Annotated in this window: 41 protein-coding genes; 9 read left to right on the forward strand and 32 right to left on the reverse strand. The window is 39.2% G+C overall.

Going from position 1 to position 43,626, the window contains the following annotated elements:
* Positions 1 to 90: 90 nt before the first annotated feature.
* Genes ASU31_RS06875 through ASU31_RS06885 form a run of 3 tightly spaced genes read right to left on the reverse strand, consistent with a single transcriptional unit; the run spans position 91 to position 2,847 of the window.
* Positions 91 to 981 carry a DUF6263 family protein gene (locus ASU31_RS06875; RefSeq protein ID WP_057931612.1) on the reverse strand — a complete coding sequence of 297 codons (891 nt, stop codon included), beginning with the start codon at positions 979 to 981 and terminating at the stop codon, positions 91 to 93.
* Between the two features lie 15 nt (positions 982 to 996).
* The gene (locus ASU31_RS06880) at positions 997 to 1,770 is read right to left on the reverse strand and encodes a M90 family metallopeptidase (protein WP_057931613.1); all 774 of its coding nucleotides are present in this window, start codon (positions 1,768 to 1,770) and stop codon (positions 997 to 999) included.
* A 51-nt stretch (positions 1,771 to 1,821) separates the two neighbouring features.
* Complete coding sequence (locus tag ASU31_RS06885) at positions 1,822 to 2,847, reverse strand: Gfo/Idh/MocA family oxidoreductase (RefSeq protein ID WP_057931614.1); 1,026 nt, start codon at positions 2,845 to 2,847, stop codon at positions 1,822 to 1,824.
* A gap of 105 nt (positions 2,848 to 2,952) precedes the next feature.
* On the opposite strand from ASU31_RS06885, the gene ASU31_RS06890 reads away from it, so the two are divergent.
* The gene (locus tag ASU31_RS06890; RefSeq protein ID WP_057931615.1) at positions 2,953 to 3,297 is read left to right on the forward strand and encodes a hypothetical protein; all 345 of its coding nucleotides are present in this window, start codon (positions 2,953 to 2,955) and stop codon (positions 3,295 to 3,297) included.
* 662 nt (positions 3,298 to 3,959) lie between these two features.
* On the opposite strand, the gene ASU31_RS06895 is transcribed toward ASU31_RS06890, so the two are convergent.
* The 4 genes from ASU31_RS06895 to ASU31_RS06910 all read right to left on the reverse strand — a co-directional run bounded on the left by ASU31_RS06895 (position 3,960) and on the right by ASU31_RS06910 (position 8,328).
* Entirely contained in the window at positions 3,960 to 4,637 is a 678-nt protein-coding gene (locus ASU31_RS06895; RefSeq protein ID WP_209434965.1) for a YiaD family glycine zipper/OmpA-like lipoprotein, read from the reverse strand.
* 176 nt (positions 4,638 to 4,813) lie between these two features.
* Positions 4,814 to 5,506, reverse strand: coding sequence for an ABC transporter ATP-binding protein (locus ASU31_RS06900; RefSeq protein ID WP_057931617.1), 693 nt, complete (start codon positions 5,504 to 5,506; stop codon positions 4,814 to 4,816).
* A gap of 2 nt (positions 5,507 to 5,508) precedes the next feature.
* Entirely contained in the window at positions 5,509 to 6,981 is a 1,473-nt protein-coding gene (locus ASU31_RS06905; protein ID WP_057931618.1) for a DUF5687 family protein, read from the reverse strand.
* A gap of 66 nt (positions 6,982 to 7,047) precedes the next feature.
* The gene (locus ASU31_RS06910; protein ID WP_057931619.1) at positions 7,048 to 8,328 is read right to left on the reverse strand and encodes a replication-associated recombination protein A; all 1,281 of its coding nucleotides are present in this window, start codon (positions 8,326 to 8,328) and stop codon (positions 7,048 to 7,050) included.
* A 116-nt stretch (positions 8,329 to 8,444) separates the two neighbouring features.
* On the opposite strand from ASU31_RS06910, the gene ASU31_RS06915 reads away from it, so the two are divergent.
* Positions 8,445 to 8,825 (forward strand): VOC family protein, encoded by a 381-nt coding sequence (locus ASU31_RS06915; RefSeq protein ID WP_057931620.1) that lies wholly within the window; start codon positions 8,445 to 8,447, stop codon positions 8,823 to 8,825.
* A 542-nt stretch (positions 8,826 to 9,367) separates the two neighbouring features.
* Here ASU31_RS06915 and ASU31_RS06920 read toward each other — a convergent pair.
* Positions 9,368 to 10,666, reverse strand: coding sequence for an MFS transporter (locus ASU31_RS06920; protein ID WP_057931621.1), 1,299 nt, complete (start codon positions 10,664 to 10,666; stop codon positions 9,368 to 9,370).
* A gap of 149 nt (positions 10,667 to 10,815) precedes the next feature.
* Here ASU31_RS06920 and ASU31_RS06925 point away from each other — a divergent pair, with 149 nt between their 5' ends.
* Positions 10,816 to 11,547, forward strand: a complete 732-nt coding sequence (locus ASU31_RS06925; RefSeq protein ID WP_057931622.1) for a class I SAM-dependent methyltransferase — start codon at positions 10,816 to 10,818, stop codon at positions 11,545 to 11,547.
* 269 nt (positions 11,548 to 11,816) lie between these two features.
* Here the strand turns inward: ASU31_RS06925 and hisS are convergent, their stop codons facing one another.
* The 7 genes from hisS to ASU31_RS06960 form a co-directional block, all read right to left on the reverse strand.
* Positions 11,817 to 13,208: a histidine--tRNA ligase gene (gene hisS / locus ASU31_RS06930; RefSeq protein ID WP_057931623.1), complete on the reverse strand. Its 1,392-nt coding sequence runs from the start codon at positions 13,206 to 13,208 to the stop codon at positions 11,817 to 11,819.
* A gap of 244 nt (positions 13,209 to 13,452) precedes the next feature.
* Positions 13,453 to 14,067 (reverse strand): LytR/AlgR family response regulator transcription factor, encoded by a 615-nt coding sequence (locus tag ASU31_RS27165; RefSeq protein WP_083505287.1) that lies wholly within the window; start codon positions 14,065 to 14,067, stop codon positions 13,453 to 13,455.
* A complete protein-coding gene (locus ASU31_RS06940) occupies positions 14,057 to 14,251 on the reverse strand; it encodes a hypothetical protein (RefSeq protein ID WP_057931624.1) in 195 nt (64 codons plus the stop codon). The genes ASU31_RS27165 and ASU31_RS06940 overlap by 11 nt, the downstream gene beginning before the upstream one ends.
* A 157-nt stretch (positions 14,252 to 14,408) precedes the next feature.
* Positions 14,409 to 15,152 carry a LytR/AlgR family response regulator transcription factor gene (locus ASU31_RS06945; RefSeq protein WP_057931625.1) on the reverse strand — a complete coding sequence of 248 codons (744 nt, stop codon included), beginning with the start codon at positions 15,150 to 15,152 and terminating at the stop codon, positions 14,409 to 14,411.
* A gap of 1 nt (position 15,153) precedes the next feature.
* Positions 15,154 to 16,743: a sensor histidine kinase gene (locus ASU31_RS06950; protein ID WP_057931626.1), complete on the reverse strand. Its 1,590-nt coding sequence runs from the start codon at positions 16,741 to 16,743 to the stop codon at positions 15,154 to 15,156.
* Between the two features lie 291 nt (positions 16,744 to 17,034).
* The gene (locus ASU31_RS06955; RefSeq protein ID WP_057931627.1) at positions 17,035 to 17,385 is read right to left on the reverse strand and encodes a translation initiation factor; all 351 of its coding nucleotides are present in this window, start codon (positions 17,383 to 17,385) and stop codon (positions 17,035 to 17,037) included.
* A gap of 96 nt (positions 17,386 to 17,481) precedes the next feature.
* Positions 17,482 to 18,363, reverse strand: coding sequence for a diacylglycerol/lipid kinase family protein (locus ASU31_RS06960; protein ID WP_245224495.1), 882 nt, complete (start codon positions 18,361 to 18,363; stop codon positions 17,482 to 17,484).
* Positions 18,364 to 18,588: 225 nt separating this feature from the next.
* Here ASU31_RS06960 and metK point away from each other — a divergent pair, with 225 nt between their 5' ends.
* Complete coding sequence (gene metK / locus ASU31_RS06965; RefSeq protein WP_057931629.1) at positions 18,589 to 19,839, forward strand: methionine adenosyltransferase; 1,251 nt, start codon at positions 18,589 to 18,591, stop codon at positions 19,837 to 19,839.
* Between the two features lie 523 nt (positions 19,840 to 20,362).
* Here metK and ASU31_RS06975 read toward each other — a convergent pair.
* From ASU31_RS06975 to ASU31_RS06995, 5 genes are all read right to left on the reverse strand, one after another.
* Entirely contained in the window at positions 20,363 to 22,474 is a 2,112-nt protein-coding gene (locus ASU31_RS06975) for a peptidase domain-containing ABC transporter (protein ID WP_057931631.1), read from the reverse strand.
* Positions 22,475 to 22,479: 5 nt separating this feature from the next.
* Positions 22,480 to 23,661 (reverse strand): HlyD family secretion protein, encoded by a 1,182-nt coding sequence (locus ASU31_RS06980; protein WP_245224498.1) that lies wholly within the window; start codon positions 23,659 to 23,661, stop codon positions 22,480 to 22,482.
* Positions 23,662 to 23,703: 42 nt separating this feature from the next.
* Complete coding sequence (locus tag ASU31_RS06985) at positions 23,704 to 23,910, reverse strand: bacteriocin (RefSeq protein WP_057931632.1); 207 nt, start codon at positions 23,908 to 23,910, stop codon at positions 23,704 to 23,706.
* Between the two features lie 309 nt (positions 23,911 to 24,219).
* Positions 24,220 to 24,753: an ExbD/TolR family protein gene (locus ASU31_RS06990; protein ID WP_057931633.1), complete on the reverse strand. Its 534-nt coding sequence runs from the start codon at positions 24,751 to 24,753 to the stop codon at positions 24,220 to 24,222.
* A 203-nt stretch (positions 24,754 to 24,956) separates the two neighbouring features.
* The gene (locus tag ASU31_RS06995) at positions 24,957 to 25,487 is read right to left on the reverse strand and encodes a superoxide dismutase family protein (protein ID WP_057931634.1); all 531 of its coding nucleotides are present in this window, start codon (positions 25,485 to 25,487) and stop codon (positions 24,957 to 24,959) included.
* A gap of 119 nt (positions 25,488 to 25,606) precedes the next feature.
* On the opposite strand from ASU31_RS06995, the gene ASU31_RS07000 reads away from it, so the two are divergent.
* Both ASU31_RS07000 and ASU31_RS07005 read left to right on the forward strand, forming a co-directional pair.
* Complete coding sequence (locus tag ASU31_RS07000) at positions 25,607 to 25,954, forward strand: hypothetical protein (protein WP_057931635.1); 348 nt, start codon at positions 25,607 to 25,609, stop codon at positions 25,952 to 25,954.
* A gap of 113 nt (positions 25,955 to 26,067) precedes the next feature.
* On the forward strand, positions 26,068 to 26,919 hold the full coding sequence (locus ASU31_RS07005) for an EamA family transporter (RefSeq protein ID WP_057931636.1): 852 nt from the start codon (positions 26,068 to 26,070) through the stop codon (positions 26,917 to 26,919).
* Here the strand turns inward: ASU31_RS07005 and ASU31_RS07010 are convergent, their stop codons facing one another.
* Positions 26,920 to 27,204 carry a putative quinol monooxygenase gene (locus ASU31_RS07010; protein WP_057931637.1) on the reverse strand — a complete coding sequence of 95 codons (285 nt, stop codon included), beginning with the start codon at positions 27,202 to 27,204 and terminating at the stop codon, positions 26,920 to 26,922.
* Positions 27,176 to 27,805: an NAD(P)H-dependent oxidoreductase gene (locus ASU31_RS07015; protein ID WP_057931638.1), complete on the reverse strand. Its 630-nt coding sequence runs from the start codon at positions 27,803 to 27,805 to the stop codon at positions 27,176 to 27,178. The genes ASU31_RS07010 and ASU31_RS07015 overlap by 29 nt, the downstream gene beginning before the upstream one ends.
* 99 nt (positions 27,806 to 27,904) lie before the next feature.
* Here ASU31_RS07015 and ASU31_RS07020 point away from each other — a divergent pair, with 99 nt between their 5' ends.
* Positions 27,905 to 28,807 carry a LysR family transcriptional regulator gene (locus ASU31_RS07020; RefSeq protein ID WP_057931639.1) on the forward strand — a complete coding sequence of 301 codons (903 nt, stop codon included), beginning with the start codon at positions 27,905 to 27,907 and terminating at the stop codon, positions 28,805 to 28,807.
* Between the two features lie 92 nt (positions 28,808 to 28,899).
* Positions 28,900 to 31,395, forward strand: coding sequence for a PAS domain S-box protein (locus tag ASU31_RS07025; protein WP_057931640.1), 2,496 nt, complete (start codon positions 28,900 to 28,902; stop codon positions 31,393 to 31,395).
* A gap of 379 nt (positions 31,396 to 31,774) precedes the next feature.
* Here ASU31_RS07025 and ASU31_RS07030 read toward each other — a convergent pair whose 3' ends face one another.
* Positions 31,775 to 33,781 (reverse strand): urocanate hydratase, encoded by a 2,007-nt coding sequence (locus ASU31_RS07030; RefSeq protein ID WP_057931641.1) that lies wholly within the window; start codon positions 33,779 to 33,781, stop codon positions 31,775 to 31,777.
* Between the two features lie 19 nt (positions 33,782 to 33,800).
* Positions 33,801 to 35,336 carry a histidine ammonia-lyase gene (hutH, locus tag ASU31_RS07035; RefSeq protein ID WP_057931642.1) on the reverse strand — a complete coding sequence of 512 codons (1,536 nt, stop codon included), beginning with the start codon at positions 35,334 to 35,336 and terminating at the stop codon, positions 33,801 to 33,803.
* Between the two features lie 76 nt (positions 35,337 to 35,412).
* On the opposite strand from hutH, the gene ASU31_RS07040 reads away from it, so the two are divergent.
* Positions 35,413 to 36,306, forward strand: coding sequence for a LysR family transcriptional regulator (locus tag ASU31_RS07040; RefSeq protein WP_057931643.1), 894 nt, complete (start codon positions 35,413 to 35,415; stop codon positions 36,304 to 36,306).
* A 69-nt stretch (positions 36,307 to 36,375) separates the two neighbouring features.
* Here the strand turns inward: ASU31_RS07040 and ASU31_RS07045 are convergent, their stop codons facing one another.
* From ASU31_RS07045 to tssD (ASU31_RS27700), 8 genes are all read right to left on the reverse strand, one after another.
* On the reverse strand, positions 36,376 to 36,828 hold the full coding sequence (locus tag ASU31_RS07045) for a hypothetical protein (RefSeq protein ID WP_057931644.1): 453 nt from the start codon (positions 36,826 to 36,828) through the stop codon (positions 36,376 to 36,378).
* 4 nt (positions 36,829 to 36,832) lie between these two features.
* The gene (locus tag ASU31_RS27170) at positions 36,833 to 38,509 is read right to left on the reverse strand and encodes a DNA/RNA non-specific endonuclease (RefSeq protein WP_209434966.1); all 1,677 of its coding nucleotides are present in this window, start codon (positions 38,507 to 38,509) and stop codon (positions 36,833 to 36,835) included.
* A gap of 3 nt (positions 38,510 to 38,512) precedes the next feature.
* Entirely contained in the window at positions 38,513 to 39,316 is an 804-nt protein-coding gene (locus ASU31_RS07055; RefSeq protein WP_057931645.1) for a hypothetical protein, read from the reverse strand.
* Between the two features lies 1 nt (position 39,317).
* Positions 39,318 to 41,117 carry a type VI secretion system Vgr family protein gene (locus tag ASU31_RS07060; RefSeq protein ID WP_057931646.1) on the reverse strand — a complete coding sequence of 600 codons (1,800 nt, stop codon included), beginning with the start codon at positions 41,115 to 41,117 and terminating at the stop codon, positions 39,318 to 39,320.
* Positions 41,118 to 41,141: 24 nt separating this feature from the next.
* On the reverse strand, positions 41,142 to 41,987 hold the full coding sequence (locus ASU31_RS07065) for a hypothetical protein (protein WP_057931647.1): 846 nt from the start codon (positions 41,985 to 41,987) through the stop codon (positions 41,142 to 41,144).
* A gap of 1 nt (position 41,988) precedes the next feature.
* Positions 41,989 to 42,708: a hypothetical protein gene (locus ASU31_RS07070; RefSeq protein ID WP_057931648.1), complete on the reverse strand. Its 720-nt coding sequence runs from the start codon at positions 42,706 to 42,708 to the stop codon at positions 41,989 to 41,991.
* Between the two features lie 90 nt (positions 42,709 to 42,798).
* Positions 42,799 to 43,194 carry a type VI secretion system tube protein TssD gene (gene tssD, locus ASU31_RS07075; RefSeq protein WP_025141860.1) on the reverse strand — a complete coding sequence of 132 codons (396 nt, stop codon included), beginning with the start codon at positions 43,192 to 43,194 and terminating at the stop codon, positions 42,799 to 42,801.
* Positions 43,195 to 43,329: 135 nt separating this feature from the next.
* Positions 43,330 to 43,626, reverse strand: a 297-nt coding sequence (gene tssD, locus ASU31_RS27700) for a type VI secretion system tube protein TssD (RefSeq protein ID WP_057931649.1), incomplete at its 5' end; no start/stop codon positions are given.

The raw sequence follows: 43,626 nt of genomic DNA on the forward strand, positions 1-43,626 counted from the left end.
CCTTATAGGTTTTTGAAACCTATAAGGTCTGCATTAAGATTCCCAATCAACCCGATAACTATCGGGTTGGGAATAACGACAACGTTAAACCTAATTAACCTCTTTCCCTACAATTTTATTAATGCCTTGCATTTCGAAATCTATGTCCTGCCCCATCGATTTCATTTTACCATACAGCTCAACACGGAGGTGGCTGTTAAGTACAATTCCGGTTTTCATATCAAGAGAGGTTTCTCCAGAGTTGGTCCCTTGTAAATCCGTTTCCATCTTATTGCCCATCACTTCAAAACTCCCTTTCGATACGAGGGTACCTTTTACGCCCAGTATGGCAATTCCATCTTTTACCTCTTTCAATGTGTATTGTGTAATTGTTTCAATCGGCATACTCATCTGCATTTTGGTATCAACAGTCCAGCTATCGCCTATTTTAACCGCTTTATCTGGGTAAATTTTAAATGACGATTCCATGGTTTGTTTCACCACCTCGTTGCTAAATTGTTTACTTAAAGCATTTTTAATCTGTTTAACCTGACTGGTGTCTTTAGTCATCCTTGCAGCCATATTATCAAGCATTCTATCTATACCAGCAACTGTTTTAATGCCACCATTAGGGGTTACAGTCATATAAAAAGACGCACCTTTTAAACCGCTAAAAGGATTCTTTTTGGTACTATCCTGATCATCTGAATTAAGGGTCATGGTATTGCCCATCGCAACCGATTTCATAGAAATCCTGTTGTAAGTTACTTTCACATCCTTTTCGCCACTATGGCCTTCTGTAATATCAAAAGTATAATCTGTTCCAATGCTTTGGGTTAAATGTACATCGCGGCCAGCAATTTTCTGGTTAATGATCTGTTCGGAAGTAAGCGTGAAATCGTACTTATAGCCCGTTGGATAATTTTGTCTTAACACATAGGTTTTTTGTGCAAAGGCACTTATAGAGACCAGGCACCAGATAATTGTTGCAAATGTTTTCATTCGAGGATTGATCATTTAACCTGCGGGCTGTTGCGCAAAAATGCGGCTTAACTGAAAATATAATTCCGGATGTTTATCCCTTAACTGTTCAGGTTTTTCAAAGAAATATTCAGAAACCACAGCAAAAAATTCAGCCTGATTGGTGATGGCATATGGATTAATATCCGATTTATTGTCTTCAATTTTCTCCATTTCCTCATGCATCATCTTAATCCATGGCAAAGTATATTCATGTGCAATTAAATTCTCCGGTACACCGTCTGTTGCGCCGTCAGATTTATCTAAAAGGTGTACAAATTCGTGTATAGCCGTATTTTCTTTCCCTGCACTTTTAGAAAAACCATGTCGCAGGGCCGAGCGTGATAAAATCATCTGTCCATTCATATAACCCGTACCCACCATACCCATAATGTTCCTTTCGCTACCTTCAAACTGAAAATCTTTATTAAAAGTATCCGGATACAATAAAACGCTGGTCAAGTTTTTGTATTGCCAATCGTCGAAACCGAAAATCGGGATCACGGCACTCGAGGCAATCAGCAATTCGTCTAATGTTGTCATTTCTAAACCCACCCCTTCTATCTTAACTGTGCTGAAAAACGCGGCCACTTTCTGCTCAAACCTCAGCTTATCGGTCGAATCGAGATTATGGTAATACCCTACATAATCATCCAGTATCTTTTTGTCTACATCCGTTAAAGGATCAATAGCCACCTTCTTTTTTTTAAGGATAAGATAAAGGGCAATTAGAAAAATAGGAATTAAGTAGGCAAGTGGAAGCGAGTTCATAAATGGAATTACACAGATTAGGAGATTACACAGATTGGATGATGGTTTATATTAGCTTTCGATAATTTCTAATTGGGTCAAAACATCCTCACGTGTAACCGGATATGGTTTATTGTTGTTTATTGCTTGATAAACGGCTTCGAAAAGCGGCAAATAACTTCCTACTTCTGATGGAATCATCTCCTCGGTTTTATGGCCTTCAGCATCAATGGTTGTTAATAAACCATCTTTACTTGCGGGCTCAACACCATAGCCCGGATCGGTTAATTTCATACCCGCCAGCAACTGTTCTTCCTGAATATCTGTTCTTTGTTTAATAAAACTTCCGTTTATGCCATGTAAAACAAACCCCGCCTGCGGATTTACCACCAACATACTCGCCGTAACAAAAACTTGCAGACTATTTGGATAACTCAGTTGGATCGAGAAATAATCATCGACCAAAGTACCTACCCTATTTTTACCCAGAATTTTATGGTAACTTAATGGTTTGCCAAACAGACTGATTACCTGGTCTAACAAGTGTGGACCTAAATCGTATAAAAGTCCGCTGGCCGCTATCGGGTTTTCTTTAAATGCCTTTGGGCCAATTACATTACGGTAGCGATCGTAACGCATATGAACTTCAACTAGCTTACCCAGTTTACCACTTTCAATTACCTTTTTCACCGCGATAAAATCACTGTCCCAACGGCGGTTCTGGTAGAAAAAGATTTGTTTGCCTACACTATCGGCAAGCTCAAAAAGTTCTTTTGCCTGTACAGCCGTTGCTGTAAACGGTTTTTCAACCAGAATATGTTTATGTTTGGTTAATGCCGCTTTCGAATGCTCATAATGAAGATTATTGGGCGTATTAATAACAACCAACTCTATTTCTGTATCATTTAAAAGCTCATCAACGCTATTATAACTTGTAATATTAGGGTAATCATTAACCGCATTTTTATGGCTGCGTTCTACTATAGCCTTTAAATTGAATCCACTGTGTGCCTGTAAAAAAGGAGCATGAAAAACCTTCCCCGACATGCCATAAGCTAATAAACCGGCATTAATTGTTTTATTGATATTCGTATCCATAGGTTATAAATGTAGCTAAAAATACAATTACGATTCAAGCTTTAATGTTAAAACAGCAAAGCTTTTACTTAGGCCTTACACCTTTTTACCTTATCTTTGCAAGATATGAAGCCGTCGGAGATTAATGCCAAGTGGAAAGTTTTACAGGAAAAGATTGCAAAGGAATTTGATTCGGATTTTCCTGATTTAAAAGTAATGCTTTTTCTAATTGGTGTTCAGGAATTGGGCAAAGGACCAAAGAAATACAGCAAACGCCAAAAAGAGGAGCTGATGCACATTGCTACCTGCCGTTTATTGAGCGAAATGGGCTTTTATGAGCTTGAAGGTCTAGATCAGGATGGCTGGCCACATTGGAAGTTAATTAAAGCAATACCTCCCTATACCATGCTCGAGCAGGAAATGCTGATGAAATCGCTCGTGGTAAGTTATTTCGAAGATATTTATTCATAATGCGCAATTTTTAGTCGCTTTTGCCTAACGCGATCGTCATGCTGAACTTGATTCAGCATCTTTCCTGCTAGATAGACCCTAAATTAAATTACCTTCTGTGAGCTCGCTCAAGGCACGGTTTACTTCGTAGCTTTCCGCTGCTCTACAGGTCAGGGTGACGAATGATGAAAGAGACCCGATACAAAATTTTTTATTTTTTAGAAAGCAAGGCCGTTTACATCTATTTAAGTTAGTCAGGCTTTTCTCTATATCTTCCAATCCGATGAAGAATCAGAATTGGAAGGATGCCGCTTCATCCGATAGCTATCGGATCCCGTTTAAACCATTCGTTCCTTGCAACTATTTGAGGTTGCAGATCAACTAAAAAAACTTCTGATTTGGCCTCGGTTTGGGTAAGCGAAACTTCGCAAGATTGGCCTGGCCCAGCACCAAACCCAGGTTAATTAAACCTGATAGAAACGGAAAGCCCGTAACGCAGTGGAGGCTTGAAGTGGATAGCAGGGCTTTCGGAACCGATACACACAGGAACCTGATTTTCAAAAAAACCAACTAATTTATTATCTAGTGCCAGATGGTAACATCTGACTGCACAAAAAAACCCCAGTGGATGTACACTGGGGCTGCATTTATAATGACCTCATAGGTAGAGGGAAATTGCGGTATTATCCTTGTTTTTGTGCGCTCGCTTTTAGTGCATCGTTTGCAACAATTACAATCTCTACACGACGGTTAGCTGCACGGCCAGCATCAGTTTCGTTATCTGCAATTGGCTCAGCAAAACCTTTACCAATAGTAACTAACCTTGATGATGGTACACCTTGAGAAACGGCATAAGCTTTAACTGCTGCTGCTCTTCTTTCCGATAAGCCCATGTTATATTGCTCGGTACCACGACTATCAGTATGACCGATAATTTTGATATCAGTATCAGGATATTGATTTAACGAAGAAGCTAAACTCTGGATATTTGTTTTAGCTGCATCTTTTAAAGCTGTTTTATCGAAATCGAATAAAATACCACTGTCGAATTTTACAATAATTCCTTCACCTTCACGAATAACTTCTGCGTTAGGAATAGCTTTCTGGATTTCAGCTGCCTGTCTGTCCATTCTACGGCCGATAAAAGCTCCCGCTGTACCGCCAATAGCACCACCAATTAAGGCACCTACTGCTGTATTACCGGCTTTTTTACCGATCAATGCACCAATAACACCACCAGCTGCAGCACCAATACCAGCTCCTTTTTGTGTTTTAGTTAAACTATCACAACTTTGGAATGCCATCGAACCTACTGCTAACCCTATACTTAATGTTGCTATTCTTACTTTTGAAATACTCATAATAATCTAGATTTATAATTTCTACTCCATATATTCAAACACAATGCCAAAAAGTAACCGAACTGGGTTTTCTATCTATTTTGCCCAAATTTTACTACAAATAAAAATTATACGTATAAAAAAAGAGTCCCGAATAATGGAGACTCTTTAATAATGTATCATTCTTAGTACAAAAATTAAGCGGAGAAATAACTCTCCAACTCTTTCAATGTATTTTCATCTGTTTTAAAATCTTTAATTACCTGCCCTTTTTCAACCAAAATGATCCGGTTACAAACGTCGGTAACATGATTTAAATCGTGACTGGAGATAAAGGTAGTCATGTTTCCTGTTTGCTCTTTCAACAGTTTCTTCAATCGGATCTGCGTGGTTGGATCGAGGTTGGCAAAAGGCTCATCCAAAATTAAGATTTCTGGCTTCTGCATCAGGGCAGCTGCAATTCCTACTTTATTCTGATTTCCTTTGCTAAAATCGCGGATGTATTTTCCACTGTTTAATATTTCTCCATTAAAGAACTCACCGTACTGGCTCAGATAGGCAGAAACATCAGCCACACTTAAGTTATTCAAACTGCCAATAAAAATAAAATACTCCTCCGGGGTTAAATAATCAATCAGAAAACCTTCATCCAAAAATGATGCAGTATAATTCTTCCAGTTATCGTTGTGCATTACATTTTCGCCTTTTGATAAAACCTCGCCATTGGTTGGGCGGATTAAATCTAAAAGCATCCGGAAGAAAGTGGTTTTACCAGCGCCGTTATTTCCAACTAAGCCGACGGTTTCGCCTGCGGTAATCTGCAAATCTTCGATGTTTACAACGATTTTATCGCCATAAACTTTTTGTAAATTCTTAACTTCTAAAATCATAATTATTCTCTAAAGCCTTCGGCTATTTTATAACGTTGTAATTCTAATCTTTTTGCAATGTAATTAACCCAAAAGCCCCGCAACAATAACATGGCCAGACCAAAAACAGATACGGCTATCAACCCCCAATAAGGTTTGTTGAGTATGCCAAATGGTAAATAAATTAATATTGGCGTAAGTGCATAAGGAAACATTAACAGCCATTGTGTAGCACCTGTGCCCTGGTAATTAAAACTTGCTGCTTTGGTAATATCCAGTCTTTTGTAGTTTAGGGTAGCCAGATAAAGCACCACCACAGTTCCAAAACCGATATTATATAAGTAGGCTGCCAGGTGTAAGAGCAATAACTTCGGACTTAAAAACCCGTAAAAACTCGCCAATAAGGTAATAATGGTACAGCCAATGGTAAATAGTAAGAATTTAGCCCTGATGTAATCTTTAAAATTGATTTTATTGGCTAATATCCCGTCAAAATGGGCACTTTGCCATGCAAACATAAACTGGCCATAAATAATGATCGAAACACCTGTCATAAAAATAGCACCAAACATCATTTGTCCGAAAGCATCGCGATCTATTGCTTTTTCTTTATAAAAAATAAAGCCGTAGAACAGAAAGAAGAAACCAAGAATAACCGAAGAACGAGGGCGTTTGTGGCGAAGGATTAATTTCAACTCTAAAGCTGCAAGTTCGCCAACTTTACCAAAGCGGTTAAGGAAAGCATAATCGGTACTACCTTTTTTCTCTTGTTTTGTACTTAATTCTTCTACGTATAAATTTTTACGCAAGAAATTAGAATTGAAGTAAAAAATAGCACCCGCAGCAATTGTAAAGGCAAAACCAAATAAAGGCTGTGCAGCGATGGCTCTGAATACCACATCAGAACCTGCCATGATTGAAATAACCTTATAATATTCTAAAGCAGCAAAGGCAGCAATAACCACCAGGCCTAAAAAGGTATAAAGTGTATTGGTGATCGATTTCCGCTTGATATACAACACCATATAATTATTAAAGATCATGATCGAAAATATCGAAACGATATACATGATGGTGGTAACAGCACCAAGGCTTGGAGCAATTTTGATGAAACAGAACGGAAGAAAAATAAAAAATGGCCAAAGGTTAAATGCCGAGAACAGTGCTTTAACGTTTAAAAATTTAATGATCTTACTCTTCTGGATTTTGAGATGCAGGTAAGGAATGATACTTAATGTTGGCAACTCCTGAAACTGCATGCGCATGATAAAATCGAATGCAAAATAATAGAGGATAATTCCGTTGAAGCTTTTAATTACATCTTGATTTGGGAAAAAGTAGGCCAATAAATGAGACATGCCTAAGCCGGCTCCAAGTGCCAATGTAAAAAAATACAGCATAAAAAAGCCCAAAACAATCTGGCCAGCAATGCTACTGCCCCTGTTTCGCGAACGCCAGAAAGATTTTCTTTGATGGCTTAAAAAAGTACTCAGCATATTTAGTTTAGGTGTTTGATTTTAGTCAATATATCTATTAGTATGCATTCAGCAGAAAATGTTACACTAATATTTGTATTTGTCTTTCCAGTTCTGCTTAAGCTTTTCACGCAACTTCTCTTCTGCAGGGTTTTTCCCCGGATCGTAGAGTTTAGTGCCGCTTAATTCTTCTGGAAAATATTCTTGTGGCGAAAAATTGCCTTCATATCCGTGCGAGTACTGGTAATCTTTTCCATAACCGATATTTTTCATCAGTTTGGTTGGTGCATTACGGATATGCAAAGGCACGGGCAAATTTCCGGTCTGCTTAACCAAGGCCTGTGCTTTGTTAATGGCCTCATAAGATGCGTTACTTTTAGGCGAACTGGCCAGATAGGTTACACACTGCGATAAGATGATCCGTGCCTCCGGATAACCGATTACGTTCACCGCAGTGAAACAGTTATTGGCCAAAAGCAGGGCATTAGGATTGGCATTGCCAATATCTTCTGAAGACAAGATCAGTAACCTACGGGCAATGAACAATGGATCTTCACCTCCTTCTATCATCCGGGCCAGCCAATAAACAGCAGCATTGGGGTCGCTGCCACGGATGGATTTAATAAAGGCAGAAATGATATCATAATGTTGCTCTCCCGCTTTATCGTATAACGCAAGGTTCTGTTGCGCATGTGCCAGCACATTTTCGTTGGTGAGTACGATTTTGTTTCCGCCGATGCCATTAATGGCAATTTCGAGCACATTTAACAATTTCCGCGCATCACCGCCCGATAAACGGATCAATGCTTCGTGCTCTTTTATGGAAATATTCTTCGCTGAAAGAATGCTATCTTTTTTAATGGCCGTTTCCAATAAACCCGCTAACTCCGTTTCGGTTAAGGATTTTAAAATGTAAACCTGGCAACGGGAAAGTAAAGCGGAGATCACCTCGAAAGATGGATTTTCGGTTGTTGCGCCAATTAAGGTAACTAAACCTCTTTCTACTGCGCCCAATAAACTGTCTTGTTGCGATTTACTAAAACGGTGAATCTCATCAATAAACAAAATGGGAAGGCCTAAAAAACTATCCTTCAGCTGTGCTGCCCGATCTATAACGTCTCGAATATCTTTCACACCACTGTTAATGGCGCTTAAGTTAAAAAACGGACGATCTAATGCCTGCGAAATGATATAGGCCAAAGTTGTTTTACCCACACCTGGAGGTCCCCAAAAAATCATGGAGGGGAGCTGACTGCTTTCGATCGCTTTGCGTAAAACCGCACCTTCTCCAACTAAATGTTGTTGACCAACATATTCATCGAGATTTTGAGGGCGCATACGTTCGGCTAAAGGAGGCAGGTTTTGCATAATGGTAAATATATAAAAATTGAGTATTTTGTTTGTCGATAATTTACTAACCAAATATTGAAAGCATAACTCTTTTAAAACAAAAGGACGGATGCTTTAGTTTCTAACTTATTACTATGGACATTAAAAACTTAGATCACCTTGTACTAACGGTTGCCAATTTAGAAAGCACCTGCAGATTTTACAGCCTTGCCCTGGGAATGGAAATTATCGAATTTGGCGAAAACAGAAAGGCTTTGAAATTTGGGAATCAGAAAATTAACCTGCACCAATATGGAAGTGAGTTTGAACCAAAAGCTTTCAAACCCATGCCTGGAACGGCCGATCTATGTTTCATTACCGATTTTCCCTTACACGAAGTGATGCAGGAACTTAAAGAAAAATGCATCGAAATTGAAGAAGGCCCTGTAGAGCGCACCGGCGCCAACGGGAAAATTATCTCTATTTACCTCCGCGACCCCGATATGAATTTAATTGAGGTGAGTAATTATTTGTAAATGTATTGTTAGTTTTTTGCCATGGAAGCACTGAATAACACGGAAATATTATTTACCAATGATAGGCTTATATAGAAAAGTCGTCATCTCGACTGAAGCAACGCGGAGCGGAGAGATCTTTGAACTATTGATTTATGCAATAAATTAAAATTCAGGATGACAATGCTTTTTTATTATAAGTAAAGCAAGGCTAGTCGTGCTTCGGTTCCGTTAGCCCCGCCATTCGCTACAATCTTTTTGTGTCTGTCTTCCTGAGTTTATCGAAGGAGCAACAAAAAGGATTTTCGCTACTGTCGGGTTTATTCCAATTATAGCAGCAGCATTTGGCCATCTAAACCCGATCAAAGCGAGATGCCGATATTTCATCGGCAGAAGCGGGAGCGGGACTGCTCTTACCCAAAAGCTACCGAAACTGCTTTCCAAAAAATAACGGTTTTAAAAAGTAATTAAACTATTCGAGAAATCTGCAATTACATTTAACAATAGATATTTCTCCATTCCGTTGCACTTCAGTCGAAATGACGACAGATGGCACAAAAAGTCTAATCCTCAATCTTTGAGTGGTGCTTGGTATCTTTCATAGTAGTATATAAAATCAGTGAGATTAATATACATCCGGTTACATACCAGTAGAAATAATTTTCATGACCAATATTTTTAAACCTAAGCGCAAAATATTCTGCCGTTCCACCGAAAATGGCAACAGTTAAAGCATAAGGTAAACCCACACCCAAAGCCCTGATTTCGGCTGGGAACAGTTCTGCCTTAACTACGGCATTAATACTCGTGTAACCGCTCACAATAATCAAGGCACCAATCATCAGCAAGAATATGATAGTCGTATTGGATTCTCCAGCCAAACCGGTTAAAATGGGATAAGTACATAAAGTACCGAGCACACCAAAACCAATTAATAAAGGTTTACGCCCAATTTTATCCGATAACAGGCCGAACAAAGGCTGCATAATGGCAAAAACCAACAGCGAAATGAAGGATAAGGTTGTGGAGGTTTCTTTACTAAGATGTACCGTATTGACCAGAAATTTCTGCATATAAGTACTAAATGTATAAAAGGCAATCGTTCCGCCCAAAGTTAAACCTACTACGGTAAAAACTTCCTTTGGATATTTCATCAGTACCGCAATGCCGCCTTTTTTGTCTGCCGAGCTTTTGCTTTTAAAGGCCGAGGTTTCGTCGATATGCCTCCGTAGGTACAGCGCGATGAAAGAAAGTATGGCGCCGATAAAAAATGGAATCCGCCAGCCCCATTCATGCAGTTCGGCAGGTGTAAGCAACCAGTTTTGCAAGATTAATTGAATACCCAAAGCCAGTAACTGCCCACCAATCAGGGTTACATATTGAAAGCTCGAATAAAACCCTCTATGTTTTTTGGTGGCCATTTCGCTGAGATAAGTGGCAGAAGTCCCGTATTCGCCGCCAGTACTCAATCCTTGTATCAACCTTGCAAAAATGAGTAATAAAGGAGCTGCTATCCCAATCTGTTTGTAACCTGGGGTTAAACCGATAATTAATGATCCTATTGCCATAATAAGTACAGAAAGTGTCATCGAACGTTTTCGTCCTAACTTATCTGCAATGCTGCCAAACAACCAGCCACCGATAGGCCGCATTAAAAAGCCTACTGCAAAAATACCTGCAGTATCTAATAATTGTGCGGTTGGATTACTATTCGGGAAAAAGGCAGGAGAAAAATAAAGGGCAAAGGCAGAATAGGTATACCAATCGTACCACTCAACAAGATTACCAACCGAACCGCCAAATATAGATTTTAACCGATATTCCACATCCTTAATTTCGTTCTGTTGTAATGCTTTTCCCATGGAGAATGATTGAATATTGATTGAATGAAACTTAAATCTATAACAGTTGTTAATCAAAAATATGATAATTTCATAAAGAAAGAGCGGAGTTGTTTTTCATCCCGATCCAGCTCACTCCTTCCATCATTCAAAATTCAATCGCTACAGCAATGAAAGATAATTTTTCTACCCAATCTGCCGATTACGCCATTTACCGACCAACTTATCCGCAAGAATTGTATGACTATCTATTTTCGCTGTTAAAAAACAAAGAAACGGCCTGGGATTGTGCTACAGGAAACGGTCAGGTTGCGCGTGTATTGGCCCAACATTTTGATGCTGTTTATGCAACGGATATCAGCGAGAATCAATTAAAAAATGCATTGCAGCTGCCTAATATTACTTACAAAGTGGAACCAGCGGAGCAAACATCAGTGGGTAATGCCAGTTTCGATCTGATTACGGTAGCCCAGGCCATCCATTGGTTTAATTTCGAGGCATTTTATGCCGAGGTAAAAAGAACACTAAAACCAGATGGCCTTTTTGCAGTAATCGGTTATGGCTTAATGTTTATCGATAAAAAAGTAGATAAAGCTGTACATAAACTCTACGAAGATATTTTGGGTAAATATTGGGATAGCGAACGCCGTTATATTGAAGAAGGTTATAAAACCATTCCCTTTCCCTTTGAAGAGATCATTGCTCCTCATTTTCAGATTAAAACCACCTGGAATTTTAACCAGCTGATTGGCTATTTAAATACCTGGTCTTCTTTGCAGCATTATAAAAAGGCGAATGAACGCAACCCATTAGAGTATATGTTTACCGAGCTAAAAGAAGCCTGGGGAGATGATGCTGAGAAAGCTGTTCATTTCCCGGTTTTATTGCGAATTGGACGGTAGGTTTAACCACTGAGCAAACAGAGATAAGGCACAGAGAACACTGAGTTCGGCATGTAATTGGTCTCTCTACTCGCTCTGTGAAAACTCAGCGATCTCTGTGGTTAATTAACCTTTAGTAATTCCAGAATAAAACGGATAGGCAGGCGGGTTTAACCACAGAGGCAACAGAGATAAGGCACAGAGGGCACTGAGTTAATTTTCAGTTGGGATAGCCAATAGCCTCTATATTCTCTGTGAAAACTCGGTGATCTCTGTGGTTAATTAAACTTCTATTTCAACAATTCCAGAATACCTAAAACAGTAAGTTTCTTCTGTTCGCCGCTTTGCATATCTTTTAGGGTAAGTTCTCCACTTGCAATTTCATCTCCACCAATTAAAATTACATAGGGGATGTTCTTCGCATCAGCATAGGCCATTTGTTTTTTTAGTTTCGCCGAACTTGGGTATAACTCTGCTGAAATACCTGCATTTCTGAATTGCTGAACAATTGGCAAAGCATATTTTTCAGCTTCTGCATCAAAATTACTGATCAACACTTTTGTGCCAACTTCTGCTGAGGCGGGGAAAAGGTTCAACTCTTCCAATACGTCGTAAATGCGATCGGCGCCAAAAGAAACACCAACTCCGGTTAAATCTTTTAAACCGAACATGCCTGTTAAGTCATCGTAACGGCCGCCGCCACCAATGCTACCCATCGCTACCTCGTTGGTTTTAACTTCAAAAATACAGCCGGTATAGTAGTTTAAACCTCGGGCTAAAGTAATATCCAATTCCAGTTTAGCCGTTAATGGCAAACCGTAAGAATTTAAACTTTCTACGTATTCGAAAACCTGTTCAATTTCTGCCACACCCTTTAAACCTGTTTCTGATTGTGCCAAAACAGTTTTCAAACTAATCAGTTTTTCTTCGTTGGCGCCTTCTAACAAAATTACCGGACGGAGTTTTTCTAAATCCGCTTCAGTAAAACCACGTTCTAACAATTCTTTACTTACGCCATCTAAACCGATTTTATCTAATTTATCGATGGCTACGGTCATATCTATAATTAAATCTGGTTTACCAATAATTTCAGCAATACCCGATAAAATTTTTCTGTTGTTGATTTTTATGCTGAAATCTTTCAAACCCAGTTTGCTCAAAGCTTCATTGTAGATTAAAATAAATTCAGCTTCGTTCAATAAACTTTCAGATCCCACCACATCCACATCGCATTGGTAAAATTCACGGTACCTGCCTTTTTGCGGACGGTCTGCACGCCAAACCGGCTGAACCTGAAAACGTTTGAAAGGTAAGGTGATCTCGTGCTGGTGCATTACTACATAACGTGCAAATGGCACTGTTAAATCGTAACGCAAGGCTTTTTCAGAGATTAACGGAATCAGTTTGTTGCTATTATCTTCATCTGCAAAATCGAAGGATTTCTTTTTTGGATCTTTAAGAAATTCGCCGCTGTTTAAGATTTTAAAAATCAGTTTATCGCCTTCATCGCCATACTTTCCGGTTAAAGTAGAAAGGTTTTCGAAACTTGGGGTCTGGATTTCGGCGTAACCATATTTTCTGAAAACCGTTTTAATGGTATCGTAAATAAAGTTGCGTTTTACCATTTCAACCGGAGAAAAATCGCGGGTACCTTTTGCTAATGAGGGTTTAATAACTGACATAGCCGCAAAAGTACAAAAATGTAAGGTTTAAACCTCGCAGGTTTTTAATGGTCTGGTTAAAAATTTTGAGTTATTAAATCTACAAATACTAATTGGCAGCTGAAAATTGCCAATTGGTTTGGGCGTTTCCCAAGCTGCGCAAGGGCCGGGCTTTCCAGGGCTGCGCTTCGCTCCGGTACCGATGAAGGATCGGTACTGAACCCTTACAATCCCTAACGCGAACTTGCCGCTTTGTTCATGAGGCCTACTTCCCCAGCACCTCTTTTACCATTTCTCTATTTGGTTTACTCACCGGAATTTTATCGCCACTATCCATTAAAAGTGTTCCACCATCTTCCTTGAGCCAGCTTTTTACAAATTTCGGGTTAACCAGATGGCTTTGGTGTGCCCGTACAAAACCGTGGGGTTTTAGCAGGTCGGAATATTCTTTTAATGATTTCGAAATCAACAGCTGACCGCCGTCTCTAAAAAAGAAGTTGGTATAATTGTTATCTGCCTCGCATCTTATGATTTCTTCGATACCAACATATCTAATTTCATTCTGTTGAGGCAGCGCTATCCTGGGATTTCCTTTAACCACTTCCTTTTTGTCGATTCTTTCTTCAATTGTAGGGTTTTGGTAAGCTAGCGGAGGTGCAAAGTTTATGGCTACTGTATTCGGAGCAGCGTTGGATGAAATATTACGGTTTTTTTTAATCAAAAAGTAAATCAGCATAAAAATGCCACCAAAAAACCCAAAAAAGACAAGGCCCGTTACCAAAAGCATTATTATTTCGAGTGCACCTAACATAGCAGCATGAGCTGCCTGTATGCCATACACAACAATAAAAGTTGCACCGAAAATTATCTTATTTTTCATTTTCTACCCGCTTAGATCTTTTGAATAAATATAGACATAAGAAAACAAAACCGATCATTACAGCTATTGAGACAAAGCCGACCATAATAAGAAGAATTATTTCGGGTCCACCAATAGTTGCAGCATGGACAATTTGCAGGCCTAGAAAAATGATAAAAAAGAGTAAAAATAATAATTGTTTCATGTTGATTGATTTAAATGGTTCACCGAAAGTAGTGACGCGTTATCCATTTAAAAATAAACATTGAGAATCGGGCATCTTATGGTGAGTATTGGCAGGTAGGCATTTAGTATTACATTAAGCCTCGCAGGTTTCAGAAACCTGCGAGGCTTAATGTAAGTTACTTTCCCAACATATCTTTTACCATTTCTCTATTCGGTTTAGATACCGGGATTTTATCGCCATTGTTCATCAGCAACATACCACCATCTTCCTTAAGCCAGCTTTTTACAAATTTCAGGTTAGCCAAATGGCTTTGATGTGCCCGCACAAAACCGTGGGGTTTTAGCAGATCGGAATATTCTTTCAGTGGTTTCGAAATCAAGATTTTATCACCATTTGCCAAAAAGAAAAAAGTGTAAGTGTTATCGGCCACACAACGAATAATATCATCCACTGAAACATAACGGATTTCGTGCTGCTGTGGCAAGGCAATTTTAGGTGTACTGGGCTCGTTCTTCTTGATCTGGCTCAGTAAAAAATTGAGCTGTTCGCCATGTATTTTGCTTTTGATCCTGATTTCGGCCTTTTCAACAGCTGCTTTTAATTCGTCAGGATCTACAGGCTTGAGCAAGTAATCCAAGGCAGCAAATTTTACCGCCTGGATACCATAATTATCATAAGCTGTTACAAAAACTACTTCAAAAGTTTTCTCTATAAGTTGGTTTAACAAATCGAAACCGGTTGTCTTACCCATCTGGATATCGAGGAAAAGTAAATCCGGGTGGTGGAGATTAACCTTGGCAAAGGCATCATCAATATTACTGGCAATGGCTACCACCTTAATATTTGGGCAATGTTTATCCAGTAAAATCTTCAGATTTTCTAAATTGGCTGCTTCATCGTCTACTAAAATTGCCCGCATCTTATAACCATTGTCTTAATGTGATCTTAATTACTGTCCCATCTGCATCTGCTTTCATATCCAATAAAAATTGATTTTGTTTATAGATGGAATTGAGTAAAGATATTCTGTTTTTAGTCAAAGCCAAACCTAAACCTTCGTAATCGTGGTTTACATCAAAACCACTTCCATTATCTTTTATACTTAAAATCAGGTCTGTTGATTGTGCAGTAAAACCAATTTCGATCTTGCCATCATTTCCTTTCTCGGCAATACCATGTTTTACGGCATTTTCTACAAAGGGTTGCAAAAGCATTGCTGGTATTTCTATATTCTCTACATCTAAATCAGAGGAGGCTGTGATCTGGTATTGAAAACCAAAACGTAATTGCTCCATCTGCAGGTAATCGTCGAGCAAGGTTTTCTCAGAAGTTAAACTAATGAGTTCTTTATGATCTAATACATTGCGGGTTAAGCGGGCAAACTTAATTAGGTAACGGTTGGCATTGTCTATATCGTTTTTATTCATTAGGTTTTGGATGCCAGCAAGTGCATTGAACAAAAAATGGGGGTTTAATTGTGAGCGGACAGATTCTAGCTGGAGTTTGGCGATTTCTTTTTCCTGAGATTTCTGAGCTAGTATCTTAGCTGTTCTTTTTTTTCGGCTATTAAGTATCAGAACTGATACAAGACCGAAAAAGCTTCCAACTATAATACCTTTTAGTAAATCTTTAGATGTAAAAAAATTTTCTTTTGGTTTTTCTACCGTGAACAGAAAATTTCTAGCCAACGTATTATCTTTCCAATAAGCATAAGTATGGGTTTTAGGGTATACGGAAACCTGGTATTTACCTGGGGTGATAAAATCCTTAACATCGATATCCCCAATTATCATATCAGTACCCTCGATCGATTTCCATTTAGGCTCGAGCATAGCGGAGGAGTGAGCGTCTGTATTTTCTATGATTACAGAATACAGCATATTGAAATCTGTATTTTTCATCGTAATCCTTAAGCCCCTCACTTTTTCATCAACAATTAAACTAGATTTATTTTTAATATTCTGGCTAGAGTTTTTATTCAAAACATTAAATGATAGCAATCTCGGTGCTAAAATTGGTTTGTTGTATATAATTACTGAAGTGACTGCTTTTTTACGATCAATTCTAAAAATCTGAATTTCTATTTTCTTATCTACAACATTAAATATACCTAAATCTACGGCAACATAATTCGGGAGTATACTTCCACTGCCCCAACTATATTTTATCCTCTCCGGAATTGCATCCTTTTTAAGAACTACGGAGTCATTCTCTATAATGGAATATCGATAAAAATTGAGGCTATCTTTTTGTACCCTACTCTCAAGTTCGATCGATGTGGCCCCTTTTAACAAAACTATATTTCCAAGAGGAAGGTTATTTACATATTCGAATGGAATAACCTGCTTTGTACCGCTATCTACCACTAGAAATATATTGCACTTAGAAAATTTATTTGCAACAGAGTAGTGCATCGGATTCCCGTACTCATCAACCAAGTATTTATTTTTCTGTGCACTTGCGACGAATGCAAAAAACAGTAAGAGAATAGAAAGAAATATCTTTTTCATGCGTTTAATTTTTCATAAACATCTTACAAAAAATCTGTTCAGGAAACATTAAAACAGAATATGGCATGAATAACCTTGTAAAAGCGGGGGTTGAGACAGGATTTATATTCGGGAGGAATTAGGTTTCTCAAAGATATAGCACTTCAGTCCATCGACTGCTTGAAAAGAAAAATCGTCATCTCGACTGAAGCGTAGTCCCGAACGTTCGGGAGAGAGACCTATGTTAGGTAGATTTCTCGGCTGCGCTGCACTTCGCTCGAAATAACGGTTAGCTGGAGATAATACGCTTTATTACCCTCCGGCTTTTTTTACTTTATAGCCATCTTTCTGCAGGATGCCCATTACTTTATCGCGCACATCGCCCTGGATCATGATTTCCCCATCTTTAACAGAGCCGCCTACACCACATTTGGTTTTAAGCATTTTGCCCAGTAGCTCTAAATCTTCAGTACGCCCTCTAAAACCGGTAATTAAGGTTACCGCCTTACCACCACGGTTCTTTTTATCGAGCATTACCCTTAAATCCTGCTGGTTATTTGGCGACGTAACCGTATCATCAACTTCTTCTTCGTATTCGAATTCTGGATTGGTAGAATACATAATTCCGCCAAGATCACTTAAACTATTTTTCTTTGGTTTCATGTTTTATAAAAGTTCATTGGTTCATTGGGGTTAACCGGTTAATTGCCCAAATCGGTTAATCGACTCCAAACCCCAAACGCTCAACTCCAAACTTAACTAGGGCACAATCACTTTTAACGAGAGCGGGTTTACAACCGCCTCAATCTCCGTCCCCATTTGTAAAGGCTCGCCATCTACATGCACTGCGCCAGCTTTTTCTCTGGTAATTTTAATGTTTTTGCCTTTAATAATTTCAATCATATCTGATGTTTCGGCCTTCCCCCTTAACATTACATAACCCAATAATGGCAATTTTATTATCGGAAAAGGTTTAATAATGCAAACATCAAGCAAGCCATCTTTTACCGAAGCATTAGGCGCGATATAAACATCGTTGCCATACTGCGATGAATTGGCTATGCTAATGGCAAAGGCTTTTCTGGTATATGCAGCGCCATCAATGTTTAGCAAATAAGTTTGTGCTTTATAGTTAAAAACCTCCTTAAAACCCAGTTTTACATAACCCGATAGTCCGCGTTTTTTATCTTTCGAAAAAACAGCGCTCAAATGGGCATCGAACCCCATACCGGCCAGATTAAAAAAACATTTGTTATTAAACTCGGCAGTATCAATCTCATCAACATTAAAGTTATTGATCAGGGAAAGTGCATATCTCAAATTTTTCGATATTCTTAAAAATCTGGCGAGACCGTTTCCCGATCCAAGCGGTAAAATCCCCAAAATCTTTTTGTGTTTTAACACTTTACTGGCCACCTCGTTAATAGTGCCATCGCCCCCTGCCGCAACAATTACATCGAAATTTTTAGTCGCGGCTTCGTCTGCCAATTCGCCGGCATGACCAACATATTCGCTAAAAACAAAGTTCGGGCTAAACTTTTCCTTATCCAGATATTGATCAATAAAATCAGGGATGCGTAACTTCCCTCGCCCACCAGAGATAGGATTTATAATAAAGAGGATATTGATCTTTGTGTGCAAAGTGTAAGAATGAATGCACAAAATAATCTATAATTTTTGAAATAAAGAAAATATGCTAATTTTGCACCAGTAAAAAAGTGGATTGATTTGCTATCCCGACACCTCGGGACCGGATTGCAACCACTTAAAAAAATTGCTAATGCCTCCTTTCAATCATTTAAACACCTGTTTCCAAGGGGTTTGGCAAGTATTAATTTGTTTATTTACCATTAATTTATTTAATAAATGTCATATTTATTTACATCAGAATCTGTTTCTGAAGGCCACCCAGATAAAATCGCCGATCAAATTTCGGATGCATTAATTGATAACTTCTTAGCTTTCGATCCAGAATCAAAGGTTGCTTGCGAAACTTTGGTAACTACTGGTCAGGTTATTTTGGCTGGTGAGGTAAAATCTAAAACATATTTAGATGTACAACAGATCGCCCGCGATGTAATCAAGAAAATTGGTTACACCAAAAGCGAGTATATGTTTGAGGCCAACTCTTGCGGAATTTTATCAGCAATACACGAGCAATCTCAGGATATTAACCAAGGTGTAGATAGAACAAACAAAGAAGAACAGGGTGCTGGCGATCAGGGTATGATGTTCGGTTACGCCACCAACGAAACTGAAGATTATATGCCTTTGGCATTAAACCTTTCTCATAAATTATTACAGGAACTAGCTGTTCTGCGCCGCGAAAATAACGAAATCACTTATTTACGTCCAGATGCCAAAAGCCAGGTTACTTTGGAGTACGACGATAACAATAAACCAGTGCGTATCGATGCGATTGTAATTTCTACACAGCACGATGATTTTGATGAAGAGGCAACAATGCTGGCTAAAATCAAAACTGATTTAGTGAATATCCTGATCCCAAGAATTATCAAAAGCAATCCTGCATACGCACATTTATTTAATGATAAAATTGAATACCACATTAACCCAACCGGTAAATTTGTAATTGGTGGCCCCCACGGCGATACGGGTTTAACCGGAAGAAAAATTATTGTTGATACTTACGGTGGTAAAGGTGCACATGGTGGTGGTGCTTTCTCGGGTAAAGATCCAAGTAAAGTAGATAGAAGTGCAGCTTATGCTACACGCCATATCGCTAAAAACTTAGTGGCTGCTGGTGTAGCCGACGAAATTCTGGTTCAGGTATCATACGCTATCGGTGTTGCAAAACCAATGGGTATTTACATCAATACTTACGGCACTGGCAAAGTGGGTAAAACGGATGGCGAGATTGCTAAAATTGTAGAATCGATTTTTGATATGCGCCCTTACTTTATTGAGCAACGCTTGAAATTAAGAAACCCAATTTATAGCGAAACGGCTGCTTATGGGCACATGGGCCGTACCCCGGAAACGGTTACCAAAACTTTCAGAACACCGAACGGTGAAGAAAAAACAGTTACAGTTGATCTGTTTACCTGGGAGAAATTAGATTACGTAGACCAGGTTAAAGCTGCTTTCGGTATTTAATTCTTTCGAATAATTTTATAGAAAAAGGCGTTTTGCAGATATGCAGAACGCTTTTTTGTTGCGCTAAATTTATGCGGACAGATTCCACATTTGGTGGCTTAGCAAACAGCAGAAAAATAATTGATCACTTTTTTGAAAAGCAGGGTTCTGAGTGCATCGGTTTCGAAAGTCCTGCCATCCGCTTTACCTCTCTGCGTTCGGTGCTCGCTCCTGTCAGGTTTAGTTAACCTGGGCTGGTGGTTCTTAGGAAAGGTAATGCTCTTAAAAATAAATATTTTGGAACTGTGCATACTTCCGGTAATAGTAGCAAATGCCTAACCTATCCAAACCTGATTGAAATGAAAAGCCCGTAAGCCCGGTCCTTCATCGGGTGCGGACTTGTAATGAAAAGCAGGACTGACATTAAAAAGAGCATCTGTAATTGCTTTCCAAAAAACACAAAATATTTTCCCTACGCGAAACTTACGATTCTGCCTGGGCTACGGGCTTGGTAGACTTTGTAAGTTGCCCCACCCCTGCGTATTTAGGCCAAATGGTATTTCAGCTCCTGGTGGCTGCCCTGTTCAACCACTAAACCTTTATCTAATACAATAATTTTATCAGCATTGTTCAGCGTACTCGATCGGTGTGTAATTACGATTACCGTTTTCTGTTCAGCCTTTAAAAGTTCGATCATGCGTTGTACATGTTGCTCCGAAACCGAATCGAGCGATGAAGTAGCTTCATCTAAGATCAGAATTTCCGGATCGCGGTATAAGGCCCTGGCAATGGCAATCCGCTGCCTTTGTCCGCCTGATAAAGATGTACCGTTTTCGCCCAAATAAGTCTGAAAGCCCTTAGGTAAAGCCTCAATAAAACCAATTAAACCCAGCTTAGTGGCAATATCAATAATCCTTTGCATATCGGGTTCTTCTTCGCCAATGGCAATATTGTCGATTACATTACCAGCAAATAAATCAATCTGCTGAGGCACAACCGATACCATTCTACGAAGCGATGAATTGGTAATGTATTTCAGATCATATTTACCGATGCGCACATTGCCGGCCTGTATCGGATAAATATTCTGCAGGATCGACATTAAAGTTGATTTTCCTGACCCGCTCTCGCCCACGATAGCCGTAAATTTTCCTTGCGGAATGGTTAAATTCAGGTTTTCGAAAACGGGCAGCCTTGCTCCATAGCGGAAAGAAACATTTTCAAAATAAATATCCCCAATTTTATCGGCACTCAGTTCAATCTGGTTCTCATCGCTTTCGCGTTCCAGATCCATAATTTCGAATAACCTGTCTGCCGCAATAACGGCATCCTGTACGGTTTTATTCATTCCGATCAAAGAGGAAACCGGCCCTGTAAAATAACCGATCAACGTATAAAACGATAATAATTCTCCTGGGGTAATCGAATTGCTTAATACATAACCCGCTCCCACCCAAAGCAATACAATGGTAATCATACGCGAAATAAACTCGGTAGAAGTTCCTGATACAACGGCATTTATATTCGATTTAAAGCCTGCCTGGAGCAACTTGATGAAACGGGTTTCGGTTTTGTCGTTAGCATGATCTTCTAAGCCGAAACGTTTAATGGTACCTACCGCGTTTAAGCTCTCTACCAATTGCGATTCAAGCTCGGCAGCATCTTCCATTAACCTACGCTGTGTTCGTTTGTTAAATTTATCGGTAATTACATAAATTATTAGGTATAACGGGATAACCGTAAGCGTGATGAGTGCTAGTTTCCAGTAGTAGGTAAACATCATGATGAACGAGAAGAAAACAATAAAAATGTTCACCACAAAATTTACGCATACATCATTTAAAAACGTTCTGATTTTTACAGCATCATTTATCCTCGAAATGATTTCGCCCACCCGCATGGTATCAAAAAACTGTTGCGGTAAGCGCAGCAGGTGTTTATAATAACCCAAAATGAGCTGTGAATCAATTAACTGACCTGTTTTTAAAGTAAAAACCGTTTTGGCTGAGCCAATAAACATTTGCACCAGTAAGATCACCATCATGGCTATGCTCATGAGGTTTAGCAGATTATGGTTACCATCTACCAGCACAAAATCGACTAGTTTCTGAACAAAAATAGAGGTGGATAAACCCAGTACGGTATAAACAATAGCACCAAATAAAACTTGCGTCAGAATGCCTTTGTGCGGTTTAATCAAACTCCAAAATCTCCCCTGGATTGATTTTTTTTCATTACCGATCTGAAAGTCTTCTGACGGCAACAATAAGACTAAAGCACCAGTCCACTCCTTTTTAAATTCATCATGCGTTTTACGGTGCACTTTCCCATCTATAGGGTCCATCACCTCTATAAACTTGCTGTTTACTTTGTAAATCACTACATAATGCTGAAGGATATCATTCACAATGATATGTGCTATAGCGGGCGTAGGTATTTTAAATAAACTATCGAAAGGTGCCTTAACACCTTTCGCTTCAAATCCCAGTTTTTGGGCCGCTTCTACAAGTCCTAAAACGGTTGTACCTTTTTTATCAGTTCCGGCAAGCTGCCTGATGCGGGCAACGGCCAAATCTAATTTATAATGAGCAGCAATTGAAGCCAGACAAGCCGCACCACAATCTGTTATATCTCGTTGCTTAACTTTTGTACTCATTGCTTCTATGTTTTTTGGATTAAATTCGGATTAACCCAATCATCTACCTTATCATAAAGTAATTGATATAAACTACGGTCGGTTACTTTAAAGCGAGCTGTAAAATTCATTCCTTTTTTGAGGTATCCTTTATAGCCGTTTTTGAGCATCAAAAAATTTTTATCCATCAAACACTTTACCTTAAAAGCAGGCTGGTTACCATTTAAGATCACAATATCGTCCGAAATATCGATCACTTTACCTACTGCCAAACCCCATTGGTTATAATTATAGGCATTGATCTGAAAATGTACTTCCTGCCCTTTTCTGATCAGGCCAATATCTGAAGGATTGATATAACAGTAGGCAGCTAAACCGGCATCTGGAGAAACCTCCCCTATTTTTTGATTGGCAAATACGTATGCGCCATTCTGCAAGCCAATTAAACTCTGCACAGAACCATTAATCGGCGCGCGCAATACATATTGTTTTTTCTGTTCGTTAAGTTCTGCCTGCTGCCCGGAAAGCTGGCGCAGTTCGTTGCGGTAACCATTAGCTTCGGTTTGCCATTGGGTTTTATATTTGGTACGCACCATTAAGTAAACCGATTCGGCCTGCTCTAGCTCGTATTTGTATTTTTCATATTCTGATTGTGTAAGCACTTTATTCTGATAGAGCTTACTGTAGCGCGCAAAATTGCTCGCGGCTTGTCTTTTTGCAATACCAGCATTTTTTGACTCCTGAACATATTGTTGCCAGGAAGCCACATACTGACCGCTTTGCAGATCGGATGAACCACCATTAAATGAAAGTAGCGTACGGATATCCTGCAAAAATTGGGTGATCTGGTTTTTACGCGTTTCTACCAAAGCATCTTGCTGTTTCGGTAAACCTGCATCGATAGCCAAAAGCGTATCACCTTGTTTAAGCCTTTTATTATCCGAAAGTCTATACTGTATTAACCGGCCATTAACCGGTACAATAAGTTCTGTTTTTTCGATAGTCGATTGTAAAATGCCTGTACCATTTATACTAATGGGTATTTTTACGAAAGGAAGGGCAATCAAAACAATTAAAATGGCTGCCACGGCAACAACATAAATTAACTGGCTTGATTTACTAATTTGGGAACGGTAGACGAGAGCGGTATTTGAAATTCTTTCTGTAGAGTAGTTGGTTAACGCCATAGTGTCGAAATCGTAAAGCATCCGCTATTCTGAATAGCCAGAACAGCGGATACAATAAATTGCTTATAGACTCCAAACAAGTTTCAAAACATTGGTTACTGTTTTGCTTAAAAATGCTGAAGTATCTGCACCAACTGCATTTAAAGTTCCTGCAAGAGAAGTTAAAAGTTCGTTTAATGTATTGTTAATAATACCACCACCTTCAACTTGTGACATTTCAGTTGTGTTCATTTCTTTAACACCAAGATTTTTTAATTCTAAACTTTTCATACTAGATTTTTTTTGAGTTTTAAGACCCCTACTCTTTTGAAGGCTTTTCGGGATGCGCCTGATGCTTGGCCAAACACTTCGACGAATGTAACATTATTAGCTATATGGATGTAGTATTAAACATCTAACACAAACATAACGATTCATTAATAATCCTAAAAAAATGCCCTCCAACACACAAAAAACGCAATCACTACCAAAAAACTAGGGTATTAGTTTTCATATTCAATTTATTCATTAGCCTCAAATCGGTTTATATTCTTTTTATTCGCTGTTTTTTAAGTAGCCTGCTTAAAAAAAATAGCTTGATCAGATACCATTCATTTTCATAAATACAGTTTCCTTTTCTGCAATATGATCGTCGTCAATGGCATACGATTTAATATTGGCAATTTTCATTTCGTCAATTACATCAACAAAATTCTGGAACTTAGCCGTTTTAGCTGGCTTGATAATAACGATCATGTATTTGGCTGGATTATGCTGATGGGTTTCTGCAACCAGTTTTTCATTTGCAATGATCTCTTTCTGAATATTTGCTACCGAGGTAACCTTCATGTTTGCCTTTTCTATTGTACCCATGTAGCAAACAGCCTTGTTATTTTTCCCGAGCAGGATGGTCATGGTACGTGATTCGGGATATGGTTCAATATGTGCACCATCGTCTTTCACGGGTTTGGCAATATCTGCCGCATTTAAAGTACCTAATGAAGTGGTGAGCATAAAAAATGCAGTCAATAAAAACATCAGATCAACCATTGCGGTGAGATCTACCCTTGGTGTTGTTTTTTTGGTTCTTCCTTTTGCAGCCTTGCCGCTTTGAGATTCGTTTAATGTTGCCATAATAATTTAGGTTTTTTAATGATGATGACAAGCCTTATCAAATTGCATAAAAAAAGCGGTTAAAAAATTTAACCGCTTAAGAAAAGTTGTCATTGCGAGGAGGAACGACGAAGCAATCTTACAACTGTGGGTTTATGACTACCGCATTAAGATTGCTTCGTCGGCTGAAAAGCCTTCTCGCAATGACGATCATATTAATATAATTACTTCACCGCTTCAATTACACCGCAACCTACTCTTGGCCCTGAGTTACCAGTTGGCTGTGTAGTATAATCGTCGGTACCACCATGCACAATAATTCCACGACCGATAATATTTTTGATATCACCATCCTTAATACTCCATCTATCGGTAGTAACCGAAAGCGTAGCATGACCTTTGTTATCTAACATGATGTTGCCAATGTCACCGCTGTGATAAGCTGCAGAACCCCATTTGCCATGAGCTTCTTTAGTTGGGTTCCAGTGGCCGTGTGTATTTTCGCCCATATTGCCGCAATCGCCATGTTCATGAAAGTGGACCGCAACATTACTGTCTGCACGCGCAGCAAAATTCATCTCGATGTCCATCCTAATTTTTCCATCGCTTAATTCGTAAAACTTTGCTGTTCCAATAGTTTTCGTATTATCAGCTGTTTCGGTCAAAGTGGCCTGGGCAATTTCTTTGTCAGTTTTAGCACAAGCACTGATAAGTGCCACGCCTGCAATAGCTAAGCTTAAAAGATATTTTTTCATTTTATAAAAATTTAGTTTACATACAAAACAGATTGACAATCATTTAGTTTGATCTAAAATCGATGCCTGTAAAACCATTTCGGATACCACTTGTTTAATCAATATAAAATCGTACAACTATGGAACAGCCAACAGCAATGAACACTTTGAGTCAGATTTTAGAGAAATTGAGGCTGAAAGGAAAAGATAACGAATTAAAAATGTCTGATCATGGTAAGATGCAAAGTAAATCGCTCGGAAAAATTTATAAACCCGAAGATTTAACTATTGTTAAAACTTATCGGTTTGAAGGAGATTCAGACCCCGCAGATAACTCTGTGCTTTACCTACTGGAAGATCAGGATAAGAATATCGGATATATATTAGACGCTTATGGCATTTATTCAGACAATGAAGGACCATCGTTTGATGATTTCCTAAAAAAAATTCCTACAGAAAATAGAGACGAACAGGAACTTTTTTGTTAATACCTAAAATTTTATTGAGAGGGAGAATTAGCGTAATCTAATTCTCCCTTTTTTATTTTAAAATATTAGCAGGTTATAATTCCGTAATTTTGCGCCTCATTTACGAGCAACAAATGAAAAGCAAAATCAATATCCCACCCATACCAGCCGTTTTACTGTCTATTATCAGTGTGCAGTGTGGGGCGGCAATTGCAAAAGGGCTTTTCCCACAAATTGGCGCCGCTGCTACAGCATCGTTACGGATCGGTTTATCAGCGGTTATCTTATTAATCGCTTTTAGGCCAACCCTATTTAAACTAAATGCCAAACAATGGAAATATGTTATCCTATATGGTGTTTGTTTAGGAGTAATGAATATGGTATTCTATATGGCTATAGCAAGAATTCCGATCGGTTTAGGCGTAACTTTAGAATTTGTTGGCCCCTTGGGCCTGGCTATTTTTGGATCTAAAAAACCTGTAGATTTTCTTTGGGTAATACTGGCCGCAGCCGGCATTGCACTAATTGCCCCCTGGACCAGTACAGGGCTAAATGTTTTCGGTGTATTATTGGCACTTTTAGCTGGTATTTTTTGGGCGGCTTATATTATACTGGGTGGTAGGATATCAAAAATAATGAAGGGCGGTGATGCTGTTGCCATTGGAATGTTATTCGCTACCCTGATCATTTTACCATTTGGCATTTTTAGCGGCGGTTTAAGTGGCCTGAATCCGAAATTACTGGGTTTAGGAGCAGCGCTTGCTCTACTATCAAGCGCCATCCCGTTTACCCTCGAAATGAGAGCCCTTAAGCAGCTCCCCGCACGGACTTTCAGTATTTTAATGAGCCTCGAACCTGCCATGGCTTCATTAGCTGCACTCGTTTTTTTACAAGAATACCTCACTTTAAAAGAGTGTTTCGCCGTGGCTTTCGTTGTTATTGCTTCTGCAGGTTCTTCGTTAACAGTCAGGCGTGCAAAACTGTAATTAGGCCAGTTTTTTTGTTTTATAGATCACGATATCATCCGTCAACGTATCCGCTTGCGTTACAAAGGCTAAAATATAAGGCTGCTGATCGTGGAGATCCAAACCTGCCTGATCTTTCCACTCCTCCTGAAAAATAAAAGTATTATCAACGGCAGATTCATACAGATCGTACTGGATGCAGGCTTCCTCTTTACGGGAATTTAAAACCATGTCCAACAGCATAGTTCTTAATGCCGCTGTGGTTTCTTTTTTACTTTTAACAATTGCTGTTAGATAAATGCTCATATACTGCTGTATTTAAAAATTTTTGGGTTAAATGTTCATGGTGCAATTTAAGTGCACTCCTAATATCTGCATTCTTTTCTACATCGTGAAAATGGATGCCATCTATGCGTTCCATTCCGGTAAAAGCATTCATTCTATGAAAACCAAACAATACACCATCATCTACGCTTGTTTCCATAAAAAATTCTTCGGGCAAGGTAAATGCTTCTTTTGGTGCGTTCCACGATGATGTTACCATGTATTTACGACCATGCAGCATCCCGCCGGTACCGTAGTTTCTTGTCGGATTATCTGCTTTACGGCCATCACTTACATAGATTCCTTTTTTATGCCCCTCGGTAAACACAACATCGATATATTGTTTAAACCCATGTGGTAACTGAAACCACCAGATGGGTGTATGATAAATTATAACATCTGCCCAAACATATTTTTCTACCTCCGCTTTCGGATCGTAATCATGATTGATATTAGTTGTTTTCACTTCGAAATCTGTTAACGAGGAAAAGAAACTAGCTGTAGCATCAGCTATTGTTTCGTTAAATCTTCCGCCAGAGTGACCAAACTTTTGTCCCCCGTTGATGATGAATATTTTTGTCATTTCGTTTTTTCTATTTGATAAGACAAAATTACAGCGCCTATATCTATTATTAAAACAAGTTAATTCATAGCTTTGTATCAGAATTATAATAGGAAGATAATGGTTAATTTAGAGTGGTACAGAAGTTTTAAGGCAATTTATAAAACAGGAACCTTAACTGGTGCAGCAGAGAACCTGTTTATTTCACAGCCTGGGGTAAGTTTGCATTTAAGTTCTTTAGAAAGTTACGTCGGCTACAAGCTGTTTGAGCGTACGGGCAGGAAGATGATCCCGACCGAAAAAGGGAAAGTGCTTTATAATTTCATTGTAGAGCCGCTTACAAAACTTGAGGATGCCGAAAAACATTTTCAAAAAAGCACAGAAAAACATACACCAACCATTAGCGTAGGCATGTGTTTCGAAACTTTTCAGATTACACTCGAACAGTATATTTCTACACTTCCTTTTAATGTAATTATCCGTTTTGGCGAATATCCTGAGATGTTAGATCAATTGGATAAGGGTATTTTAGACCTGATTATCACCCCACAAAAAGGCAATTCGGCCAATGTAGAACACGAGGCTTTTTCTTCCGAAACCATTGTTTTAGTAGGCGGAATAGAAACTGATGGGCAAACTTTTGATTCGTTGGTTAAAAAGAAAGATTTAACCGGAATGGAAACCTGGTTAAAACAGCAGAAATGGTATGGAACAGCTGGCGATATGGAGCACCTTCTACGTTTCTGGCAGCTTAACTTTGGCAAACATGCCGATTTTCGCCCTAACTACATTGTACCTAACCTCAATTCGATTGTGCGCTGCTTATCCGGAGGAAAAGGCTTGGCTATTATACCCGATTTTCTTTGCAAAAAAGAAGTTGAAGAGGGAAAGGTAAAAGTAATTTGGGAAGGTATATCAAAACTGACCAACACTTTATATTTTGGTTGTAGGAAAAACACCCAGTATGCATCAGAAATTCACATTATTAAAAAACTTTTTAAGGAGGTTATGGTTAGTATATAGTTTATATCGAAAATGATCATGGTTAGATCCCTGATTTAATTTGTTAAACATTAGATAAATAATTATTTCAGATAATACTTTAAGCTTCCATAATGAGTTATCCTAATCACCTGTTAAGTAGCGATCAATTATTAGAAGTTTTTAACTTGACCCATACGGCCACAGCTGTACATGTTGGCGAAACGGCTGTAATTCAAACGGCTAATGATGCCATGCTCAGAATCTGGGGGAAAGACAGAAGCATAATCGGAAAATCACTGGAGGACGCCTTACCGGAGTTAAAAGGACAGCCTTTTATTGAGATGTTCAGGAAAGTTTGGTTAGAAGGCTTAGTTATCTCAGGAAAAGATACCGCAGCGGATTTGGTGGTCGACGGTAAACTGCAAACATTTTATTTTGATTTTGAATACAGGGCTATAAAAAACGATGCAGGTAAAACCATTTGCATTTTACATACGGCAATTGATGTAAGCGAGCGGGTACTCAGACAACAGGCTGTAGAACAGGCGCTTGAAAGAGAAGAGGCGCTACAACGAGAGCAAACTTTAAATGAAGAACTGGCGGCAACAGTAGAAGAACTGGCCACAACCAATGAAGAGCTTGTGGCAACAAATGAAGAACTACAGGAAACGCAAGAAACGCTGCACGTTTTAAACAACGAACTGGAATTAAGGGTTGTTGAGCGCTTTAACCAGCTTTCGGAAAGCGAAAAGCGCTTTAGAACCATGGCAGAAGGAACTGATATTTTTATTGCTGTTGCTGATGAAAGTGGAAATGCCATTTATTTTAATAAATCATGGGTAAAACTCACGGGCCGATCGGTTAAGGACCTGCTCGATTTTGGCTGGGCAGATTTAATTCATCCTGAAGACCGGGATAGATATGTAGATATTTACCTTTCGGCCCTTGCCGAAAAGAAACCTTTTACCGGCGAATTTAGAATACTCACCAAAAAAGGCGATTACAGATGGTTGCTTGCGAGTGGTCCGCCACGGTTTCATGCCGATGGCTCATTTGCCGGTTACATTAGCTCTTGCATAGACATTACAGAACGGAAGCTAATTGAAATAGAGCGACTTAACCTGAACAAACTTATAGAGGCCAGTTCAGAATTTATAGGTATTGCAGAATTGGATATGTCAATCCAATACCTAAATCCTGCCGCATTACAAAAACTTGGTTGGCTTGGTATTTCGAAAAGAACAATATTAGATTGTGTTTTTCCTGAGGATCGATTAATGGCGGAGGAAATTCTACCAGGGATTTTAAAGAATAATACCTTCAGGCAGGAGATTCGATTCTGGAATGAAAAAACAGGCATTCCTTTTTGGATTGAATGGAATGGCTTTGCCATTCGAAATGAAGAAAACGATCAAATAATTGCCTTCGCTACAGTAGGTCCTGATATTACAGAGCGAAAACTTTATCAGGAAGAACTGCAAGGCATAAATATGGAAATGGCTGCAGCAAACGAAGAGCTGGCCACTACAAATGAAGAACTTGCTAAAACGCATGATGACCTTATCAGGTACACCAATAAACTATCAGACAGTGAGGAAAAACTCAGACAGGCGATAGAAACGGGCAGAATGGGTACCTGGAGTATCAATCCGAAAACACTTGAAATTACCATGTCTAGCTTTGTTAAGGAATTGCTGGGATTGCCTTTGGACAAACCTGCAGAAATGGATATGATTATGAAGGCCGTAAATCCTGATTACCATAAGATGCTTTTTTCAGCGCTTGATAATGCCATGAAAAACCATTTACCCAGTGATACCGAATACCCGATTAACAATTTAATCAATGGGCAGGAAAAATGGGTTAGAGCAACCGGGCGTGTATTTTTAGACCAAAATGGAAACCCAACGGAATATTCTGGTCTTTTCATTGATATTACGGAACAAAAATTAGATGAGCTTCGAAAAAACGACTTCATCGGAATGGTCAGTCACGAGTTAAAAACACCGCTAACCGCAATTAATGGTTTTGTACAGGTTTTGCAACGTAAAGCGAAAAAAGATGAAGACAATTATGCCATTATCGCTTTAGATAAAGCGCATAGCCAGATCAGGAAAATGACTACCATGATTAATGGTTTCTTAAATGTATCGCGTTTAGAATCGGGTAAGCTGCTTATCGAAAAAACAAACTTTAGCTTGGATGAACTGCTGAAAGAAACCATCGAAGAAACTTATGTGTCACAATCTTCGCATCAAATTATATTAAACCCAACATGCGAGGTTAACATTAATGCCGATAGGAATAAAATCGGTAACGTGATTTCTAATCTGATCAGCAATGGCTTAAAATACTCAGATAATGGTACGCGTATTGAGATTACCTGCAAATTGTACGATACTGAGGTTGAAATTCAGATTAAAGATGAGGGAATAGGTATAAAGCCCGAAGATATTGATAAACTTTTCGAACGTTATTACCGCGTACAGGGTAATCACACCATTTCCGGTTTTGGAATCGGGCTTTACTTAAGCGCCGAAATTATTGAAAGACATGGCGGCCGGATATGGGCAGAAAGTGAAGAAGGCAAAGGTTCCGTTTTTCATTTTACTTTGCCATTGAGTTAATTTATCACAACTTTTTACCGCAAAAAACACAAAGGTTTTCGCAGAGAACGCAGAGGTTTTTCCTGAAATTCGTCATTTCTAAGCACAAACACCATTGTATTGTACCGTCATTCCCGCGCAGGCGGGAATCTTAAAATGCATTGCATTACGACACCTAATCAAGTTGGGGATGACGAAAATTTCTTAGTGCTTCTGTAGCTAAACAACTCTTAAAAACGCTTCGACTCCGCTCAGCGTGACAATATGCACAGTATTCAGTGGTTTCCGTGCTTCTGTGGCTAAACTACCTTTTAAAAGCGCTTCGACTCCGCTCAGTGTCACAACTGGAGGAGATACACTGTGGCCTCTGTATATTTCTCATTCTCTCTGTGGTAAAAAATTAGTCAATCTTCAACCCATTTAGCAAAGCATCATCAACCAAATTTGGCAGTGTAATTTTTAAAGTACCAGTCCGTTCCATTTCGCGTTCGATAGCAAAGCGGGCTTCTTTATTACGTGCCCAGCTTCTTCTGGCAATGCCGTTGTTTACATCATAAAAAAGCATGTTTTGTAGTTTTTCAGCAGCTTGTTCGCTTCCATCCAATACCATTCCGAAACCGCCGTTTATTACTTCTCCCCAACCAACGCCACCACCATTGTGGATCGAAACCCATGTGGCGCCCCTAAAACTATCGCCAATTACATTATGAATAGCCATATCTGCCGTAAATCTGCTTCCATCGTAAATATTGCTGGTTTCTCTAAATGGAGAATCCGTTCCGCTAACATCATGATGATCTCTCCCAAGAATAACTGGTGCCGATAATTGGCCGGTATTAATCGCTTCGTTAAACCTTAGCGCAATCTTTGCCCTTCCTTCAGCATCTGCATATAAAATCCGGGCTTTTGAGCCTACTACAAGTTTATTTTCCTTTGCCGCGCTGATCCAATTGATATTATCCTGCAATTGTTGCTGTATTTCTACCGGGGCATTAAGTTTAATCTCTTCCATTACTTCTTTAGCAATTTGATCGGTTAAATCGAGATCCTTTTCGTTACCTGAGGTACAAACCCACCTAAATGGGCCAAAACCGTAATCGAAACACAATGGACCTAAAATGTCTTCTACATAAGATGGATATCTAAAATCTACCCCATTTGGCGACATTACATCGGCACCTGCCCTACTACACTCCAACAAAAAGGCATTTCCATAATCGAAAAAATAAGTTCCTTTTGCTGTATGTTTGTTAATGCTTGTTGCCTGCCTTTTTAGTGAATCCTGAACATAAACTTTAAACCGATCAGCTGCATTTGCCATCAATTCATTTGCTTCAACAAAACTTAAACCAACAGGATAATAGCCTCCAGAATATGGATTATGCAGTGAAGTTTGATCAGAGCCAATGGCCACTTCAATATCTTCTTGATCAAACCGCTCCCAAACATCAACGATATTGCCAATGTATGCCAGAGATACCGTTTCTTTTCCTTTTTGGGCAACTATGACACGGTTAACCAATTCATCCAAATTATCGATCAGTTCATCTACCCAGCCTTGTTGATGCCTTTTGCTTGCAGCCTTAGGATTTACCTCTGCACACACCGTAATACAGCCCACAATGTTGCCCGCCTTGGTTTGTGCTCCGCTCATACCACCTAATCCTGCGGTAAGAAAAACTTTACCTGCAGTATCTTTTCCATAAAAACCTTTTTTACGGAAAGCATTCATTAAGGTAATGGCCGTGCCATGAACAATGCCCTGTGGCCCTATATACATGTACGAACCCGCTGTCATCTGGCCGTATTGGGTTACACCTAAAGCATTAAACTTTTCAAGATCCTCAGGTGAAGAATAGTTTGGTATCATCATACCATTCGTAACCACAACGCGTGGCGCAGCGGTACTTGATGGAAATAATCCCTGCGGATGCCCGCTATAAATATTCAGCGTTTGCTGATCGGTCATTGTAGCCAGGTATTGCATGGTTAAAAGATACTGCGCCCAGTTTTGGAATACGCTTCCGTTTCCGCCATAAGTAATCAGCTCTTCAGGGTGCTGCGCAATGGCCGGATCCAAATTATTCTGGATCATGAGCATAATTGCCGCAGCATGAACAGTACGACAGGGATATGCCGTTATGCCTCTTGCATAAATGGCATAATCGGGCATAAAACGGTACATATAAATGTGTCCGTAGTTTTCCAGTTCAGCTAAGAATTCTTGCGCAAGTGTTTGGTGCCACTCTTTTGGGAAATAACGCAAAGCATTTTTAATGCTCAGTTTTTTTTCATCTGTATTTAAAACATCCTTCCTTACAGGCGCATGGCTTAGTGCTGTATTTCTGTTTTTGTGTGCAGGCAATGTTGAAGGAATACCTGCCAGTATCTGTCCTTTAAAATCCATGTTTTGCAATTTTAAACGCTTAATTCAATGTTGATTCTGCCTCGGTTGCAACGGCGACGATTTTACCTTGTTGTACCATTTTAATGGCATTCTCCATCCTATCATACATAATCTGATCTTCCTCAAAATGATCAATTTCAGTACGCACAAAATCGTGTACCGCAGCCAATATTTTGCCTGGTTTTAATGGTTGATGGTAATCAATGGCCTGTGCGGCACAAAACAGTTCGATACCCAGGATTTTTTCTACGTTTTCGATCACCTGAAGCGCTTTACGTCCACTGATCGAACCCATACTCACATGATCTTCCTGACCTAAAGAAGTTGGGATACTATCTGCACTCGCAGGGAAACAAAGCCCCTTATTTTCACTGGCCAAAGCCGCAGAGGTATATTGAACGATCATAAAACCCGAATTTAATCCGGTTTCTTTCATCAGGAGTTTAGGTACACCCGGCGTATTTCCTTCCAGGGAAAGATAAATCCTACGATCACTGATGTTTCCGATTTCTGAGGCGGCTAAGCAGGCATAATCAAGCGGTAAGGCCAATGGCTGACCGTGAAAATTACCACCGCTGATCGTTAAATCGTCATTAAATATTACAGGGTTATCGGTTACCGAATTCAGTTCGATTTCTAAAGCTTCTTTTAAATGCATCCATGCCGTTCTGGAAGCGCCGTGTACCTGTGGAATACACCTTAACGAATATGGATCTTGTACTTTGGCACAATCGGCATGCGATTTCATAATTTCGGAACCCCGCAACAGTTTACGCACTTGCTCCGCCACCGCAATATTTGCCGAATAAGGCCTAAGCTGATGAAGCTGTGCATGAAAAGGTTTTTCAGAGCCTTGTAGTCCTTCAATCATCATCGCCGAAATGATATCGGCTGAAGCCAGCACATTTTCTAATCGCTGTACTACTTTAACGGCATGTGCAGCAATAAACTGGGTGCCATTAATGAGGGCCAAACCTTCTTTTGGACCCAACTGCAGCGGACTCATCTGATATTCTTGTAAGAGCTGAGCTGTTGCAATAACTTCGCCTTTGTAATGAACCTTTCCTAAGCCAATTAAAGGTAAAAAGAGGTGAGATAAAGGAGCAAGGTCGCCGGAAGCGCCAACAGAACCTTGTTTGGGAACTACCGGGGTCGCATCAATTTCTAAAAACCAGATCATTCGATCAAGTGTTTCGATTTTAATACCTGAATATCCCTGAGCTAAAGCCTGTAGTTTTAAAACCAACATCAGTTTTGATATTTCACTATCTATCGGTTCGCCTACACCAACAGCGTGGCTTTTCAGAATATTCTCTTGCAATTTGCGGGTATCAACTGCCGAAATCATGGAGGTACACAGTGGTCCGAAACCGGTATTGATCCCGTAAACGGCTTTACCTGAAACCGCTATTCGTTCAACTACCATACTACTTTCCAGCACTTTATTGCGGGTGCTCTGGCTTAATATGCCTTTTATCTTGCCATTGCTGATAGCCAAAGCCAATTTAGCGGTTAAATGATCCGTTCCGTAATTAAAAATCTGTTGCTCGCTCATGTTAAAAAGGTTTTAAACAAAAATAAGCCCTATATTTGATACCTATAAATACCAATTACATCATCATGCAATAACTATGGGTTATCAGATAGAACTTAGGCATTTAAAATATTTTCAGGTTTTGGCCGAGGAACTGAAGTTTAGAAAGGCTGCAGACCGCCTTTTTATTTCGCAACCAGGTCTAAGCCGGCAGATTAAACAGATGGAGGAAATTTTTAACGCTTCATTATTCGATCGTAATAAAAAAAAGGTGGAGCTTACCAAAGCAGGCCTGTACCTAAAAGATGAGGTAGATTTTCTGTTCAGCCATATCGAAAACATTAAAAAACAGATCAGCAATATTAATGAAGGCAAACAGGGCGAACTTCGCATTGGTTTTTTAGGCTCGGCGGCACAAAAAATCGTACCCGAAGTTATTTTTAAACTCAACAAAGATTTCCCGGAAATAAGAACCAATCTAGACGAAATGCCCAATAAGTTACAGATCGAACTATTGGAAAAAGACATGCTAGATGTGGGCTTTGTGAGGATGCAGCAGTTTAAACCCGGTATTTCTAAACACATGATCCATCAGGATACTTTTTCGCTTGTATTGCCTAAAAGCCATCCCATGAAAAAGGCATCATTTGAAGCAGTAAAAAAATTGGGCAATGAACCCTTTATCTTTTTCTCAAGTGATGACAGCCCCTTCTATTATGATGTGATGATGAGCATTTGCGAAGATCATGGCTTTAAACCCAAAACCTACCACAAATCAGTCAATGCGCTCACCATTTACAAACTAGTAGAAGAAGGTTTAGGCATTGCCATTGTACCAACCGCCCTGCAATATGGCTATCAGGAAAACGTAAAGTTTGTAGAGCTAACCCACATTCTGCAAAGAACAGAACTCTACATGATCTGGAAAGAATCTAACCGAAACCCGGCGTTAAAAAATGTGATCAAGCTGTTGTTGCAGGATAAGGTTTAATTCATCGCATCACTAATTTTAAAAGTTAAATTAACCAAAAAGCTTACATCCAGGCTCATAGACTGGCATTTATTTTTCACTCAATTCATTGAGCCAATCATCAAAAACACTTCCAGCCGTTTTTTCAGCATCACCGGTAAATAACGCATCATACCCTAATTTTGCCTCAAAGCTTTCAGTTTTAGGATGATAATATAGTTTAACAGACTTAGGGACTTCTTCATCATACTTTTCGAAAACTTCTTTCAGTGCCTCTGCATCTTCAGTTCCGAGGTCAAGCATATCAAACATCCGATCCATTGAAAGGTCAAATTGCTCTTCAGCATATTTATTAATGTTATTTATTTCTGTATAGTGCCCATTCACCTTATAATAAACATTAAAGAAATAGCCATTTTCCAACGAAACAAAAATGTATATACCATCAATATCTACAGTATTTCTATTTACAAATTCGAATGCCAGTTCGACCATTCTCGTAAAAATATTTTGTGTTTCTTCTTCAAATTGTTCTTTATTCATTTCATTAATTCGTTAAAACTTGTCTATATGGTTTTCCATCAATTGTATAACGCACATCAAAACTCGAAGGTCGTTTACTTACTGCATCTGGATAATTAACTTTAATATTTACTTTTACATCTTTCGGAGGAACCCCATCAAGTGCTTTAGCCCATTGGTTTTCCAATTTTTTAAATTCACTTAAATTTACCTTACTTGTTTGGGAAACTAAGTTATCATAATCAGGCGAGCCTCCAAATCTATCACCTATTAAATGGCCTGCATGATCACCTTTAAGCTTACCAGGCGTACTTTTTTTATGTGGAAGGCGATCTTCTCCACTCATTTTTAATTTATCCGCTTTTGCAGTCTTTAATCTACCTTGTGCATCAGTGGTATAATCATACTGATTTTTGCCAGCTTTGTAGCTTTGATTTGGCTTAAGTTTTCCCTTTTCATCAAAATGGCTACCCCGTGTGTACCCATTATGTACCAGCACCCCACCTTCTGTAACAAAATAATTTTCATTATCCTGTACATCAAAATTGTAAACAATAGCGCTTTTGCTTATAAAACCAACATTTTTGACTTTAATTTTCTCGCCATCAATCAGTTCCAATTCATCAAGAACAGAAATAGACTGAATTTCTTTCCATTCCTCATTTACCAGGAAACGATGCTCTGGGGTTACCTCAAATATAGTTCCATTTTGCAGTTCAACAACCATCATGGTTAACGTGGTGCGGCGGTGTGTTTGTGTAATGGGTTTTAGTTCTCTTTGTCCGCTGGTTTCATTTACCGTCCACACTAAAGCACCCACCACAATATCTTCGATATACATTAACCCATTACTGGTATGTACAGTAGTACCTGCCGGGAAGCACACCAGCGAAGCCCCTTTCGCCGCAAAAATAGCCAGTATAAGTTCCTGTCCGCTGGCCAGCAACTTATCGGTAACACTCATTTCTTCGTTGGTCCAGATATCATACTGCCCCTTATAAGCTCCAAACATGCCAAAACCCCTCATGGCTCTACAAAACCAGCCCATTTTACCAAATAAAGAGGCGGGGTTAAACATAGCACCCATTTCTGTTCTGGCAACAGCAAGAAACTCTGTCCCTGCCGCCCTTAAACCCTGGGTGCCCAGTGTACCGGCCATACTCCCCATACCGCGGCCTGCCAAAAAACCAAAAGCAAAGTTTGCAATATGCCCAACATTATTCATGGTGGTACTCATCATGGCTTCCCAAAACGTTTCCTTAATATCAATCAGTGCACCTTCTGGCGGGCAGCTCAACTGGCTTTGGCCAACAACCAAACCCTCTTTTTTATGAACGATGAGATTTGGGGAAGAATTTACCCAAATTCTGGCCGCGGCATTGGTTTTACACTTCATATAACCTGCACCAATAGCAAGCAATAAAGCGCCACCAATAATTAAGGCCAATGCCCATCCGGCAACAGGTACGGCCAATAAAGCCAGAGCGGCCACCAATAAGCCCGCTATAGCGCCAGCCATAAATGCCATACTGCCCAAACATATAAAAACATTGGCCTTCATGGTATCTGCTGTTGTAGCTACCTTGTTGCCGCTAAAGGTTACCTGATCCTGACTGGTTACCTTCATCTGTTTAAACATAGCACCCTTAGGACAAACCAGGTAGTGCTTTTCTGTTAGCCATTGTAGGTCTTCATTAGCCATAAACTAAATGCTATTCAGATTTAAATATAAATCTGATTTATAATCATTATTTATCTGTTCGAACACTTTCATTTCAGCGTTCTGCAATATACCAGACGCATTATAAGTAAATGATGCCTGCGTATAGTGCTTAATATCAAAGTCTTTTTGCCCGGTAACCTTTGCGATCATTTGTTTATCTATTTTATCCTTATCATCCAATGTAGCCTCGGCATTTATCACATAGCCGTTTTCGATCACCTCTGACGAAAAATTTTGGTTTACCGGAATTAAAAACCCGATCCCCATCCTGTCTCTCACACTTCTTTTTTTTTGATACTCAACCCCATCAGCAGTATAATTGAAAGCATATAAAAATAAATGCATAAAATGAGTATTCTCAAGGTTCTCTAACAACTCGGGGGGATTGGATAATTCTCTTTCTTTATGCCTAATAATCTCAAATGCTGCGATTGGATTAGTTTGCATTAATTCCTTTTTAAGCTTATCCCATTTTGATCTTATCTCAGGGAGATTTAACAATCCTTTTATATTTCCATCACTATTTATGCAAACCTGTTGATTACTGTAGATGTAGGCTAGTTTATTTACATATTCTATTAGCTGAAACGTGTTTGGATCATAATATTCTGTTAACTTAACTTCTTTTTCCTCTATAAGATAATCTTGTAGTTCTGGTTTAATGGAATTCTGCCCGAAATACGATAAAGTATACTGTCCGATGGTAGAAAAACTATCCATCATGGTTAGCATTTTAACATTTCCCTTAACCTGCAGCTGATAATTTTTCTCGAATACTTTTTCCATATTAAGAATTTATTTTAACCGGCGAACCATCGATAATGGTTTTACTCCCTACAATATTCACATCTTTTCCGTTTAAACTAGCAGAACTTTCTCCATTTAGCGATAGTTCATTTTTCGAGATAATAGAAAGTTTACTCTCAAACTCCATACTTCCATTTTTACTTGGTGCCCCATCTCCGGTTACCTTAAAATCGTCTGCAGCGCGGATTTCTATGTTTTTAGCCTGGATAATGATCTTATCTGTTTCCTTATCCATGATAATCATCACGTTTCCTGTTTGAAGTTTAATACTATTATCAGTAGTAACCACAATAGCATTTTTTCCATCAATTGAAATATGATTTAAACCTGTTTTATCTTTTAGCAGCATTCCTCCGCCATCATCCATCGTAAAAGTATGTCCGCTTTTAGAAGTCAAACTTTTGCTGTTATTGCTGGCGCTACCGCCGCTCCCACTTTTGCCATGAAATACCGAACCCAATACAATTGGTCTTGCAATATTGCCTTCTTCGAAAGTTAAAGCTACCTGATCGCCAATTTCGGGGATAAAAACAAAGCCCCTGTTTTTACTCACTTTATCACTGCTTCCCGCATCTGGTGTAATTACCCGTAGCCATTCTGTTACATCGTTGGTTTTACACGCCCATTTAAATTTTACTTTAATGCGTCCCTGCCCTTGTGGGTCGGCATTGTCAATTACATCTGCCAACTGCATATCAGGACTCGGCTTCCTGTAATTTTTTACCGATAGGCGCTCTGTTGTTGAAACCACACCTTCGAAAGTATTGTAATATTTCCCTGTCCCATCGATATTGTGATTAATAGTAGTGACAAGAAATTTACCAAGACTTTCTGTAGAAAAGGACAGTTCTTTTCTGACACTCATCGTAATTTCGGCAATGCTTCCTATGCCCAAAGCAGCATTATCACCACTGGCATTTACCTTTAAAAGATCACTTATATGTGCTTTTTCCTCATTCTGTACATGGTTTTTAATGTCGTTGCTATTATCTACCCGGATAAGCGATGGCTGATTAAAAGTTTTGCTGTACATGGCATTCGATACCTTTATGGCATGCGCCAGATCGGGCGACCCATCGCTTTGTCCACTACTTTCACTCTGAAGCATCTCGTCCTGTTTAGGATTATAAGCAAAACGTTTATTCTTAATAGGTGCAATTTCCATGGCGTACTGCAGATTTTGCACATCGCGTCCATAAATTAGTGCAATTTCTTTCTGATCATCTGGCCTGCCAAAATTTAGCTGTTTACCATCATAATAAAACCATTCGTGGTACTCGCCCGATAATCTGTTCAGGAAATCGAAATCACTTTCACGATATTGGATCAAATAGTCAATTGGTTCCTTTCTGGCGGCATTGGCCACAATTTTAATATCGTTTGAGGGAACATCCGATGTAGCAAGATTTACGATCGTATTTAAATCTTTATCAAGATAAGAGCCCAGATCCGGACCGCGATCGATCAGAATTGTTGGGCTATAACCACTCACAATCAACACACCGTGATACCCATGGCTTTGTGCAAGCTCCACTTTGGTTACCAAACCAGCGAAGCCCTGTAAACTACCAGAATCGTAACCAAATGATGCTGTTAAAGTTTTACCCACAAAATCGCGACTGTCGTTTAGATTGATCATGCCCGGCGACCCCATCTGATCATGATTAAATCGCAGCTCGAAATAATGGTGTGCATTAAAAGCTTGTTTTAAGCTAAATGAAGCAAAATGGGTAATTGCTTTATCTTCTATATTAATTTCGGTAATTAATTTCTTTTCCATGCGAGCTAAATAATAAGGTGATTATTACTGGAACATTCCATCCCGAAAGGTTAAAACTTTTCTTTTTCCACTGAAAACCGATCCGTTTTTAGTTTCGTTAACCTCCGGATAACTAATGGTTTTATCTTGGGAATTATAAATCATGGCCAATTGTGCCATAAGCTTCTCTTTATCCTGACTCTCTTTAAGGGTGGCAGATGCAAATAATTGAGTTTTGATGACTTTCCCCAATTTAAATAAGGGCCTGTTAATGCTAAATTTTGAATGGTTAATGATTAGCGTATGACTTACACTATACGGTTCAGTACCGCTCATTTGTCCGTAACCTGTAAGCAAGTATGTTTTTTGAGGAGAGGTATTTAAATGATATATATGCTCAAAAAAAGGTGTAGGGCTACCTTCATCATCTTTGTCTCCGTAAAGATTATTAAATGAAACTGCGGTTACCGCATTGTTTTCACCTTGATATTGAACAATATTCTGCACATGCCACATCGTACCCGAATATGGAGAAAGCCAGTAAAACAGCCTAAGTTTGTGGTCATCGGCAGTTAATACATTAATCTCGTACTTCTTCAGATTGGCAAAGTCTGTCTCAAAAGCCTTTGGTTGTTTTAAGGCCTCAATAAATGCATTTATAAATACTTCTTCGGCTTCAGTTTTTCCTTCATTTAAATAACTTTCTCTGGAGGCTACCATTTTTGCAGCCAATTTTTCAAGAGAACCTGCTTTGGCATAACCGGCATCCATCTCCTTCTTTACAACAGTATCAGCATCATCTATTCCCCCTACTTGCTGATCATGATGCTTTGCACCACAAGAAAACAGCAGGAATATCAGAGAAAAAAATAAGATGCTCGTTGTTTTCATGCTATTGTCTGGGTATATTAATCAATCCTCTGTTTTCCATAGCTTTTAAGATTACAGCTGTTCCAATTTGTTTATTTACATAATCGAGACTAAAAAAATGATCTCTCGGAAAACCACCTTTAGTGTAAAGATTAGAGCCGCCCCACAGGTAAGGCGAGTTGATATTATTGTTCTGATAGGCTTTTGCTATGCCATTGTACTGCTCTAAACGCAGCAAAACCTTTGGCAAAGACCAAACAGTTTCTTTATCCAGGCCACGTAGTTTTAGGGCATCAACTGCACTTTCCTCAAAAGTAAATGGCGGTCCGTGGTTAATTTTTGGCCTGTTAGCAGGATGCTGCCTGGTAAAACCGCTGAGCGGATCGCCATTGTGCAGGTGTTTGGTAAAGTCAGCATTACTTTCTCTATAGTGTACACAGGCGATAAAGTACCAAGGAATACCCATATTTTCAGAGAAAACACTATGATCTAAAAATGTTCTGCTAAAAAAACTGTTGCCAATTTTTGGATTCCTTTTGAGAAAAAAATCGTCAGGTTCGGTTAAGAAGCAGGCATTGCGGTAAGTGTACTCGGTTAAATTGAGCAGTTTATTTCTTACTGCCTGATATCTTGATTTATTGCTTATGATTTTATCATCAATAATCCGGTTGATCTCAACCGATTTTATCGGAGAAACTGTGCAGGAATTAAATAGCTTAATGTATTCTAAATCAGTAGCCATAATTAGCTCTTTATATCACACCTCTAAAACACAAAAACCGTTACCAGCACCAGCCTTTTTAGCATGTAACTCGTAACGGTTTTATTAGGATTAAGCTTTAGGCCAATCGTTTTCATGTTCTGCGTTGCCCAGCTTTAGCTTACGGGCCGATACCACAAAACTTAAAGTCATTGGTGTATTGTCGTTTACCGCAATACCCTCATTATACTGGATGATATAACCATCTTCGAAAGACAGCTCCTTCATTTTAGCATCTTCTTCGCCTTTTTTGAAAACCAATGTTCCTGAAAGCGGCTTGTACTGGTTGTTTACCATCGATTCGATCACAGAAGTATCTTCGGTTGATTCGATTTCGATGTGGATGGTACCACCATAAACACCTGATGATGGACGGCCTTTTGCGTCAACATCTCTATTTAATGAAAAGCTGCACTGTAGTACATCAAATTCTTTTGATCCTAAGTTTAAACGGGTTTTGAATGCCATTGTAGTAAGTTTTAATGTTTTTGAAAAATGAATGAATTGCGGTTGGCGGTTGGCGTGGAGCGCATGGCGTTTGGCATTTAATTTACCTCATGCCCTAAACCTTACACCCTCTACCTTACTACCCTCAACCTTTCTTTAGGCTTTTGGCCAATCGTTAAGGTGCTCGGCGTTGCCTAATTTGAGCTTTCTGGCTGAAATCTGGAATTTGAGCGTCATCGGATGATCGCCAACAATGTTTATCCCTTCGGAATATTTAACAATGTAGCCGTCTTCGAAGTTAACTTCTTTCATTTTGGCATCTTCCTCTGTTTTCTTGATCAGAAGCGTTCCTGTAATAGGTTTGTACTGGTTGTTTACCATCGCCTCGATTATTGAGGTGTCTTCGGTCGACTCGATCTCAATGTCGATGGTACCGCCGTAAACTCCGGAAGA

Origin of the sequence: Pedobacter ginsenosidimutans (assembly GCF_001442625.1) — a bacterium.
Classification (GTDB): Bacteria; Bacteroidota; Bacteroidia; order Sphingobacteriales; family Sphingobacteriaceae; genus Pedobacter; species Pedobacter ginsenosidimutans.

Bases quoted from the DNA above. Each gene is read 5' to 3' on its own strand.
- ASU31_RS06875 (WP_057931612.1), bottom strand. From the start codon at position 981: ATGAAAACATTTGCAACAATTATCTGGTGCCTGGTCTCTATAAGTGCC.
- ASU31_RS06880 (WP_057931613.1), bottom strand. From the start codon at position 1,770: ATGAACTCGCTTCCACTTGCCTACTTAATTCCTATTTTTCTAATTGCC.
- ASU31_RS06885 (WP_057931614.1), bottom strand. From the start codon at position 2,847: ATGGATACGAATATCAATAAAACAATTAATGCCGGTTTATTAGCTTAT.
- ASU31_RS06890 (WP_057931615.1), top strand. From the start codon at position 2,953: ATGAAGCCGTCGGAGATTAATGCCAAGTGGAAAGTTTTACAGGAAAAG.
- ASU31_RS06895 (WP_209434965.1), bottom strand. From the start codon at position 4,637: ATGAGTATTTCAAAAGTAAGAATAGCAACATTAAGTATAGGGTTAGCA.
- ASU31_RS06900 (WP_057931617.1), bottom strand. From the start codon at position 5,506: ATGATTTTAGAAGTTAAGAATTTACAAAAAGTTTATGGCGATAAAATC.
- ASU31_RS06905 (WP_057931618.1), bottom strand. From the start codon at position 6,981: ATGCTGAGTACTTTTTTAAGCCATCAAAGAAAATCTTTCTGGCGTTCG.
- ASU31_RS06910 (WP_057931619.1), bottom strand. From the start codon at position 8,328: ATGCAAAACCTGCCTCCTTTAGCCGAACGTATGCGCCCTCAAAATCTC.
- ASU31_RS06915 (WP_057931620.1), top strand. From the start codon at position 8,445: ATGGACATTAAAAACTTAGATCACCTTGTACTAACGGTTGCCAATTTA.
- ASU31_RS06920 (WP_057931621.1), bottom strand. From the start codon at position 10,666: ATGGGAAAAGCATTACAACAGAACGAAATTAAGGATGTGGAATATCGG.
- ASU31_RS06925 (WP_057931622.1), top strand. From the start codon at position 10,816: ATGAAAGATAATTTTTCTACCCAATCTGCCGATTACGCCATTTACCGA.
- hisS (WP_057931623.1), bottom strand. From the start codon at position 13,208: ATGTCAGTTATTAAACCCTCATTAGCAAAAGGTACCCGCGATTTTTCT.
- ASU31_RS27165 (WP_083505287.1), bottom strand. From the start codon at position 14,067: ATGAAAAATAAGATAATTTTCGGTGCAACTTTTATTGTTGTGTATGGC.
- ASU31_RS06940 (WP_057931624.1), bottom strand. From the start codon at position 14,251: ATGAAACAATTATTATTTTTACTCTTTTTTATCATTTTTCTAGGCCTG.
- ASU31_RS06945 (WP_057931625.1), bottom strand. From the start codon at position 15,152: ATGCGGGCAATTTTAGTAGACGATGAAGCAGCCAATTTAGAAAATCTG.
- ASU31_RS06950 (WP_057931626.1), bottom strand. From the start codon at position 16,743: ATGAAAAAGATATTTCTTTCTATTCTCTTACTGTTTTTTGCATTCGTC.
- ASU31_RS06955 (WP_057931627.1), bottom strand. From the start codon at position 17,385: ATGAAACCAAAGAAAAATAGTTTAAGTGATCTTGGCGGAATTATGTAT.
- metK (WP_057931629.1), top strand. From the start codon at position 18,589: ATGTCATATTTATTTACATCAGAATCTGTTTCTGAAGGCCACCCAGAT.
- ASU31_RS06975 (WP_057931631.1), bottom strand. From the start codon at position 22,474: ATGAGTACAAAAGTTAAGCAACGAGATATAACAGATTGTGGTGCGGCT.
- ASU31_RS06980 (WP_245224498.1), bottom strand. From the start codon at position 23,661: ATGCTTTACGATTTCGACACTATGGCGTTAACCAACTACTCTACAGAA.
- ASU31_RS06985 (WP_057931632.1), bottom strand. From the start codon at position 23,910: ATGAAAAGTTTAGAATTAAAAAATCTTGGTGTTAAAGAAATGAACACA.
- ASU31_RS06990 (WP_057931633.1), bottom strand. From the start codon at position 24,753: ATGGCAACATTAAACGAATCTCAAAGCGGCAAGGCTGCAAAAGGAAGA.
- ASU31_RS06995 (WP_057931634.1), bottom strand. From the start codon at position 25,487: ATGAAAAAATATCTTTTAAGCTTAGCTATTGCAGGCGTGGCACTTATC.
- ASU31_RS07000 (WP_057931635.1), top strand. From the start codon at position 25,607: ATGGAACAGCCAACAGCAATGAACACTTTGAGTCAGATTTTAGAGAAA.
- ASU31_RS07005 (WP_057931636.1), top strand. From the start codon at position 26,068: ATGAAAAGCAAAATCAATATCCCACCCATACCAGCCGTTTTACTGTCT.
- ASU31_RS07010 (WP_057931637.1), bottom strand. From the start codon at position 27,204: ATGAGCATTTATCTAACAGCAATTGTTAAAAGTAAAAAAGAAACCACA.
- ASU31_RS07015 (WP_057931638.1), bottom strand. From the start codon at position 27,805: ATGACAAAAATATTCATCATCAACGGGGGACAAAAGTTTGGTCACTCT.
- ASU31_RS07020 (WP_057931639.1), top strand. From the start codon at position 27,905: ATGGTTAATTTAGAGTGGTACAGAAGTTTTAAGGCAATTTATAAAACA.
- ASU31_RS07025 (WP_057931640.1), top strand. From the start codon at position 28,900: ATGAGTTATCCTAATCACCTGTTAAGTAGCGATCAATTATTAGAAGTT.
- ASU31_RS07030 (WP_057931641.1), bottom strand. From the start codon at position 33,781: ATGGATTTTAAAGGACAGATACTGGCAGGTATTCCTTCAACATTGCCT.
- hutH (WP_057931642.1), bottom strand. From the start codon at position 35,336: ATGAGCGAGCAACAGATTTTTAATTACGGAACGGATCATTTAACCGCT.
- ASU31_RS07040 (WP_057931643.1), top strand. From the start codon at position 35,413: ATGGGTTATCAGATAGAACTTAGGCATTTAAAATATTTTCAGGTTTTG.
- ASU31_RS07045 (WP_057931644.1), bottom strand. From the start codon at position 36,828: ATGAATAAAGAACAATTTGAAGAAGAAACACAAAATATTTTTACGAGA.
- ASU31_RS27170 (WP_209434966.1), bottom strand. From the start codon at position 38,509: ATGGCTAATGAAGACCTACAATGGCTAACAGAAAAGCACTACCTGGTT.
- ASU31_RS07055 (WP_057931645.1), bottom strand. From the start codon at position 39,316: ATGGAAAAAGTATTCGAGAAAAATTATCAGCTGCAGGTTAAGGGAAAT.
- ASU31_RS07060 (WP_057931646.1), bottom strand. From the start codon at position 41,117: ATGGAAAAGAAATTAATTACCGAAATTAATATAGAAGATAAAGCAATT.
- ASU31_RS07065 (WP_057931647.1), bottom strand. From the start codon at position 41,987: ATGAAAACAACGAGCATCTTATTTTTTTCTCTGATATTCCTGCTGTTT.
- ASU31_RS07070 (WP_057931648.1), bottom strand. From the start codon at position 42,708: ATGGCTACTGATTTAGAATACATTAAGCTATTTAATTCCTGCACAGTT.
- tssD (WP_025141860.1), bottom strand. From the start codon at position 43,194: ATGGCATTCAAAACCCGTTTAAACTTAGGATCAAAAGAATTTGATGTA.